The organism is Streptomyces sp. NPDC001157, assembly GCF_053598255.1.
Window position 1 is genome coordinate 1 of record NZ_JBSFJW010000016.1, and the last position, 57,671, is coordinate 57,671.

Annotated in this window: 48 protein-coding genes (1 of these 48 running past the window's edge); 11 read left to right on the top strand and 37 right to left on the bottom strand. The window is 70.7% G+C overall.

The annotated features are described in order from the left end of the window. Nucleotides 1-116: 116 nt before the first annotated feature. Nucleotides 117-1,082, bottom strand: coding sequence for a GTPase Era (era, locus tag ACWDAG_RS25810; protein ID WP_450697940.1), 966 nt, complete (start codon nt 1,080-1,082; stop codon nt 117-119). Nucleotides 1,083-1,258: 176 nt separating this feature from the next. On the opposite strand from era, the gene ACWDAG_RS25815 reads away from it, so the two are divergent. Both ACWDAG_RS25815 and ACWDAG_RS25820 read left to right on the top strand, forming a co-directional pair. Beyond that, the gene (locus tag ACWDAG_RS25815) at nt 1,259-2,569 is read left to right on the top strand and encodes an ammonium transporter (protein WP_450697941.1); all 1,311 of its coding nucleotides are present in this window, start codon (nt 1,259-1,261) and stop codon (nt 2,567-2,569) included. Further along, nucleotides 2,566-2,904: a P-II family nitrogen regulator gene (locus ACWDAG_RS25820; protein ID WP_133926381.1), complete on the top strand. Its 339-nt coding sequence runs from the start codon at nt 2,566-2,568 to the stop codon at nt 2,902-2,904. The genes ACWDAG_RS25815 and ACWDAG_RS25820 overlap by 4 nt, the downstream gene beginning before the upstream one ends. Here ACWDAG_RS25820 and ACWDAG_RS25825 read toward each other — a convergent pair. From ACWDAG_RS25825 to ACWDAG_RS25845, 5 genes are all read right to left on the bottom strand, one after another. Continuing rightward, on the bottom strand, nt 2,798-3,814 hold the full coding sequence (locus ACWDAG_RS25825; protein ID WP_450697942.1) for a WxL protein peptidoglycan domain-containing protein: 1,017 nt from the start codon (nt 3,812-3,814) through the stop codon (nt 2,798-2,800). The two genes, ACWDAG_RS25820 and ACWDAG_RS25825, sit on opposite strands and share 107 nt — an antisense overlap. A gap of 64 nt (nt 3,815-3,878) precedes the next feature. Then, on the bottom strand, nt 3,879-5,195 hold the full coding sequence (locus ACWDAG_RS25830; RefSeq protein WP_450697943.1) for a beta-xylosidase: 1,317 nt from the start codon (nt 5,193-5,195) through the stop codon (nt 3,879-3,881). A 153-nt stretch (nt 5,196-5,348) separates the two neighbouring features. After that, complete coding sequence (locus ACWDAG_RS25835) at nt 5,349-5,822, bottom strand: hypothetical protein (protein ID WP_450697944.1); 474 nt, start codon at nt 5,820-5,822, stop codon at nt 5,349-5,351. 236 nt (nt 5,823-6,058) lie between these two features. Beyond that, nucleotides 6,059-6,412 (bottom strand): cytidine deaminase, encoded by a 354-nt coding sequence (locus ACWDAG_RS25840; RefSeq protein ID WP_450697945.1) that lies wholly within the window; start codon nt 6,410-6,412, stop codon nt 6,059-6,061. A 28-nt stretch (nt 6,413-6,440) separates the two neighbouring features. Further along, nucleotides 6,441-7,262 carry a helix-turn-helix transcriptional regulator gene (locus ACWDAG_RS25845; RefSeq protein ID WP_450698077.1) on the bottom strand — a complete coding sequence of 274 codons (822 nt, stop codon included), beginning with the start codon at nt 7,260-7,262 and terminating at the stop codon, nt 6,441-6,443. Nucleotides 7,263-7,422: 160 nt separating this feature from the next. Between ACWDAG_RS25845 and ACWDAG_RS25850 the strand changes: the two genes are divergently transcribed. After that, on the top strand, nt 7,423-8,841 hold the full coding sequence (locus tag ACWDAG_RS25850; RefSeq protein ID WP_450697946.1) for an MFS transporter: 1,419 nt from the start codon (nt 7,423-7,425) through the stop codon (nt 8,839-8,841). Between the two features lie 179 nt (nt 8,842-9,020). On the opposite strand, the gene ACWDAG_RS25855 is transcribed toward ACWDAG_RS25850, so the two are convergent. The 7 genes from ACWDAG_RS25855 to ACWDAG_RS25885 form a co-directional block, all read right to left on the bottom strand. Beyond that, nucleotides 9,021-9,380: an MmcQ/YjbR family DNA-binding protein gene (locus tag ACWDAG_RS25855; protein WP_450697947.1), complete on the bottom strand. Its 360-nt coding sequence runs from the start codon at nt 9,378-9,380 to the stop codon at nt 9,021-9,023. Further along, nucleotides 9,377-10,684, bottom strand: a complete 1,308-nt coding sequence (locus ACWDAG_RS25860; RefSeq protein ID WP_450697948.1) for a hemolysin family protein — start codon at nt 10,682-10,684, stop codon at nt 9,377-9,379. The genes ACWDAG_RS25855 and ACWDAG_RS25860 overlap by 4 nt, the downstream gene beginning before the upstream one ends. After that, a complete protein-coding gene (gene ybeY, locus ACWDAG_RS25865; RefSeq protein WP_030934120.1) occupies nt 10,681-11,178 on the bottom strand; it encodes an rRNA maturation RNase YbeY in 498 nt (165 codons plus the stop codon). Before ybeY ends, ACWDAG_RS25860 begins: the two co-directional genes overlap by 4 nt. 13 nt (nt 11,179-11,191) lie before the next feature. Beyond that, nucleotides 11,192-12,265 (bottom strand): PhoH family protein, encoded by a 1,074-nt coding sequence (locus tag ACWDAG_RS25870; RefSeq protein ID WP_450697949.1) that lies wholly within the window; start codon nt 12,263-12,265, stop codon nt 11,192-11,194. A 144-nt stretch (nt 12,266-12,409) separates the two neighbouring features. After that, complete coding sequence (locus tag ACWDAG_RS25875; RefSeq protein ID WP_450697950.1) at nt 12,410-13,558, bottom strand: carbohydrate kinase family protein; 1,149 nt, start codon at nt 13,556-13,558, stop codon at nt 12,410-12,412. Between the two features lie 181 nt (nt 13,559-13,739). Then, entirely contained in the window at nt 13,740-15,029 is a 1,290-nt protein-coding gene (locus ACWDAG_RS25880) for a glucarate dehydratase family protein (RefSeq protein WP_450697951.1), read from the bottom strand. Then, nucleotides 15,026-15,991, bottom strand: a complete 966-nt coding sequence (locus ACWDAG_RS25885; protein WP_450697952.1) for a 5-dehydro-4-deoxyglucarate dehydratase — start codon at nt 15,989-15,991, stop codon at nt 15,026-15,028. The genes ACWDAG_RS25880 and ACWDAG_RS25885 overlap by 4 nt, the downstream gene beginning before the upstream one ends. A gap of 76 nt (nt 15,992-16,067) precedes the next feature. Here ACWDAG_RS25885 and ACWDAG_RS25890 point away from each other — a divergent pair, with 76 nt between their 5' ends. Then, on the top strand, nt 16,068-16,847 hold the full coding sequence (locus ACWDAG_RS25890; protein WP_450697953.1) for an IclR family transcriptional regulator: 780 nt from the start codon (nt 16,068-16,070) through the stop codon (nt 16,845-16,847). A gap of 224 nt (nt 16,848-17,071) precedes the next feature. Further along, on the top strand, nt 17,072-18,265 hold the full coding sequence (locus tag ACWDAG_RS25895) for an MFS transporter (protein WP_450697954.1): 1,194 nt from the start codon (nt 17,072-17,074) through the stop codon (nt 18,263-18,265). Here ACWDAG_RS25895 and ACWDAG_RS25900 read toward each other — a convergent pair. The 10 genes from ACWDAG_RS25900 to hrcA form a co-directional block, all read right to left on the bottom strand. Then, nucleotides 18,262-19,251, bottom strand: coding sequence for an adenosine deaminase (locus ACWDAG_RS25900; protein ID WP_450697955.1), 990 nt, complete (start codon nt 19,249-19,251; stop codon nt 18,262-18,264). The genes ACWDAG_RS25895 and ACWDAG_RS25900 overlap by 4 nt on opposite strands. Before the next feature lie 20 nt (nt 19,252-19,271). Next, a complete protein-coding gene (locus ACWDAG_RS25905; RefSeq protein ID WP_450697956.1) occupies nt 19,272-20,177 on the bottom strand; it encodes a ribonuclease Z in 906 nt (301 codons plus the stop codon). 6 nt (nt 20,178-20,183) lie between these two features. Next, entirely contained in the window at nt 20,184-20,537 is a 354-nt protein-coding gene (locus ACWDAG_RS25910; RefSeq protein ID WP_450697957.1) for a histidine triad nucleotide-binding protein, read from the bottom strand. Between the two features lie 65 nt (nt 20,538-20,602). Further along, on the bottom strand, nt 20,603-23,800 hold the full coding sequence (locus tag ACWDAG_RS25915; RefSeq protein WP_450697958.1) for a S41 family peptidase: 3,198 nt from the start codon (nt 23,798-23,800) through the stop codon (nt 20,603-20,605). A 45-nt stretch (nt 23,801-23,845) separates the two neighbouring features. Next, entirely contained in the window at nt 23,846-24,412 is a 567-nt protein-coding gene (locus ACWDAG_RS25920) for a hypothetical protein (RefSeq protein ID WP_450697959.1), read from the bottom strand. A gap of 78 nt (nt 24,413-24,490) precedes the next feature. Beyond that, entirely contained in the window at nt 24,491-24,883 is a 393-nt protein-coding gene (locus tag ACWDAG_RS25925; protein ID WP_115908233.1) for a VOC family protein, read from the bottom strand. Between the two features lie 19 nt (nt 24,884-24,902). After that, the gene (locus tag ACWDAG_RS25930) at nt 24,903-25,655 is read right to left on the bottom strand and encodes a 16S rRNA (uracil(1498)-N(3))-methyltransferase (RefSeq protein ID WP_450697960.1); all 753 of its coding nucleotides are present in this window, start codon (nt 25,653-25,655) and stop codon (nt 24,903-24,905) included. Beyond that, nucleotides 25,652-26,728 (bottom strand): nitronate monooxygenase, encoded by a 1,077-nt coding sequence (locus tag ACWDAG_RS25935; RefSeq protein WP_450697961.1) that lies wholly within the window; start codon nt 26,726-26,728, stop codon nt 25,652-25,654. The genes ACWDAG_RS25930 and ACWDAG_RS25935 overlap by 4 nt, the downstream gene beginning before the upstream one ends. Before the next feature lie 204 nt (nt 26,729-26,932). Further along, complete coding sequence (gene dnaJ / locus ACWDAG_RS25940) at nt 26,933-28,069, bottom strand: molecular chaperone DnaJ (protein WP_450697962.1); 1,137 nt, start codon at nt 28,067-28,069, stop codon at nt 26,933-26,935. Continuing rightward, on the bottom strand, nt 28,070-29,086 hold the full coding sequence (gene hrcA, locus ACWDAG_RS25945) for a heat-inducible transcriptional repressor HrcA (RefSeq protein ID WP_450697963.1): 1,017 nt from the start codon (nt 29,084-29,086) through the stop codon (nt 28,070-28,072). It lies immediately after the preceding gene. A 151-nt stretch (nt 29,087-29,237) separates the two neighbouring features. On the opposite strand from hrcA, the gene ACWDAG_RS25950 reads away from it, so the two are divergent. After that, nucleotides 29,238-29,966: an MBL fold metallo-hydrolase gene (locus ACWDAG_RS25950; RefSeq protein ID WP_450697964.1), complete on the top strand. Its 729-nt coding sequence runs from the start codon at nt 29,238-29,240 to the stop codon at nt 29,964-29,966. 34 nt (nt 29,967-30,000) lie between these two features. Beyond that, nucleotides 30,001-30,816 carry a DUF3097 domain-containing protein gene (locus ACWDAG_RS25955; RefSeq protein WP_450697965.1) on the top strand — a complete coding sequence of 272 codons (816 nt, stop codon included), beginning with the start codon at nt 30,001-30,003 and terminating at the stop codon, nt 30,814-30,816. Here the strand turns inward: ACWDAG_RS25955 and ACWDAG_RS25960 are convergent. From ACWDAG_RS25960 to ACWDAG_RS25970, 3 genes are all read right to left on the bottom strand, one after another. Then, nucleotides 30,794-31,360, bottom strand: a complete 567-nt coding sequence (locus ACWDAG_RS25960) for a Uma2 family endonuclease (protein WP_450697966.1) — start codon at nt 31,358-31,360, stop codon at nt 30,794-30,796. The genes ACWDAG_RS25955 and ACWDAG_RS25960 overlap by 23 nt on opposite strands. 126 nt (nt 31,361-31,486) lie before the next feature. Next, on the bottom strand, nt 31,487-32,719 hold the full coding sequence (gene hemW / locus ACWDAG_RS25965) for a radical SAM family heme chaperone HemW (protein WP_450697967.1): 1,233 nt from the start codon (nt 32,717-32,719) through the stop codon (nt 31,487-31,489). Between the two features lie 31 nt (nt 32,720-32,750). Then, nucleotides 32,751-34,730 (bottom strand): SpoIIE family protein phosphatase, encoded by a 1,980-nt coding sequence (locus tag ACWDAG_RS25970; RefSeq protein WP_450697968.1) that lies wholly within the window; start codon nt 34,728-34,730, stop codon nt 32,751-32,753. Nucleotides 34,731-34,832: 102 nt separating this feature from the next. Between ACWDAG_RS25970 and ACWDAG_RS25975 the strand changes: the two genes are divergently transcribed. After that, a complete protein-coding gene (locus tag ACWDAG_RS25975; RefSeq protein ID WP_450697969.1) occupies nt 34,833-38,981 on the top strand; it encodes a HAMP domain-containing protein in 4,149 nt (1,382 codons plus the stop codon). A gap of 12 nt (nt 38,982-38,993) precedes the next feature. Next, nucleotides 38,994-39,566 carry a response regulator gene (locus ACWDAG_RS25980; RefSeq protein WP_450697970.1) on the top strand — a complete coding sequence of 191 codons (573 nt, stop codon included), beginning with the start codon at nt 38,994-38,996 and terminating at the stop codon, nt 39,564-39,566. 65 nt (nt 39,567-39,631) lie between these two features. Here the strand turns inward: ACWDAG_RS25980 and ACWDAG_RS25985 are convergent, their stop codons facing one another. Both ACWDAG_RS25985 and lepA read right to left on the bottom strand, forming a co-directional pair. After that, entirely contained in the window at nt 39,632-41,506 is a 1,875-nt protein-coding gene (locus ACWDAG_RS25985) for an AMP-dependent synthetase/ligase (RefSeq protein ID WP_450697971.1), read from the bottom strand. Nucleotides 41,507-41,782: 276 nt separating this feature from the next. Continuing rightward, nucleotides 41,783-43,651 (bottom strand): translation elongation factor 4, encoded by a 1,869-nt coding sequence (lepA, locus tag ACWDAG_RS25990; protein ID WP_450697972.1) that lies wholly within the window; start codon nt 43,649-43,651, stop codon nt 41,783-41,785. 245 nt (nt 43,652-43,896) lie between these two features. On the opposite strand from lepA, the gene rpsT reads away from it, so the two are divergent. Next, entirely contained in the window at nt 43,897-44,163 is a 267-nt protein-coding gene (gene rpsT / locus ACWDAG_RS25995; RefSeq protein WP_450697973.1) for a 30S ribosomal protein S20, read from the top strand. Between the two features lie 415 nt (nt 44,164-44,578). On the opposite strand, the gene holA is transcribed toward rpsT, so the two are convergent. From holA to leuS, 9 genes are all read right to left on the bottom strand, one after another. Next, entirely contained in the window at nt 44,579-45,568 is a 990-nt protein-coding gene (gene holA / locus ACWDAG_RS26000; protein WP_450697974.1) for a DNA polymerase III subunit delta, read from the bottom strand. Nucleotides 45,569-45,732: 164 nt separating this feature from the next. Continuing rightward, nucleotides 45,733-45,987 carry a hypothetical protein gene (locus ACWDAG_RS26005; RefSeq protein ID WP_450697975.1) on the bottom strand — a complete coding sequence of 85 codons (255 nt, stop codon included), beginning with the start codon at nt 45,985-45,987 and terminating at the stop codon, nt 45,733-45,735. 30 nt (nt 45,988-46,017) lie between these two features. Further along, nucleotides 46,018-46,899 (bottom strand): YceI family protein, encoded by an 882-nt coding sequence (locus tag ACWDAG_RS26010; protein ID WP_450697976.1) that lies wholly within the window; start codon nt 46,897-46,899, stop codon nt 46,018-46,020. A gap of 142 nt (nt 46,900-47,041) precedes the next feature. Then, on the bottom strand, nt 47,042-47,848 hold the full coding sequence (locus ACWDAG_RS26015; RefSeq protein ID WP_450697977.1) for an arylamine N-acetyltransferase family protein: 807 nt from the start codon (nt 47,846-47,848) through the stop codon (nt 47,042-47,044). Between the two features lie 4 nt (nt 47,849-47,852). Beyond that, on the bottom strand, nt 47,853-50,606 hold the full coding sequence (locus ACWDAG_RS26020) for a ComEC/Rec2 family competence protein (protein ID WP_450697978.1): 2,754 nt from the start codon (nt 50,604-50,606) through the stop codon (nt 47,853-47,855). Beyond that, the gene (locus ACWDAG_RS26025; RefSeq protein WP_450697979.1) at nt 50,603-51,760 is read right to left on the bottom strand and encodes a helix-hairpin-helix domain-containing protein; all 1,158 of its coding nucleotides are present in this window, start codon (nt 51,758-51,760) and stop codon (nt 50,603-50,605) included. The genes ACWDAG_RS26020 and ACWDAG_RS26025 overlap by 4 nt, the downstream gene beginning before the upstream one ends. A 211-nt stretch (nt 51,761-51,971) precedes the next feature. Then, nucleotides 51,972-52,817 (bottom strand): DegV family protein, encoded by an 846-nt coding sequence (locus tag ACWDAG_RS26030; protein WP_450697980.1) that lies wholly within the window; start codon nt 52,815-52,817, stop codon nt 51,972-51,974. A 72-nt stretch (nt 52,818-52,889) separates the two neighbouring features. Next, nucleotides 52,890-53,618, bottom strand: a complete 729-nt coding sequence (locus tag ACWDAG_RS26035; protein ID WP_450697981.1) for a hypothetical protein — start codon at nt 53,616-53,618, stop codon at nt 52,890-52,892. A 146-nt stretch (nt 53,619-53,764) separates the two neighbouring features. Further along, on the bottom strand, nt 53,765-56,638 hold the full coding sequence (leuS, locus tag ACWDAG_RS26040; RefSeq protein WP_450697982.1) for a leucine--tRNA ligase: 2,874 nt from the start codon (nt 56,636-56,638) through the stop codon (nt 53,765-53,767). A gap of 420 nt (nt 56,639-57,058) precedes the next feature. On the opposite strand from leuS, the gene ACWDAG_RS26045 reads away from it, so the two are divergent. Further along, nucleotides 57,059-57,671: the beginning of a cytochrome b/b6 domain-containing protein gene (locus ACWDAG_RS26045; RefSeq protein ID WP_450697983.1), read on the top strand. 695 nt of this gene lie beyond the right edge of the window; only the first 613 of its 1,308 coding nucleotides appear in the window; the start codon lies at nt 57,059-57,061; the stop codon falls past the right edge of the window.

Here is a 57,671-nt window from a genome sequence, read left to right on the forward strand (position 1 = left end):
CCCGCTTTCAGCCCGTCCGGCGTTTGAGGACGAGGCCGTTCAGGCCGAAAGCGGGGGTCTGGGGGCGGCAGCCCCCAGGTACGGGGCGGGTAGGGGCGGCGGGGGCGAGAAAAAGCTCAGAAGCCCAGCTTCCGCAACTGCCGAGGATCCCGCTGCCAGTCCTTGGCAACCTTCACATGGAGGTCCAGGAACACGGGAGTGCCCAGCAGCGCCTCGATCTGCTTACGGCTCTTGATGCCGACCTGCTTCAGACGCGCGCCCTTCGGCCCGATGATGATCCCCTTCTGGCTCGGCCGCTCGATGTAGACGAAGGCATGGATGTCGAGAAGAGGCTTGTCCGCGGGGCGGTCCTCGCGGGGCAGCATCTCCTCCACCACGACCGCGATGGAGTGCGGAAGCTCGTCCCGCACACCCTCCAGCGCCGCCTCCCGGATCAGCTCAGCGATCATGACCTGCTCGGGCTCGTCGGTGAGATCGCCCTCGGGATACAGGGCGGGCCCCTCCGGAAGGAGCGGAACGATCAGATCGGCCAGCAGGTCCACCTGCTTGTCGCCGACCGCCGACACCGGCACGATCTCCGCCCACTCGAAGCCCAGCTCCTTGCCTAGCTGGTCGATCGCGATGAGCTGCTCGGCGAGCGTCTTGCTGTCCAGCAGGTCGGTCTTGGTGACGATCGCGATCTTCGGCGTCTTCTTGATCGACGCCAGCTCCTTCGCGATGAAACGGTCACCGGGACCGAGCTTCTCGTTCGCCGGCAGACAGAAGCCGATCACGTCGACCTCGGCCCACGTCGTGCGTACGACGTCGTTGAGCCGCTCCCCCAGCAGCGTCCGCGGCTTGTGCAGCCCAGGGGTGTCGACCAGGATCAGCTGGGCGTCCTCCCGGTGCACGATGCCCCGTACCGTGTGCCGCGTCGTCTGCGGCTGGTCCGCGGTGATCGCCACCTTCTGGCCGACCAGAGCGTTCGTGAGGGTGGACTTGCCCGCGTTGGGGCGGCCCACGAAGCAGGCGAAGCCGGCGCGGTGGGGTGCCGACGACGCCGACGGCTCGGATGACTGACTACGAACGCTCATGGCGCCCATTCTCCCTGATCCACAGAGCCCCGCCGTACAGCCGAGCGATCACAGGGCGATCGCTGTCCGCCCTGTGAGATTCAGGAAACCTCCACGCAACGAAACATCACGGAAACACGGACGTGCGCATCCGGAAACGCACGGAAGTGAGCCTCTGACGAGCCCCCACCTCGTTGGAGACGACCGTGACCTTCGCCGCAGCGCACGTAGACACAGGTGACACCGCCTGGCTGCTCGCCGCCACCGCCCTCGTCCTGCTGATGACCCCGGGCCTCGCCCTCTTCTACGGCGGCATGGTCCGCACGAAGAGCGTCCTCAACATGCTGATGATGAGCTTCGTGTCGATCGCCCTGGTCACGGTGGTGTGGCTGGCCGCCGGGTACTCGCTGGCCTTCGGCGACGACATCGGCGGCGGGCTCATCGGCGGACTGAAGCACGCCGGGATGGCCGGTCTCGGGCCCGACAGCGTGCAGGGCACCGTGCCCACCCTGCTCTTCGCCACCTTCCAGCTCACGTTCGCGATCATCACGGCAGCACTGATCAGCGGCGCGATCGCCGACCGCGTGAAGTTCGCGGCCTGGCTGGTGTTCGTGCCGGTGTGGGCGCTGCTCGTATACGTTCCCGTCACGCACTGGGTGTGGGGCCCCGGCGGCTGGATCGCGCATCGCCTCGGCGCCCTCGACTTCGCGGGCGGACTCCCCGTGGAAATCACCTCCGGGGCCTCGGGCCTGGCCCTCTGCCTGGTCCTCGGCCCGCGGCTCGGCTTCAAGAAGGACGCGATGCGTCCGCACAACCTGCCCATGGTGATGCTGGGCGCGGGCCTGCTCTGGTTCGGCTGGTTCGGCTTCAACGCGGGCTCGGCACTCGGAGCCAACGGCCTCGCGGCGGCCGCCTTCCTCAACACCCTCGCCGCCGGCTGCACCGGTCTGCTCGGCTGGCTCTTCGTCGAGCAGAGGCGCGACGGGCATCCGACGACGCTGGGCGCCGCGTCCGGTGCCGTCGCCGGTCTGGTCGCCATCACCCCCTCCTGCGGCTCGGTCTCCCTGCTCGGCGCCCTGGTAGTCGGCCTCGCCGCCGGTGTCGTCTGCTCGTACGCCGTGAGCTGGAAGTTCAGGCTCAACTACGACGACTCCCTCGACGTCGTCGGCGTCCACCTGGTCGGCGGCATCATCGGCACCCTGCTCATCGGCGTCTTCGCACAGAAGGCGATGACCGGCTCCACCGAGGGTCTGCTCTACGGCGGCGGGCTCGCCCAGCTCGGCAAGCAGCTGGTGGCCGTGGTGGTCGTGGCCGCGTACGCCTTCCTCGTGACGTACGGCATCGGCAAGCTGATCGACAAGGCGATGGGCTTCCGGGCGAGCGAGGAGCAGGAGCACACCGGCCTGGACCTTACGGTGCACGCCGAGACCGCATACGATCACGGCGTCCTGGGCCACGGTGCCCCGGTCTCGTCCTCCGTCCTCTCCCCCGCGCAGAAGGTCAAGTCCCAGGCATGAAGCTCATCACCGCGATCGTCAAGCCCTACCGCCTCGACGAGGTGAAGACGGCCCTCCAGGAGCTCGGCGTGCACGGTCTGACCGTGACCGAGGCCAGCGGGTACGGCAGGCAGCGCGGCCACACCGAGGTGTACCGCGGCGCCGAGTACCAGGTCGACCTCGTCCCCAAGGTCCGCATAGAGGTCGTCGTCGAGGACGCGGACTCCGACGCGGTGATCGACGCGATCGTCAAGGCCGCGCAGACGGGGAAGATCGGGGACGGGAAGGTGTGGGCCCTGCCGGTCGAGACGGTCGTACGGGTACGGACGGGAGAGCGCGGCCCCGACGCGCTCTGACCACGAGGGCCACTCCCATCACCGCCACCACGAGCAGGACCACCGCCGCCGCCCACGGCAGGGCGAAGAAGGACGCGCTCTCCGAGTTCCGCGTGTCCGTCGCGCTCGCCGTCAACGTGATGTCGCCCCAGTCGAGTTGAGGCGCGCCCCGCCATGGTTCGGTGAGGTGGACGCGCTGGCCGGGCAGCAGTTCGGAGGGGATGCGGGACAGGTTGCGGTCCAGGAGCGTACGGCCGAACAGGCCCTCCGCACGCAGTTCCACCTTCGGGTCGAGGGTGACATTGCCGGTGTTGTGCAGGGTGTACGAGATGGTCGCCGTGCTGTCGCCGAGGCCGGGGACGAGCGGCTGGTGGTGGACGACGTGGACGTTCTCCACGGCGATCGCGGGGAGGGTCGGCCCGCCCACGCGCAGGTAGACGCGGGCGCCGACCGCCCGCTGCACACCGAGCGCCACCGATCCGTCGCCCTTGTCGATCCGTTCGTCGAGGGCCACCAACGCGCCAGGGTGGTCGCCCGGCTCTGCCCCCTCGGGCACCCGCAGCGTGAAGGGGACGATGACCTTGCCGTGCGCCGGAACGGTCACGTGTGACGTCGCGGGCCTCGCCCAGGCGCCGACGCCCCTCTGCTTCTCCTTCAACGTCCTGACGGCGAAACCGCCGTCGCGGGGGGTGTTGTAGGCGTCGGCGGCATACAGCCGGAAGCTCAGCGGCTGCCCGGTCTTGTTCGCCACGACCACCTTGTCCTCGATGGTGGTCCCGGGGTCGGCGGAGAGGTAGAAGTACGGGCGGGCGGCCACCTTCGAGGAGGCCGGGTAGACGGACCAGCTGCCGTTGTCGGCGGCGTGCGCGGGTGCGGGCGCGACGAAGAGGGCCAGGAGCAGGCCCAGGAGGAGGACGTACGGCTTGCGCATGGGTGCGGCCCCCCACGGACTTCGACGGGACAAGGGGAACGGGCGGGTGCGGACGCCCGTACGGTCAGCTGAGCGTCAGGGTGAGCACGCCCGAGTACGACCCGGGAGGCGTGAACGCCGGTACGTCCAGCGAGAGCCCAGCGTTCGCTGTGAACTCGCCCCCGGTCAGGGTGCCGTTGGGGGTGGACGCCAGGGTCGCTCCCGAGCTGCCCACCGTGCCCGCCGAACCGGCCTGGCAGGTGCTCGGGCTGCCCGCCTTGGTGGCGCAGGCAGGGGTCCAGCTCAGCTTCCCGGCATCGATCCTGGCGCCGGGGCCGGTGAAGTCGGTGACCTTGCCGGTGAGGGACCAGCCCGCGGGTCCGCCGCGGAAGTCCTTCACGGTGACGCTGTTCAGGGCGCCCGTGGAGGCCCCGCCCTTGCCGAAGTCGACCGCCGACAGGGCGACCGAGTCCCCGGCCCGGGACATGGACAGCGTGCCCGCCTTCACCGTGGTGGTGACCTTCTGGCTGCCGGCGGGAACAGGGGTGGTGTCGTTCACGACGTAGGCCGCGGGCCCCGCCCCCTTGCCGGCGCTCCACGCGCTTCCCTCGTACGCCACGACACCCGTGGTCGTCTTGTCGTTGACCACGAGCGAGCCGCTGAAGGAGCCGTCGGTACCGGCGGTGACCGTCGCCTTGTCCGTGGTCTGGGTGTCCCCGGAGCGCCCGGCGAGGGTGACGGTCGCGCCCGCCGTGAAGTGGCTGCCGTTGACGGTGACGCCGGCACCGGCGTTCCCGGAGGCCGAACTCAGCGAGATGGCACGGTTGTTGGTGGGGCTCGCGTCGGTCGCCGTGACGGTCTGGGAGACCGGGGCGGGCGGGCTGATCACCGTGCACGGGGTGTCCAGCTCGAGGATGTAGCTGGTGTGGATGTTGTAGTCACCGGGCGAGAGCGTGATCGAACCGGCCGCGGTGACCTTGAAGGTGCCGGTCATGGAGAACGACGGGAAGGCGCCGTTGCCCGGCACCGGGTCGTTCTTCTTGGGCCCGGCGACCGTCACGTCCCCCGTCTGCGCACCGCCGAGGGTGACCTTGCCGGTCGGCGTCATGATGTCGGCGGGCAGGGCGATGGCGGTGGGGTTGCTGGCGGCGGGCTTGACGACGGTGTAGGTGACGGTGACGGTGTCGCCGACCTTCGGACTGGCGTTGTCCACCGCGATGCTCGCGGTCGTCGTGCCGTCGATCGGCGGGATGCCCGCCACGGCGGGCGGGATGCAGTGCGTGGCGAAGTCCACGTTGGTGGACGCGTTGGCCGGACAGGCCAGTGCACCGCCCGCGGTGACCGCGAGCGCGGTCGCCCCGAGCAGGGACGCCCAGCGGCGTCTTCGGGTGATCGGACCCATGGGAGTGCCCCCTTCAGTTGCGCTCACTGGGGGCATTGATGTGTGGATGGCGTGAGAAGTCAATGGAGATGCCGTAACTGAACTGATGGACCGTCAGATCTGCAGGTATTCGGAACTGACGGTCCACACAGGTGAGTTGATACGGCTGTCGACTCAGTCGAACACGAACGGGCCCGGCGACTGCGCGCCGGTCGCGGTGCAGGTGATGGTGATGCCGAAGACGGTCATCTGCAGCGAGCCGCCGTACGCCTCCAGGCTGTCGCCGGAGGCGACGGTGCCGGAGAGCGGGCCGACGGTGACGGGGTCGCCGGCGGCCATCGCCGGGTTCTTGGTGCCGGTGAAGGCGGTGGTGCCGCCGCTCGCCTTGACCAGGGTCAGCGTGGAGGAGATCGAGTCCTGCGACAGGGCGATCGGCGCGGTGATGGCGGACGTGACGGTGATGGTGGCCGCCGTGCCGTCCTGGGTGGCCGTGAGCGTGGCCTCCCCGCCGCCGAAGCTTCCGCAGTCGGCGGTGATCGTCGCCGACTGCGGAGTGACGGCGAGGGCGCTGGGCGCGAACGCGAGCGAGGCGGCCGCGAGGGCCCCCACCGCCATGGCCGCACCTGTGCTTGTCCGTTTGGCTCTCATGGGGATCCGGCTCCCTTCCCGAAGCTGGGAACTGCCATGTGGGGATGGATGGGAGAGGTCCGTACGGACAGCCGGCAGGCGCGGTGCGGGGCGCCGGGTGGGGGGTGAATCTGACGGTCCGTCGGAACTATCGATTCCATTGATGCGCGTGAGGTGAAGAAGCGGCAAGGGTGAATTCCGGACGGCTCTGAAGCGGCCGGTTTTCAGCCTGCCCGCAAACCTGCGGGCAGGGGTGCTCACCCTGCGGTGACGGTGCTCCGTACGGTCCCGTCGGGCCCCGCCACCAGCACCGGAGTCCGCGCCCCGCCCAGGTCCCGCACGGCCGCCCGGTCCTCCTCGGACGCCGACCCGGCCTCCGTCACCACGGCCGCCGCCTCCAGCGACTTCGCGCCCGAGGCCACCGCCATGGCCACCGCCGTCCGCAGCGCGCTCAGCTTCAGCGAGGGCAGGTCCACGGTACCCGCGACATACGTACGGCCGGTCTCATCCCGTACGGCCGCCCCCTCGGGCACGGCGTTGCGGGCCCGCGCGGAACGGGCCAGGGTGACGATCTTGCGGTCCTCGGGGTCGAGCGCGCTGCTGTCGGTCATGAGCCGAGCATACGTAGCGGCAACGGCGCTATCCGGCCACGGGGTACATCGCACCCCGGCGGCCCTCCGGCGAGGCCAGCCACTCCAGCTTGGCCGCCGTGTTCGCCTCGTCCAGCGGCGAGTGCAGCACGATCGTCAGGTCGGGCCGGGCGGGCACCTTCATCGCCGTGGACTCCACCACGAGCAGGCCCACCAGCGGATGGTCGAGCTCCTTGCGGATCTGGCCCGCGTCCTCGATGTCCCGCTCGGCCCACAGGGCCGCGAAGTCCGCGCTCGCCTCGGTCAGTTGGGCAAGCAGTTCCTGAAAGCCCTCGTCGTCGGGGCGGGCGGAGCTGGCGGCCCGGAACTGCGCGACGACCGTGCGCGCGTTCCTCTCCCAGCTCTGGGAGCGGGAGCGGTAGAGCGGGTCGGTGAAGAAGTCGAGGACGCAGTTCTGCGTGATGTCCGGCCGCATGCCGAGCACCGCCGCGGCCGCGTCGTTGTACATCACGCAGTTGTAGTACGGGTCCATGATGTGCGCCGGATACGGCATCCAGGTGTCGATCAGCCGCCGCAGCCCGTCGCCCATGTCCCGCTTGCCCGGCTCCATCTCGGGCGCCGGCTGGTTCAGCCCGGCCAGCCGGTACAGGTGCCGCCGCTCGGCGTCACCCATCCGCAGCACCCTCGCCACCGAGTCCAGCACCTGCGGAGAGACCGAGATGTCACGGCCCTGCTCCAGCCACTGGTACCAGGAGGCGCCGACCCCGGCGAGCACGGCGACCTCCTCACGGCGCAGGCCCGGCGTGCGCCGCCGCGCCCCGCCGTCCGGCAGCCCGGCCTCGGCCGGGGAGACCCGGGCCCGCCTACTCATCAGGAATTCGCGCAGCTCACGCAGGCGATGCGCCTTGCCCGCCTCGGTCTCCACGACGTCCGCCACGTGCCAAGTCCCCCATCCGCTCTGCCTGGTGGTGCCACCACCAGGACAACCTCCCGCTCCCCACACCTATTCCGGCGCCCGCAGTCTCTTGTCCATGGCGATCGACACCACCCCGACCACTGCCCCGTCCACCACCGCGGAACTCGACAACCCCCGGCTGTCGACGCGCGACAAACTCGTCCTGTTCGTCCTGTGCGCGGCCCAGTTCATGGTCGCCCTCGACTTCTCCGTCCTGAACGTGGCCCTGCCCGTCCTCGGCAAGGACCTGGGCATGAGCCAGTCCGCCCTGCAGTGGGCGGTGACGGCCTTCGCCCTCCCGTCCGGCGGCTTCCTGCTCCTGTTCGGCCGCACGGGCGACCTCTACGGCCGCCGGAAGCTGTTCCTGACCGGCCTCGCGCTGTTCGGCGCGGCCTCGCTCCTCGCGACGCTCGCCTGGGACCCGGCGTCGTTCCTGACCGGACGCGCCCTGCAGGGCCTCGGCGCCGCGGCGATCGTGCCGACCGGCATGTCCCTGCTGACGACGACCTTCCCGGAGGGCCCGGCCCGCGACCGCGCGCTCGGCATCTCCGGCACGCTGCTCTCGCTGGGCTTCACGGTCGGCATGGTGGCCGGCGGCACCCTCACCGACACCTTCGGCTGGCGCTCCACGATGGCCCTGCTGTCGCTGTTCGCCCTGATCGTGCTCCCGCTGGCACCCGCCCTGTTGCCCGAGTCCCGCACCCCTGACCGCCCGCGCCTGGACGTGCCCGGCGCGATCACGGTCACTGCGGGCCTGCTCTCCCTGATCTACGCCCTGTCGACAGCCGCCGACCACGGCTTCGCCCGCGTGGACGTCCTGGCCACTCTCGTCGCGGGCCTGCTCCTGCTCGCCGCCTTCGTGGCCGTCGAGTCCCGCACCGCCGCTCCCCTGGTCTCCCTCCCCATGCTGCGCCGCCGCACGGTGGCGTGGGGCAACCTGGGCGGTCTGGTCACCTTCTCGATGATGTCGACGGTCGTCTTCGTCCTGACCCTCTACCTCCAGGAGATCCTGCACCTGTCGGCCTTCGAGACGGGCCTGGTCTTCGGCTTCCAGGGAGTGATGTCGGCGGTCGCGGGTGCCTACGCCCCGAAGGTCATCGGCCGCATCGGCGCCCGCCGCACCCTCGTCGTCTCGCTGGCCGGCCAGGGCGCCCTCGTCGCGGCCCTGCTCGGCCTGAACACGCACACCTGGTCGGTGTGGCTCGCCACGGCCGCCGTCGCCCTGGCCAGCATGTGCCACCTGGGTGCGATCATCTCCTACGGCCTGACGGTCACCTCGGGCGTCCCGGACGAGGAGCAGGGCCTGGCCACCGGCCTGGTCACCTCCACCCAGCAGGTCGGCATCACCGTCGGCATCCCCCTCCTGGGCGTCCTCGCCACGACCTCCGACGATCTGATGTCGGGCGTCCACATGGTGCTGGCGATCGACGCGGCGGTGGTACTGGCGGCGGCGGCGCTGTTGGCCATGGGGTTGCGTGGCCGGCCGCAGCGCTGACCGACCGGCGAGGGCCCGCTCCCGAAACAGGGGGCGGGCCCTCCTGCCTTCTGCCTTCTGCCTTCTGCCTTCTGCCTTCTGCCTTCTGCCTTCTGCCGCTCAGAACGCGCGATGGCGAGCGTCGCCACTCAGGTTCGCCGGTGGGGAAGAGGAAGTCATCGCCGACCGACAGCGTTCTCTCAGGGACGGTCGAGGCGGAGCCGCTCGGCGCGCGGCAGTCCGGCCACCACCAGGTCGTACGAGTCCTCGATGAGTTCCCGCACCAGCCGGTCCGGGAGTTCGCCGTCGACCGTGACGGTGTTCCAGTGGCGCTTGTTCATGTGGTAGCCGGGGATGATCAGGCCCTCATGCTCGGCGCGCAGCCGGATCGCGTCCTCCGGGTCGCACTTGAGGTTGACCGTGAGGGGGCGGGAGTCCAGCCAACTCAGGGCGAACATCTTGCCCAGCACCTTGAAGACCGAGATGTCCGGGGCGAAGGGGAAGTCCTCCACCGCCGCGTTGAAGGACAGGCAGAAGCCGCGCAGTTCTTCGGGCTTCACTCTTCTTTCGCCTCCTCCTCCGGCGGATCCGTCGGACCCACGGGCTCCACGAGCACGGTCACGATCTTGTTCCGGCGGCCTGCGGCGGCCTCCGCGGTCAGCCGGAGCTCACGCCCGTCGGGCACCTCCACGACCGCCGACGCCCCGGCGATGGGCACCCGGCCGAGCGCCTTCGCGAGCAGTCCGCCGACGGTCTCCACGTCCTCGTCGTCGTACTCGTCGAGCCCGTACAGCTCGCCCAGGTCGGTGATGTCGAGGCGGGCAGTGACCCGGTAACGGTCCTCGCCGAGGTCCTCGACCGGCGGCAGCTCACGGTCGTACTCGTCGGTGATCTCGCCGACGATCTCCTCGAGGATGTCCTCGATGGTGACGATGCCGGCCGTGCCGCCGTACTCGTCGATGACGACGGCGACGTGGTTGCGGTCCTGCTGCATCTCGCGCAGCAGATCGCCGGCGTTCTTCGTGTCGGGCACGAAAGCGGCGGGCCGCATGGCCGTGGACACCAGCTCGCTCTCGGCGTCCCGGCTGATGTGCGTCTTGCGGGCCAGGTCCTTCAGATACACGATGCCGACGATGTCGTCCTCGCTCTCCCCGGTGACCGGGATGCGCGAGAAACCCGAGCGCAGCGCGAGGGTCAGGGCCTGACGGATCGTCTTGTACCGCTCGATGACGACCAGGTCGGTCCGCGGGACCATGACCTCCCGTACGAGGGTGTCTCCGAGCTCGAAGACCGAGTGCACCATGCGGCGCTCCTCGTCCTCGATCAGCGACTCCGCCTCGGCGAGGTCGACCAGCGCCCGCAGCTCCGCCTCGGAGGCGAACGGGCCGCGGCGGAAACCCTTGCCGGGGGTCAGCGCATTGCCGAGGAGGATGAGCAGCGACGGGATCGGCCCCATGATCCGCGCCAGCGGCAGCAGCACATACGCCGCCGCCGTCGCCGTGTTGAGCGGATGCTGGCGGCCGATGGTGCGCGGGGAGACACCGACGGCGACGTACGACACCAGGACCATCACGCCGATCGCGGCCAGCAGGGCGCGGGTGGTGCCGGAGAACTCCTGCAGACAGGCGTACGTCACCAGGGCCGCGGCCGCCATCTCGCAGGCGACGCGGACCAGCAGCGCGACGTTGAGATAGCGGGTCGGGTCGGCGGCGACCTGGGCGAGCTTCGCGCTGCCGCGGCGGCCGGAGCGTACGGCCTCCTCGGCGCGGAAGCTGGAGACGCGCGCGATACCCGCCTCCGCGCAGGCGGCGAGCCAGGCGACGACGACCAGGGCGATCGCGCCCGCGACGATCTGGGGACTCATGAGACGGTCGGGGCCGGGGACGGACCGGTGAGGCCCTTCTCCGCGCGCCAGCCGTCCACGATCGCCGCCTGCAGACCGAACATCTCGGCCTTCTCGTCGGGCTCCTCGTGGTCGTACCCGAGGAGATGCAGCACCCCGTGGACGGTGAGCAGTTGGAGCTCCTCGTCCATGGAGTGCTGGGTGTGCGCTTCCTCGCCCTGCTTCTTGGCGACCTCCGGGCAGAGCACGATGTCGCCGAGGAGGCCCTGCGGGGGCTCGTCGTCGTCCTTCGACGGCGGACGCAGCTCGTCCATCGGGAAGGACATGACGTCCGTCGGCCCCGGCAGGTCCATCCACTGGATGTGCAGCTGCTCCATGGCGTCGGCGTCCACGACGATCACCGAGAGCTCGGAGAGCGGGTGGATGCGCATCCGCGCGAGTGCGTAGCGGGCGATGTCGAGGATCGCCTGCTCGTCGACCTCGGTTCCGGACTCGTTGTTGACGTCGATCGACATGGTGCTGCTTGTTCTACTTCCCCTTGTGCCCGGACTGCCTGCCCCGGCCGCCCTTGTGGGTGCCGTTCTCGGTGCCGTGCTTGCTGTCGTACTTCTCGTACGCGTCGACGATACGGCCGACCAGCTTGTGCCGTACGACATCGTGCGACGTGAGGCGCGAGAAGTGGACGTCGTCGAGGCCCTCGAGGATGTCCTGCACCTGGCGCAGGCCCGACTTGGTGCCGCTCGGCAGGTCGACCTGCGTCACGTCACCGGTGATCACGATCTTCGAGTCGAAGCCGAGGCGGGTGAGGAACATCTTCATCTGCTCGGGCGAGGTGTTCTGGGCCTCGTCCAGGATGATGAAGGCGTCGTTGAGCGTCCGGCCACGCATGTAGGCGAGCGGCGCGACCTCGATCGTGCCCGCGGCCATCAGCCTCGGGATCGAGTCCGGGTCGAGCATGTCGTGCAGCGCGTCGTACAGCGGGCGCAGATACGGGTCGATCTTCTCGTAGAGCGTGCCGGGCAGGAAGCCCAGCCGCTCGCCCGCCTCGACCGCGGGCCGGGTCAGGATGATGCGGTTGACCTGCTTGGACTGCAGGGCCTGCACCGCCTTGGCCATCGCCAGGTATGTCTTGCCGGTGCCGGCGGGGCCGATGCCGAAGACGATCGTGTGCTTGTCGATCGCGTCGACATACCGCTTCTGGTTGAGGGTCTTGGGGCGGATCGTGCGGCCGCGCGAGGAGAGGATGTTCTGGGTGAGGACCTCGGCCGGGGTCTCCTGGCCTTCGCCCTCTCCGTTCTCACTCGCTCTGAGCATGGCGATCGAGCGTTCCACTGCGTCCTCCGTCATCGGTTGCCCGGTGCGGAGCACCAGCATCATCTCGTCGAACAGGCGCTGGATGAGGGCGACTTCCGCGGGGTCGCCGGACGCGCTGATCTCATTGCCCCGGACATGTATGTCGGCCGCCGGGAAGGCTGTCTCGATCACGCGCAGAAGGGAGTCGCCGGACCCCAGAACGGTCACCATGGGGTGCTGGGCGGGGACGGTGAACTGTGCTCTCGCCTGCCCCTGCGCGGGGGTATGAGCTGTGGGTGTCTGAGTCATGGGCCGGCTCTGTAGGCCTTGCTCGTCCTCCTCGAAACGGCACGCCAGCCACTAGGGCTGCCTTGGCGGTTTCAAGGGTACGCCGGGGGACTGACAACGCCGTAGGCCTTTTCGGCAAGCGCTGTTTCACACTGCTCGCGGTGCTCAGGCCGACCGGAAACCGATCGTCGGCACGGCCCTGCGCAGCGGCCACGGCCGCGCGGCCTCCTCCTGCGGGATCAGGTGCTCCAGGAACGCATACCGCCGCAGCGCCGCCGGGTCCTGCCCCTCCACCGACTGCACCCTCCGCCACCAGGCCGCGATCTCCGACCACCCCGGTGCCGACAGCGAGCCCCCGAACTCCTGGACGGACAGCGCGGCCGTCAGCCCCGCGAAGGCCAGCCGGTCCGCCAGCGGCCAGTCCGCGAGCGTGCCGGTGACGAAGCCCGCCACGAACACATCGCCGGCGCCGGTCGGGTCCAGGGCCTCCACGGCGATCGCGGGGACCTCGGCCGTCTCGCCGGTACGCCGGTCCACGGCGTACGCACCCTCCGCACCGAGAGTGACCACCGCGAGCGGAACGTGCTCGGTGAGGGCGTGGGCGGCGGCGCGCGGAGAGGCGGCGCCGGTGTACCGCATGGCCTCCTCCGCGTTCGGCAGGAAGGCCTCGCAGTGTTCGAGGTCGGGCAGGCCCGCCAGGTCCCAGGCGCCGGTCTCGTCCCAGCCGACGTCGGCGAAGATACGGGTGCCGTCGTGCGCGGCCTGGGCGATCCAGGGGGCCCGCTTGCCGGGGGTGAGGGAGGCGACGGCGGCACGCGCGCGGGGCGCGCGGTCGGGGGCACCCCCTTGGTTGAACACGGTGTCCGGGGGTGGCTCGTGGCCGTGGGAGACCATCGTGCGCTCGCCCTCGTACGCCATCGAGACGGTGACCGACGAGTGCCAGCCGGGCACTCTGCGCGAGGTGGACAGATCGATGCCCTCGCCCTGCTCCAGGGCGTCCCAGCAGTACTCCCCGTAGTGGTCGTCGCCGAAGGCCGCCGCGAGGGAGGTCCTCAGGCCCAGGCGGGCCAGGGCGGTGGCCATGTTGGCGACGCCACCGGGGCTCGACCCCATCCCGCGCGCCCAGGACTCGGTCCCGCGCACCGGGGCGGAGTCGAGCCCGGTGAAGATGATGTCGAGGAAGACGGGGCCGGTGAGATACACGTCCCAGGGGGGATCGTCCGGTGTGCGCAGTACGGCCAGCGGGTCGACCTGTGCCTGACACTCCGGTCCGGTTGTGATGGGTGCTGGTCCCTTCCCGTTGGACGCGCTCACGGTGCACTCCCTGACATGGTGCGGATCAGGCCAGTGTGCACCACCCCACCGGTCAGCGTCTTTCAGCCCGCCCGGCACACTCCAGCCCGTCCGGCGTTTGAGGACGAGGCCGTTCAGGCCGAAAGCGGGGGTCTGGGGGCGGCAGCCCCCAGGGACGGGAAGGGTAAGGGCGGCGGGGGCGCTACCAGCGAGGCACCGCGGGCGTCACCCACCCCGGCTCAGCGACCCGCATGGCCGCCGCATCGTCCCGCTCGCGCAGCGCCCCGTCGTCGTCCAGCCACCGCTGGTGCAGAAACCCCAGCTTCCCCCGGTCGAGCTCCACACCGAGCCCCGGCGCGTCGGAGACGGCGACCTTCCCCCCGTCGAACGTCAGCCGCTCGGTGAGTACGTCCTCCGACTGCCAGGGATAGTGCGAGTCACAGGCATGGTGCAGATTCGGCACGGTGGACGCGACATGCGTCATCGCGGCCAGGCTGATCCCCAGATGGGTGTTGGAGTGCATGGACACCCCGACCCCGAACGTGCGGCAGATCGCGGCCAGTTGCTGGGTGTTGCGCAGCCCGCCCCAGTAGTGGTGGTCCGACAGCACCACCTGGACGGCGTCCCGCTTGAACGCCTCCTTGATCTCGGCGAACGTCGTCACGCACATGTTGGTGGCGAGCGGCACCCCGGTGGCGGCGGAGACCTCGGCCATGGCGGGAGTGCCGAGCGCCGGGTCCTCCAGGTATTCGAGGACGTCCCCGAGCTCCTCGGCCACCTTCAACGACGTCTCCACGGACCAGGCGCCGTTGGGGTCCAGCCGCAGCGGATGGCCGGGAAACGCCCCCGCGAGAGCCCGTACGGCGGCGATCTCCTCGTCCGGCGGGAAGACACCGCCCTTGAGCTTGAACGACGTGAACCCGTACCGCTCCTTGAACAGCCGGGCCTGCGCCACGACCCCGGCCGGGTCGAGGGCGGCACCCCAGTCGTCCTTCTCGCAGGCCACGCCCTCGGGATGGTCGGCCCACTTGTAGAACAGGTAGGCGCTGTACTCGACCGCGTCCCGTACCTTGCCGCCGAGCAGCGCGTGCACTGGCAGACCGAGCGCCTTGCCGAGGGCGTCGAGGCAGGCGACCTCGAAGCCGGAGACGACGGACAGCCGCAGTTTGTCGGCGGTCTGGACGCCCCGCAGCCCGCCGACGTCGACCTGGGTCTCGACGCGCGCGGAGTCCACCGAGACCTCGTCGGCGATCACGAACAGGCCGTTCAGGTCACTGACCTGACGGCCCTTCAGTTTCTCGGCGAAGGGCCGAGCCAGTTCCAGGTACTTGGTGTCGCCGTAGGTCTCGCCGACACCGGTGATCCCGTCGGCCGTCACCACCTCCACGATCAGCCGCGGGGTGTACGGCTGGTGGACGCCCTGTGTGTTGAGGAGGGGCGGGTCGGCGACCAGGATCGGCGTAAGCCCTACGTCGGTGATGGTGAGGTTCACAGCGCGGCTCCTACGAGGTCGAGTCCGGTGGCGAGCAGGGCTTCGAGCTCGGCCAGGTCGGCGGCCGAGGGGTCGGTGAGCGGGGCGCGGACGGGGCCGACGGAGCGGCCGCGCAACCGGGCCGCCGCCTTGACCAGGGACACGGCATATCCCGGTACGCGGTCGCGCAGCTCCACGAGCGGGACGTAGAAGTCGCGCAGCAGCCGCTCCACCGCCTTGTCGTCGCCGTCCCTCAGGGCCGCGAAGAAGGCGTTCGCGATCTCAGGGGCGAAGGCGTGCACGGCGGAGGAGTAGGCGGGGATGCCGACGGTGGCGTAGGCGCGGGCCTGGATCTCGGCGGTGGACGCGCCGTTGAAGAAGAGGAATCCCTCGGGCGCCGCGAGCGTCAGGCGCTGCAGGCGGTCGAGGTCGCTGTGGCCGTCCTTGAGGCCGATGACGTTCGGGAGGGACGCGATCCGCCTCAGGGAAGCTGCCGAGTAGGCGACCTGGCCGCGCTGGTAGACGATGAGCGGCAGCCGGGTGCGGGCGGCGAGCTGCTCCACCTGTGCGACCAGGCCCTCCTGCGGGGCGGCGACCAGGTAGTGCGGCAGGACGAGCAGCGCGTCGGCGCCGGCCTCCTCGGCGATGCGGGCGAACCGGACGGCCTGCGCCCAGCCGTACCCGATCCCGGGGACCACGGGCAGTCGCCCGCCCGCCTCCTCGACGGCGATGGCCACGACCTGCCGGTACTCGTCCTCGTCCAGCGAGAAGAACTCGCCCGTGCCGCAGGCGGGGAAGACGGCGCCGGGGCCGGTGGCGATCTGTGCCGCGACGTGGGCGCGGAAGCCCTCCGGGTCGAGCGAGCCGTCTTCGTGGAAGGACGTCAGCGGGAAGGAGAGCACCCCTCTCTCCATCCCGTCGCGCAGCCTCCGCGCAGCTGTCTCCGCCTCACCCGTCACGACGTCTCCCCATGTAGATGTCATCCATGTATGAAAACAGAGCCTAGATATGCGAACAGCGGCCGTCAACGGTCCGGCAGGGGCCGACTAGCATCGCCCCATGTCGGACACAGGTGGCGGCGTACGCGAGGTGAAGTCCGCCGCGCGGACGGTCGAACTGCTGGAGCTGCTCGCCGCCCGCGGCGACCGACCGGCACGGCTGCAGGAGCTGGCGGACCAGCTGGGCGTGCCGCGCAGCTCGATGTACGCGCTGCTCCAGACCCTGATCAGCAGGGGCTGGGTGCGTACGGACGTCACCGGTTCGCTCTACGGCATCGGCATCCACGCCCTGCTCACCGGCACCAGCTACCTCGACTCCGACCCGCGCGTGCGCCTCGTACGGCCGTATCTCGACGAGGCGTCCGAGGCGCTCGGCGAGACGATCCACATGGGGCGGCTCGACGGACGGGACGTGGCGTATCTGGCCACACGGGAGTCCCACGAGTATCTGCGGACCATCAGCCGCGTCGGCCGCCGGCTGCCCGCGCACGCGGGCGCGCTGGGCAAGGCGCTGCTGGCCGAACGGGACGACGAGGAGCTGCCCGAGGGGCCGTACCAGGCGCTCACCCCGAACACGCACACCGGCCGGGAATCACTGGCGGCGGATCTCGCGCGGGTCCGCGTCCGCGGTTACTCGGTCGACCGCGAGGAGGGCGTGGCCGGAATCGCCGGTTTCGGCTTCGCGCTGCGCTACGACACCCCCGCACAGGACGCGATCAGCTGCTCGGTGCCTGTGGCTCGGCTGACGCCGGAACACGAGGAGCGGATCGTGGCGGTGATGCGGGAGATCAGGGCGAAGGTGGAGGCGACAGCGGTCGGCGGGACCGTTCACTGGCGTTAGCCCTGTCGGCCCGAACGGCCTCGTCCTCAAACGCCGGACGGGCTGAAAATGCCATCTGCTACCCGACCCTTCCCGCCCCAAACGCAACGTGCGCCACATCACACCCCCCGCGCTTCTTTCCCGAACCGCGTGCTTGATACAAATTCTCCGCGCGTTCCTGTCCGTCGACGGTCGTCGCCCAACCCCTTCTTGAGCCGCTTCTTTCGCATGCCCTGGGAACGCCCGTGTCCGCCCCTCGCACCACCGCCTGGCCCCTCGTCGCCCTTTTCACGGCCGGGTACCTCGCTCCGTATCTGCTGCCGACGACCGTCGGACGGCTCGACTCGGGGCTTGCGCTCTCCGCGACCGAGGCGGGCGCCATCGGCAGCGCGCTGCTGCTGAGTTCGGCCGCTGCCGGCTTCCTGCTGGCCTCCCGCGTCGACCGCGTCGGCCCGCGCGCCCTGGCCCGCCTCGGTCTCGTGCTCGCGGTCGTCGGCTACGGCGGCGCCGCGCTCACCGATGCCGTCCCCGCGGTCGTCGCGGGCGCGCTCGTCGGCGGCTTCGGCTCCGGTACGGCGACAACGGTCGCCGCGACCGGGATCGCCGCCCAGCCGGACCCGCACCGGACGACCACGCTGGGCCTGCTCGGTGTCTCCGCGCTCGCCGGCGCCCTGTATCTGGCGATCCCTCACCTGGGCGCGGGCCATGGACAGCCGTTCGCCGCGCTCGCGCTCACCGCGCTCGCCGTCTGGCCGCTCACCGGCCGGCTCCCGGTCCGTACGGCGGTCGCGCACAGCCCGCTCGACGGCACCCGCCTCCCCCACCGGCGTTCCGGTCTGGTCCTGGCCCTCGCCATGTTCTGCTGGTCGCTCGTGCAGAACGCGCTGTGGGGCGTCAGCGGCCGCATCGGCCTGGCCCAGGCACACCTCGCGGAGGCCACCGTCGGCGCCGTCTTCGCGGTGGCGCTCGGCGCGGGACTGCTGGGGGTCGTCGGCGCGGGAGCGGTCGGGCCACGGTTCGGCCGTGCGCTGCCCATCGGGGCGGGAACGGCGCTGATCTCCGGCTGCATCGTGCTCAGCGCGTCCGCGACCGACCTGACGCGTTTCGCGAGCGGTGAGATCGCCTGGAACGTGCTCTACCCGGTCGTCCTGTCGTACGTGATCGGCCTGGCCGCCTCCCTGGACCCCCGCGGCCGCTGGGCGGTCCTCGTCGGCTCGGCGTCCTCCCTGGGAACGGCGGCGGGCCCGCTGACCGGCAGCGTGCTGGCGGCGCAGGCGGGGTTCCCGGTGATGGGCGTGGTCCTGGCGGTGGGGCTGCTGGTTATCACCGTTCCGATGACGGTTGTTGCTTCGCGCGCGGGCCGGTGGGGGCTTGTCGCGCAGTTCCCCGCGCCCCTCAAGGGGCGCGGGGCGGCGCCGGACGTTGCCAAGGCAGCCTAGAACTTGTAGGCCGTCACCTCTGCGAGATACCTGGCCCGCCGCTCCTCGTCATCCTCCAAGAATGAGGCGAGGAAGGAGTTGCGGGCCAATTCGCGCAGGCGGTCTTCACTCAGCCCCAGGGTGTTGCCCACCGCGTCGAAGTTGTCGCCCGCATAGCCGCCGAAATACGCGGGGTCGTCGGAGTTGACCGTGCACAGCAGCCCCGCCTCCAGCATGGCCGGCAGCGGGTGGTCGGCGAGGGTGTCGACCGTCCGGAGGCGGACATTGGACAACGGGCACAGAGTCAGCGGGATGCGCTCCCGGACCAGCCGCTCGACCAGCTCGGGGGATTCCATGCACCGCAGCCCGTGGTCCACGCGTTCCACGCCGAGCACGTCCAGCGCCTCGGTGATGTACTCCGGCGGCCCCTCCTCCCCGGCGTGCGCCACCCGGCGCAGACCGAGCGCGGCGGCGACCTCGTACACCTCGCGGAACTTCACCGGCGGGTGCCCGACCTCGGCGGAGTCGAGGCCGACGCCGGTGATCCGGTCCAGGTACGGCTTCGCGGCCTCCAGCGTCCGCAGCGCCGACTCGGCGGACTCGTCCCGCAGGAAGCACAGGATCAGCCGGGTGGAGATGCCGTGCACCGACTCGCTGTGCCGCAGCGCCCGCCACAGCCCCTCCACGACCGTGCCCATGCCCACGCCCCGCGCGATGTGCGCCTGAGGATCGAAGAAGATCTCCGCGTGCCGCACACCCTGCGCGGCGGCGCGGGCCAGATAGGCGTTCGCGAGGTCCTCGAAGTCCCGCTCGGTGCGCAGGACGGCCATCAGCTCGTAGTACAGGTTCAGGAAGGACTGGAGGTCCTCGAAGTCGTACGCCTTGCGGAGTTCGTCCGTGTCGGCGTACGGCAGCTCGACACCGTTGCGGGCTGCCAGCTCGAACGCGAGCTCCGGCTCCAGGGTGCCTTCGATGTGCAGGTGCAGTTCAGCTTTGGGGAGGGGCATCAAAGCATCGTACGGGCGCCTTACCGGCGTTTCGGAACCGGCACCCGCAGAAGATCGTGCGCCACCGTCAGCTCGCCCTCGAAGCCCGCCGCCCGCGCCTGCCGCTCGAACTCGTCCGCTTCGGTGTAGCGCTGGCTGAAGTGCGTGAGCACGAGGTGCCGTACGCCCGCCTCGCGTGCGACGGTCGCCGCCTGGCCCGCCGTGAGGTGGCCGTGCTCGACCGCGAGGTCGGTGTCCTCGTCGAGGAACGTCGACTCGATGACGAGCATGTCGCAGCCCTCGGCGAGCGCGTGCACCCCGTCGCACAGACGGGTGTCCATGACGAACGCGAACCGCTGGCCGCGGCGCACCTCGCTGACCTCCTCCAGGGACACCCCGCCGAGCGCGCCCTCCCGCTGGATGAGGCCCACATCCGGGCCCTTGATGCCGTGCGCGGCGAGGCGGTCGGGGAGCATCCGGCGGCCGTCGGGTTCGGTCAGCCGGTAGCCGTAGGACTCCACGGGGTGGGAGAGCTTGCGGGCTTCGAGGGTGTACGACGGCGTGACGGCCACGGGGCCGTCCGTGTCGACGGGAGCCTCGGTGAGGTCGACCGTCTCGCGGTAGGCGGTGGCATAGCGCAGGCGGTCGAAGAAGCGCTGGCCGGAGCGCGGGTAGTGCGCGGTGATCTCGTGCGGGACCCGGTCGAGGTTGATGCGCTGGATGACGCCCGCGAGGCCGAGGGAGTGGTCGCCGTGGAAGTGGGTGACGCAGATCCGGTTGAGGTCGTGCGCGGCGGCCCCGGCACGCAGCATCTGGCGCTGTGTGCCCTCGCCGGGGTCGAAGAGGATGCCCTCGCCGTCCCAGCGCAGCAGATAGCCGTTGTGGTTGCGGTGCCGGGTGGGGACCTGGCTGGCGGTGCCGAGGACCACCAATTCACGTACGGACACGGTCGGTTACCCGGGGGGCCACTGCAGGCCGCGGCCGCCGAGGACGTGCGCGTGGGCGTGCCAGACGGTCTGGCCGGCGCCGGGGCCCGTGTTGAAGACGATGCGGTAGCTGTCCAGCTTGTCCTCGTCGGCGACCGACTGGGCCTCGCGCAGGACGTCCGCGGCGAGCACCGGTTCGGCGGCGGCGAGCTCGGCCGCGTTCCTGTAGTGCGCCTTGGGGATCACCAGGACATGGGTGGGCGCCTGGGGGTTGATGTCCCGGAAGGCGACGGTGGTCTCCGTTTCGCGGACGATCGTGGCCGGGACATGCCCCGCGACGATCTTGCAGAACAGGCAGTCGTCCTGCGACTCCCCTGCCATGTGGTCTCCTCAAGCCGGTTGATCGATCACACTGATCGAGTACGGGGGCATCGTATCGAGGGACGTCAGTCCAGGCTCGGGGGTGTCTTGGCGGGGGTCTCCTCCAGGGCGGCCAGCGCGACGCGGATCGCCTCGTCCAGTTGGACGTCCCGTCCCGCCGCGTAGTCCTGCGGACGCTGGATCACCTCCACGTCCGGGTCCACACCGCGGTTCTCGACGTCCCAGCCGTAACCCTCCAGCCAGAAGGCGTACTTGGGCTGGGTGACGAGCGTGCCGTCGACCAGGCGGTAGCGGCTGTCGATGCCGATGACACCGCCCCAGGTCCGGGTGCCGACGACCGGGCCGATGCCCAGGGCCTTGATGGCCGCGTTGACGATGTCGCCGTCGGAGCCGGAGAACTCGTTGGCCACGGCGACCACAGGGCCGCGGGGTGCGTCCGCCGGGTAGCTGTACGGGCGCAGGCCGCGCGGCACGGCCCAGCCGACGATCCGCCGTGCCAGCTTCTCGACGACGAGTTGGGAGGTGTGGCCGCCCCGGTTCTCCCGGACGTCCACGACGAGTCCCTCCCGGGCCACCTCGACCCGCAGGTCCCGGTGGATCTGGGCCCAGCCCGGCGCCTGCATGTCGGGGACGTGCAGATAGCCGATCCGGCCGCCGGACTTCTCGTGGACGTAGGCCCGCCGGTCCGCGACCCACGCGTGGTACCGCAGCGGCTCCTCGTCCGCGACCGGCACGACCACCGCATGCCGCACCTCGCCTCCGCCGGCCGGCGAGATCGTCAGCTCGACCGGCTTGCCCGCCGTGCCGACGAGCAGCGGTCCGGGCCCGGTCACCGGGTCCACCGGCCGCCCGCCCACCGCGGCGATCGCGTCCCCTGCCCGCACCGCGACGCCCGGCGCGGCCAGCGGGGAGCGGGCGTCGGGGTCGGAGGTCTCGGTCGGCAGGATGCGGTCGATGCGCCAACTGCCGTCCTCGTGAAGGGAGATGTCGGCGCCGAGGAGCCCCTGCCGGGGCCCGTTGCCGTATCCGCGGTACGGCATCACATAGGCGTGCGAGGTGCCGAGCTCGCCGTGCACCTCCCACAGGAGATCGACGAGGTCGTCGTGGGTGGCCACGCGGTCCAGGACCGGCCGGTAGCGGTCGAGTACGCCGGCCCAGTCGACGCCGCTCATGTCCGGCCGCCAGAAGTGGTCCCGCATGATGCGGCCGGTCTCCTCGTACATCTGCCGCCACTCGGCCGAGGGATCGACGGTCTGCCGGATCCGGGTCAGGTCGACGGTGATGTTGGTGTCGCTCGCGTCGTCGTTGGACGCACGCCGGTCGCTGGGTACGACCTTCAGCTTGCCGTCGGTCCACAGCAGCAGCCGCTTTCCGTCGCCGCTGACCCGGAAGTGGTCGGCGTCGGTGGCGAGGTGCTCCAGGCGGTGCTGCGCGAGGTCGTAGCGCTCCAGCTCGGTCTTGGGGTCGGGATCGTCCGGGGTGGCCCTGGACACCCCGAGGACGCCCTGCACCGGGTGGCGCAGCCACAGCACGCCGTCCTTCGCTGCACGCAGGTCGGAGTAGCGGGCGGCCTCGACCGGGAAGGGCACGATCCGGTCGGCGAGGCCTTCGAGGTCGATGCGGGTGGCCGGGGTGCCCTCGCTGTCCGGGGTCTCGTCCTTGTCGGGGGTGTCGAAGGGGCGTCCGTGCCGCTGCGGGCCGAAGGGGGAAGGCGTGGTCGCCGCGAGGGTGATCAGGTGCGGGCGGTCGCCGACCACGAAGGCGAGGTCGAAGACGTGCTCGTCGTAGACCGGGTCGAAGGAGCGGTTGGAGAGGAAGGCGATGTGTTTGCCGTCGAGGGTGAAGGCGGGTGAGTAGTCCCGGAAGCGCAGCGGGGTCGCCTCGGTGACCGTCAGGTCGGTGGTGTGGGCGATGCGGAGCTGGCGCAGCGGGCGCGGGCCGGGGTGGGACCAGGCGAGCCAGGCCGAGTCCGGCGAGAAGACGAGGCCGGTGACGTCCCCGTCCTCGCTGCGGTCGATCTCGCGGACCTCGCCCGTCTCCCGCTCGACGAGCAGGACGCGTCCGTCGTGCGCGGCGACCGCGGCCCGGCTGCCGTCGGGCGCCATGGCGAGCCCGAGGACGCGGCCGAGTTGTCCGGCGGCCAGGCGGCGCGGGGTGGCGCCGGGTGCCAGACCGGTGGCGGGCGCGAACTCCAGGGCGTCCTCGCCCTCCGCGTCCGTCACCCACACCACCCATTCCTCGCCCTCGGCGCGGAAGGTGCGCGGCAGCCGGGCCCGTACGCCGGGTTCGGCGGCGAGCGCACGGGTGGGACCGGCACGGTGGGTGACCCAGTGGACGGCTCCGCGTACGGCGACCGCGCTGCCGCGCGCGGTGTGGTCGGGGGCGGCCGATCCGAACCAGCGGGAGGCGTTCACGGCGAACGGCTGCCGCTCGGCGCGCTGCCCGCCGAGCCGGATGTCGAGGCGGCGGGGCTCGGCTCCGTCGAGATCGTCGAGGATCCACAGCTCACCGGCCGAGGCGTAGACGACACGGGTGCCGTCGCCGGAGGCGTGCCGGGCGTAGAAGCCGTCCAGCGGTGTGTGCCGACGCAGGTCGGAGCCGTCGTCCAGGGAGGAGTACACCGCCCCGACGCCCTCGTGGTCGGACAGGAAGGCGATGCGCTCCCCCGCCCACACCGGGAACTCCAGGTTCCCGCCGAGCTCTTCATGCAGCCGTACGAACTCGCCCTGCCCCTCCCGGTCGATCCACAGCTTGCCCGCGGTGCCCCCGCGATAACGCTTCCACCAGGCGGCCTCGCGCCCCATGGGTGCGGACAGCAGAACGGTGCTCGGCCCGTGGGCGACATGCCCGACGAGGCCGTACGGCAGGACGGTGGAAGGTCCGCCGTCGAGCGGGACGGAGTGCGCCCAACTGCGGCGCAGGTTCGCCTGGCCGTGAGTGGTGATCGCGAGGACCTGCCCGTCCGGGGTCCAGCCGCGTACCTGGGTGCGCCAACTGCCCCAGTGGGTCAGCCGCTTGGAAGGTCCGCCGACGACCGGGGCGATGTGCACCTCGGGGGCGCCGTCGCGGGTGGAGGTCCAGGCGACGGTCGTGCCGTCGGGCGAGATGCGGGGTAGGGCGACCGGTGTGTTGTCCGCGCTGACCCGCCAGGCGCGTCCACCGTCGACGGGGGCGAGCCACACGTCGTCCTCCGCGGTGAAGGCGACCAACTCGCCCCACAGGTGCGGAAACCGGAGGTAGGCAGGCGTCGCAGACTGTGTCACCCGATCACCCTACGCAGTGACACCACTCCAGGTCAGCGGTTTGGATCACTTGCCCTGGACGGGCCAGCACTGCGGATCCCCCTTGCACCAGATGGTCCTGGTGACCGTCACGGTGACGGTGGCGCCGGGCTGCCCGCCGTTTCCGTTGGAGGGGTTGTTGAAGATGGGCGACGGTGTCGCGTTGCAGTTGCCGAGCCCCGTCACATGGAACCACTGCTTGCCGCCCACCTTGGCGGTGAGGTCGCCGCGCACACAGGCGCCGTTGACGGCCCGGGTGACCTTGCCGGTGACCGTGATGTCCCGTCGGTCCTTGGTCTGTCCCTGGCAGTCGACATTGGCGACGGTGGTCTCGCTCGCCGAAGGCGCCGTCCGTCCGGCCGTGGCGGCCTTGTTGTTCCCGTAGTTGGCCGTGCAGCTGAGCCACTGCACATCGACGTGCTGCCGCTCCAGCTCCTTGGTCGCGGTCTGGTCGGTCGTGTACGCCACGGCCGCCGAGTTCAGCCCACCCGGGTCACAGGCCGCGGCCCCGCCGACGCCCAGCACGGCAAGTCCCACCGCGGCCGCCACCCGCCGTCCTCGCGGCCGTCGCCAAATCCGCCTCAATGCCCCCATGGACGGCAGCCTGCCACCGTGGGCCGTCCGGCGGTAGAGCGCATACGGTCACGAACGCGCCCGCGGGCGCCTACCGGGTCAGCCACGCAGCAGCAGCCACTCCTGCAACTCCACCAAGTTCCCCTCGGGATCCTTGAGATGGGCCACCCGCATGCGGTCCGTCATGGGGGCCGGGCCGTGCAGGAGGACGGCGCCCCGGGTGGCGATCTCCTCGCAGTAGGTGTCGAGATCGTCGACGCGCAGCACCACAAGGGAGCGATGACCCGTTGCCGTGTCGCCCAGTTCGTCCAGTACCTCGGCCATCATCGAACGGTCCTGGAGGGCGATGCCCGCCGAGCCCGTGGCCGGGCTGAACTTCTCGTACGGGCCCGCGGTCGCGCCCGACTGCGGCTTGAGGCCGAGGACCTCGGCGTAGAAGCGGTAGCAGGCGGCGAAGTCGCTGACGAGGAGCCGGACTTGGGCGAGTTCCATGGTGTTCCCCTGTGATCGTTCAGGACCAGCGGCCGGTGCGGCCCAGGAGCAGGGCGGTCGCCGCGGTGCCGGCGGTCGATGTGCGCAGCACGCTACGCCCGAGCCGGTACGCCTTCGCTCCCGCCTCCGAGAAGAGCGCCAACTCCTGTTCGGACACGCCCCCTTCGGGGCCCACGACCAGCACGATCTCGCCCGCGGAGGGAAGCTCGGCGGTCGCCAGCGGCTCACTGGCGTAGTCGCGGTCCTCGTGCAGTACGGCGGCGAAGTCGGCTTTGGCGAGAAGTGCGGCAACCTGCTTGGTCGTTGCCGCGTCCGCGACCTCGGGGAAGCGCAGCCGACGGGACTGCTTGCCGGCCTCGCGGGCGGTGGCCCGCCACTTGGCGAGGGCCTTCAGTCCCCTCTCGCCCTTCCACTGGGTGATGCAGCGGGCCGCCGACCACGGCACGATCGCGTCGACGCCGGTCTCGGTCATCGTCTCGACGGCCAACTCGCCCCGGTCCCCCTTGGGCAGGGCCTGGACGACGGTGATACGGGGGCTGGGCTCGGGTTCGACCGGGAACTCGAAGGGCTCGACGAACAGCCGGTCCTTGCCCTCCGTCCGCACGACCACACCGGCGGCACCGCGCCCCAGACCGTCCGTCAGCACCACGTCCTCGCCGGGCTGCAGCCGCCGTACGGACACCGCGTGCCGCCCCTCGGGACCGTCCAGTTCGACGATCGAGCCGGGCCCGACGCCCGCCAGCGACTCGACCACGAACACCGGCGCGGTCATCGCAGGTCCCCTTTGTCCGACAACGCTGTCCTGGCCGCGTCGATCTCGGCGGCGAGGACCTCCACCAGCTGCCCGGCCGGGAGTTCGCGTGCCATGCGGTGCCCCTGCCCCGCCCACAGCGCCATGCCCTGCGCGTCGCCGGACGCGGCGGCCTTCTTGCGCAGGGGCGAGGTGAGGTGGTGGACCTCCGGGTAGGCGGCGGGGGCGTACGGGCCGTGCTCGCGCAGGAAGCGGTTGACCAGGCCGCGGGCCGGGCGCCCGGAGAACGCCCGGGTCAGCTCCGTGCGCACGAACAGCGGGTTGGTGAGCGCCTGCTTGTGAACGGCGTTAGCGCCGGACTCCGGGGTGGCGAGGAACGCCGTGCCGAGCTGGGCGGCGCTCGCGCCCGCCGCCAGCACCGCGGCGATCTGACCGCCGCGCATGATGCCGCCGGCGGCGACGATCGGGATGCTCACGGTCTCGCGGACCTGGGCGACGAGCGAGAGCAGCCCGATGCCGGTGCCGTCCGCCTCGGGGTTGTCCCGGTGGGTTCCCTGGTGACCGCCGGCCTCCACGCCCTGCACGATCACCGCGTCGGCGCCCGCCCGCTCCACGGCGAGGGCTTCCTCGGGGGTGGTCGCGGTGACCAGTGTGAAGGTGCCGGCCCGGCGGAGGGAGTCGAGGATCTCGCGGCTCGGGACCCCGAAGTGGAAGGAGACCACCGGCACGGGGTTGTCGAGCAGCACGGCGAGCTTGGAGTCGTAGGCGTCGTCGCGACCGCTGTCCGGATCGCCCAGTTCGGTCTCGTACCAGGCGGCCTCCCCGGCCAGCTGGTGGGCGTAGATCTCCACGGCGCCGGGGTCGGCGTACTCGGGCTGCGGCATGAAGAGGTTCACGCCGAAGGGGCGGTTCGTGATCCCCCGGAGCTGCTTGATCTCCTGGTACATGCCGTCGGCCGTCTTGTACCCGGCGGCGAGAAACCCGAGCCCCCCGGCCTCGCACACGGCGGCGGCCAGATGCGGCACGGAGACACCGCCCGCCATGGGGGCCTGCACGATCGGATGAGGGAAGAGATCGGTCAGTGCGGAGGACATGACGGCATGTTGTCACGTCCTCCGAACAAGTCCGAATCGGCCCATCCCCTTGGCACGTGCCTGCACTTTCAGCCCGTCCGGCGTTTGAGGACGAGGCCGTTCAGGCCGAAAGCGGGGGTCTGGGGGCGCAGCCCCCAGGGACGGGAAGGGTGACGGGAAGGGTAAGGGCGGCGGGGGCGAAAGCAGCCGCCCGCAGCCACCCCGTCAGCGGCCGTTGAACGCATCCTTGAGTCGCGAGAACAACCCCTGCTGCCCCGGCTGGAACTGCCCCGTCGGCCGCTCCTCACCCCGCAGCTTCGCCAGCTCCCGCAGCAGCCGCTCCTGCTCCGGGTCCAGCTTGGTCGGGGTCTGGACCTCGACGTGGACGATGAGGTCGCCGCGCCCCCCGCCGCGCAGATGCGTGACGCCCCGCCCGTGCAGCGGGATCGACTGGCCGGACTGGGTGCCGGGCCGGATGTCGACCTCCTCCATGCCGTCCAGCGTCTCCAGCGGCACCTTGGTGCCGAGGGACGCGGCCGTCATCGGGATGGTGACCGTGCAGTGCAGGTCGTCGCCGCGCCGCTGGAAGGTCGGGTGCGGCAGCTCGTGGATCTCGACGTACAGGTCACCGGCGGGACCGCCGCCGGGGCCGACCTCGCCCTCACCCGCGAGCTGGATGCGGGTGCCGTTGTCGACACCGGCCGGGATCTTGACCGTGAGGGTACGGCGGGACCGTACGCGACCGTCACCGGCGCACTCCGGGCACGGCGTCGGAACGACCGTCCCGAAGCCCTGGCACTGCGGGCAGGGCCGCGAGGTCATGACCTGGCCCAGGAAGGACCGCGTCACCTGCGACACCTCACCGCGGCCGCGGCACATGTCACACGTCTGAGCGGTCGTACCGGGCGCCGCGCCCTCACCGTTGCAGGTGGAGCAGACGATCGCCGTGTCGACCTGGATGTCCTTCGTGGTGCCGAAGGCCGCCTCGTCGAGCTCGATCTCCAGCCGGATCATCGCGTCCTGGCCCCGGCGCGTACGCGAACGCGGTCCGCGCTGCGACGCCGTACCGAAGAACGCGTCCATGATGTCCGAGAAGTTCCCGAAGCCACCCGCGCCGAAGCCGCCCGCGCCACCGCCGCCCGCCTGCGAGAGCGGGTCGCCGCCGAGGTCGTAGACCTGCTTCTTCTGCGGGTCGGAGAGCACCTCGTAGGCGGCGTTGATCTCCTTGAACCGCTCCTGGGTCTTCGGATCCGGGTTGACGTCCGGGTGCAGCTCGCGCGCGAGCCGCCGGAAGGCCTTCTTGATCTCTTCCTGCGACGCGTCGCGGCGCACGCCGAGAACGGCGTAGTAGTCCGTGGCCACTTACGACTCCGCCAGGATCTGTCCGACGTACCGTGCCACTGCGCGTACCGCTCCCATCGTTCCCGGGTAATCCATGCGGGTCGGTCCGACCACGCCGAGCTTGGCGACTGCCTCGCCGCCCGAACCGTAGCCGACCGACACCACGGAAGTGGAGTTGAGTCCCTCATAGGCGTTCTCGTGCCCGATGCGCACCGTCATGCCCGAATCCCCCGCCTCGCCAAGCAACTTGAGGAGCACGACCTGCTCCTCAAGCGCCTCCAGGACGGGGCGGATGGTGAGGGGGAAGTCATGTCCGAAACGGGTCAGATTGGCGGTGCCGCCGATCATCAGCCGTTCCTCGTTCTCCTCGACCAGTGTCTCCAGAAGTGTGGAGAGCACTGTCGAGACCGTACCCCGGTCCTCGACGTCGAAGCCTTCGGGCAGGTCTTCCACGAGCCGGGGGACGTCGGCGAAGCGGCGGCCCGCGACCCTGCTGTTGAGCCGCGCCCGCAGATCCGCGAGCGAGGCCTCCCCGAACGGCGCCGGGCAGTCGACCATGCGCTGCTCGACCCGCCCGGTGTCGGTGATCAGCACGAGCATCACGCGCGCGGGGGCGAGCGAGAGCAGCTCCACGTGCCGCACGGTGGACCGGGTCAGCGACGGGTACTGGACAACCGCCACCTGTCGCGTGAGCTGGGCGAGCAGCCGAACCGTCCGCGCCACCACGTCGTCGAGATCCACGGCGCCGTCCAGGAAGTTCTGGATGGCCCGCTTCTCGGGTGCGGACATCGGCTTGACGCCCGCGAGCTTGTCGACGAACAGCCGGTAGCCCTTGTCGGTGGGGATGCGCCCGGCGCTGGTGTGCGGCTGGGCGATGAACCCCTCGTCCTCCAGGGCCGCCATGTCGTTGCGTACGGTCGCCGGGGACACTCCGAGGTTGTGCCGCTCGGTCAGGGCCTTCGAGCCCACCGGCTCCTCGGTGCCGACGTAGTCCTGGACGATGGCGCGCAGCACCTGGAGCCGTCGTTCACTCAGCATCTAGCGCACACCTCCAGAAGTCGTCCCCTCGGCGCTCGCCTGGCACTCTGTCCGTCCGAGTGCCAGCCGTTACCGGCCAGTGTACGGCGGTGGGGTACACCCGGGGCAAGGTCGGCCCCCGTTGAACGGGGCGTACCGCTAGCGTCGCCGTATGACGGTGACTTGGGAAGAGCTGGGGTGGGAGCGGCTGGCGGCCGGTGTCGGCCGGTGCCGTCTGCCCCGCTGGGACTGCACGGCAGGGCTGGTCGTCGGGGAGGGCACGGCGCTCTTGATCGACGCGGGATCGAGCCTCGTCGAGGGCGCACGGTTGCGTACCGAGGCGCAGGAGCTCGCCGGTCACCGTGTGACTCATCTCGCGCTCACGCATCCCCATTTCGACCATGTCTTCGGGGCGGCGGTGTTCGCGGGCGCGGAGGTGTACGGCGCGGTGGGCGTGGACACGGTGTTCGAGGCCCGGCACGCGCGCGAGGAGCTGCGTGCGGACGCGGTGGGCAACGGGCTGGAGGCGCGGGTGGCGGAGGAGGCGGTCGACGCCCTGGTCCCGCCCCGGCACCACGTCTCCGGCGAGTGGACGCTCGACCTGGGCGGCGGCCGACAGGTGCTGCTGGCGAACGTGGGCCCTGGCCACACGGCCCACGATCTCGTGATCCTGGTCCCCGGCTCCCCGGAGATCGTCTACTGCGGCGACCTGGTGGAGGAGTCCGGCGAACCGCAGGCCGGTCCCGACGCCGTACCGGCACACTGGCCGGCCGCCCTCGACCGACTTCTGGACCTGGGCGGGGAGGACGCACTGTATGTACCCGGTCACGGAGCGGTGGTGGACGCGGGGTTCGTGCGGAGACAGCGGGACGAGCTGGCGGCACGTTTCGGCGTGTCGTAGCCGCTGACCGGCCGCTTCTCCTATCGTCACTCGAATGCGCCAGTACTCCGCCGACCTGACCCCGCCGTGGAAGAAGCCCAAGCCCGTGCCGGAGGTACCGGCGGAACCGGGTCTGGTGGTCGAGGAGCCGGGCACCGGTTTCTGCGGCGCGGTGATCCGCTGCGAGGCGGGCACGGTGACCCTGGAGGACCGCTTCGGCAAGCACCGGGTGTTCCCGATGGAGCCGCGGGGGTTCCTGCTGGAGGGGCGGGTGGTGACGCTCGTACGCCCGTCCGGCGCGGCTCCTGTACGGCCCGCTCGTACGGCATCCGGTTCGGTGGCCGTCCCCGGCGCACGCGCGCGTGTCGCTCGCGCCGGCCGTATCTACGTGGAGGGCCGCCACGACGCCGAGCTGGTCGAGAAGGTCTGGGGTGACGACCTGCGCATCGAGGGCGTGGTCGTGGAGTACCTGGAGGGTGTCGACGACCTGCCGTCGATCGTGGCTGAGTTCGCGCCGGGGCCGGATGCGCGGCTCGGGGTGCTGGTGGACCACCTCGTGCCGGGTACGAAGGAGTGGCGGATCGCGGAGGCGGTGACGAGCGAGCACGCGCTGGTGGTGGGCCACCCGTACATCGACATCTGGGAGGCGGTGAAACCGTCGTCGCTGGGGATCGCCGAGTGGCCGCGGGTGCCGCACGGGCAGGACTGGAAGACGGGGGTGTGCCGGGCGCTGGGGTGGCCGTCGGAGAACACCGGGGCGGTGTGGCAGGCGATCCTGAAGCGGGTGGGGTCCTACAAGGATCTGGAGCCGGAGCTGCTGGGGCGGGTGGAGGAGCTGATCGACTTCGTCACGGTCGGTGGTGGGGCTTGACGCCCTTGTAGGTGCCGAACTCGGTGGTGTCCAGTTCGATGCCAAGCGGTTTCAGCGGCACCGGCGCGCCGAAGGTGGTTACCCGCTGCAACTGGTAGTCGGCTTGCTCGCCCGTGCCTGTCGGCTCGGTGAGCAGCACACATTGCCCCATGATCGGGTCGATGATCAAGTAGACGGGCATGCCGCCCGCAGCGTAGATCGAACGCTTGACGACGTAATCACGCTCGACGCTCGTCTTGGACACAACCTCGACGACCATGCTGATGACCTTGGACGGCATGAGCTGCCCTTCACGCGGTCCGACGCCCCTCTCCACCAGTACGAGGTCGGGCAAAGGCTCGCTGGTCTCCTGCAGGATGGCGACGGCCTGCGTCTGCAGCCTCCTCCAGTCCCGGCGCGGGAACTGGTCGAGAACCGCCTCGACGATGTCGTTGTGCACCACGTCCGGCGCCGCCATCATCACGATTTCCCCCCGGAGGAGCTCGGCCTTGTATCCCTCGGGAACCTCGAGGTTCTCGAAGAACTCCACGACATCGGTGGTCATCGGTCGGTCGTCCACAGCGGTCACTCCGCAGCCCTCCGGTTTCTGCCACCGTCAGTTACGGCAGCAGCCTACGAACCAGGTTAGGGACCGAACCGACGTTCCGCACCGATTCACCCGCCAGGGTGATCAGTCCACCAAGTCCCTGACCACCGCATCCGCCAGCAACCGCCCCCGCAGCGTCAGCACTGCCCGCCCCTCCTCGTACGGCCCAGTCTCCAGGAGCCCCTCCCCCAGCGCCCGGCGGGAGGCCTTAAGCCCCTCCTCCCTCAGCAAGGACAGCGGCACCCCCTCCCGCAACCGCAGCTCCAGCAGGATCCGCTCCACCCTGCGGTCCTCCTCCGCCAGGAGCTCCCGGCCAGCGCCCGGCGACCGTCCCTCCGCCAGCGCCGCCGCGTACGCCCCCGGGTGCTTCACGTTCCACCACCGCACCCCGCCCACGTGCGAGTGGGCGCCGGGGCCCGCGCCCCACCAGTCGGCGCCCCGCCAGTACAGCTCGTTGTGCAGGCAGCGGCCCGCCTCCGACGTGGCCCAGTTGGAGACCTCGTACCAGTCGAAGCCTGCCGCCGACATCACCTCGTCCGCGATCAGATAGCGGTCCGCGTGGACGTCGTCGTCCGTCATCGGGACCTCGCCCCGGCGGATGCGACGCGCCAGCTGCGTGCCCTCCTCGACGATCAGTGCGTACGCCGACACGTGGTCGGGCCCGGCACCCAGCGCCGCCTCCAGCGAGGCCCGCCAGTCGTCGTCCGACTCGCCCGGGGTGCCGTAGATCAGGTCCAGGTTCACGTGCTCGAAGCCGGCCGCCCGGGCCTCCGCCACGCACGCCTCCGGCCGCCCCGGCGTGTGCGTCCGGTCCAGCACCCGCAGCACATGCTGCTTCGCGCTCTGCATGCCGAAGGAGACACGGTTGAAGCCTCCCTCCCGGAGCGCGGCCAGATACGCCGGATCCACCGACTCCGGGTTCGCCTCCGTCGTCACCTCCGCGTCCGCCGCGAGACCGAACTCGTCCCGGATCGCCCCCAGCATCCGTACGAGATCACCGGCGGCCAGCAGCGTCGGCGTACCGCCGCCCACGAAGACCGTGCGGACCTCGCGGGGGTCGTCGCCCAGGACCTTCCGCGCCAGGCGGATCTCGTCGATCAGGGTGTCCGCGTAGTTGTCGCGGGAGGCGAGGACGCCGCCCGTACCGCGCAGCTCGGTGGCGGTGTAGGTGTTGAAGTCGCAGTAGCCGCAGCGAGTCGCGCAGTACGGGACGTGCAGATAGAAGCCGAGGGGGCGGTCGGGGGCCCCGGCGAGTGCGGATGCGGGGAGGGCGCCGTCGGCGGGGACCGGCTCGCCGTCGGGGAGTGCGGAAGGCATGCCTTCCATTGTCCAGCACCGTACGAACTGCTCACTCCGCCTGCAGCACCAGCAGCGCGAGGTCGTCCTCCGGCGGGCGCCCGCCGAACTCGTGGACCAGCCTGCGGATGCGTTCCGCGATCAGCTCGGCGCTCAGGCCCGCGCACCCGGAGAGCGCGGCTGCGAGGCCGTCTGCGTCGTCGAACATGTCGGAGCCGGAGCGGCGCTCCGTCACACCGTCCGTGACGCACAGGAGGCTGTCGCCGGTGCGGAGCTCGAAGGTTTCGCTGGTGTACGTCGCGTCCTCGACGACGCCGAGGAGGGTCTGCGGACGGGCTGCCGTACGGACGCTTCCGTCGGGGCCGAGGAGCAGCGGCAGCGGGTGGCCGGCGGAGGCGAGGGTGCAGCGGACGCCACCGTCGAAGGGGGTCAGCTCGCCGTAGAGGAGGGAGAGGAAGCGGGTCTGCGGGCCGTCGCCGGGGGCGGGCGGCCGTACCAGGGCCCGGGCGGCGGCGTCCGCTGCCTCCGTCGCGTCGTCGAGGAGGAGGCGGTTGAGGCGGTCGAGGACGTCGGCGACACGGTAGCCCTCGCGTGCGAGCAGGCGCAGCCAGGGGCGGGCCAGGCCGATGACCACGGCGGCCTCGGGGCCCTTGCCCTGGACGTCGCCGACGGCGAAGCACCAGCGGCCGTCGCCGGCCGGGAAGAGGTCGTAGAAGTCGCCGCTGGGGCCGCCCTTGTCGCACGGTTCGTAGACGAGGGCGCTGCGCACCCCGGGGATCTCGGCGACGGCGGCGGGCAGCAGGCCGCGCTGCAGGACCTGGCTGATGGTGGCCTGGCGGGCGTACTGGCGGGCCGCGCCGATGGCGAGTGCCACCCGGCGGCTGAGGTCCTCGACGAGCCCGGTGACCTCGTCGGGGAAGCGCAGCAGCCCGGCGCGTCCGATGACGAGCGTGCCGAGCGGGCGGCCGCCCGCGATCAGGCGGTAGGCGAGCGCCGCGCCGTGCTCGTCCCGCACGTCGAGCGCCTCGCCCGGCCAGGGGTACACGACCGGCCCGGACTTCCCCCAGTCCCGGCTGCGCTCCCCCGGTGGGACGCTGATCGCCTCGGGCGGATGCGGCGGGTCCTTCTCCAGGGCGCGGCGCAGCTCCTCGATGCGGTTCTCGCTGCAGTGCCAGACGCGGGCCAGGCGGGGCCCGGCGCCCCCGGTGCCGTCGACCCAGCCGCCGCGGCCCATGGCCTCGTCCTCCAGCCACACCGCGCACCAGTCGGCGAGCCGCGGCACGATCAGCTGTCCGGCGAGCGCGGCGACCAGGTTCTCGTCGAGCTGCCCGGCCAGCAGATCGGAGGCCTCGGCGAGGAAGGACAGGGCGCCGCGGTGCAGCCAGTCCCGGTCGCGCTCGGCTCGCTGCGGGTCGGGCGCCAGTATCTCGGCGGCGCGCAGCCCTCGTTCCAGTGCCTGGCGGCCGGCGTGCGCCTGCGGCTCGGCAGCGGTCGGGCTCCGTTCAGCGGGCAGTCGCGCCCACACCGTCTTGGTGCCCCGACGGAAGGTGACCCCCCAGGATTCGGCGAGCGTGGCGACCAGACGCAGTCCGCGGCCGTACTCCGGTGTCCCGTACGGCACTTCGGCCGTCTCGTAGGGGCCCTCGGCGTCCGAGTCGCGAGGCGCCCGGGAGGGGTGATGGTCGGAGACCTCCACCACGAGCCCGCCCGGCGCCTCCTCCATACGGCACTCCACCTCGACCTCGGTGCCCGCGTGCACGACGGCGTTGGTGACGAGTTCGCTGACGACGAGCACGGCGTCGTCGGCGAGCCGGTCGGTGAGGTGTTCGGCACCGGGGAGCCGGGCCTCGGCCCAGTCGGCGAGCGCGGCGCGTACGAGGGCGCGGGCGGAACCCGGCGCGAGGGGGCTGCCGGGCAGCGTCGTGTACGCCTGCGCACGCGGGTCCACCCTCCCGTGCGCGGTCGCGTGCAGGTGTGCAGGCGCATCGCAAGCGCAGGAAGCGGTCTCCCGTTGCGTCGGAATGGCCCCCATGGACAGCTCCCCGAGCGGTTCGGACGAATACGCCTCAGTCGATGCCGACAGAGTGACAGACTGGCCTCGCCCATAAGCGCCGAGTTACCGAAGTGGGCCGCCATGAGTGAGAACAGTGCTACGCGTGTGCTCGAAGACGGTCAAAAACCGGAACAACTCCGAGCATCGGAGCTGCGTCCGCTGCTCGCCGCGATGACCGCCGCCCGGGACGGCGACTTCACGAAGGTTCCGGAGACGGGCCACGGGATGGTGGCCGAGCTGACGGCCGTGTTCAACCAGATCATGGACCGCAACACGCACTTCAACGGGGAAGTGCAGCGCGTGAAGCGGGAGTTGGTACGGCACGGGCGGCTCGACGAGCGGGTCTCGGCGAGCCCCGGGCAGGGCGCCTGGACCTCCCGGGTCAACGATGTGAACCAGCTGCTCGACGCCCTGGTGGCCCCGGCGGCGAACGCGACGCGGGTGCTCGACGCGGTGGCGGGCGGCGATCTGACCCAGCGGGTCGACCTGCACGACGGCAACCGGCAGCTGCGCGGTGATCTGCGGCGGCTGGGCCGGGCCGTGAACAAGATGGTCGACCAGCTCTCCCTGTTCACCGGCGAGGTGACCCGGGTCGCGCGCGAGGTGGGCACCGAAGGACGGCTCGGCGGACGGGCCAAGGTGACGGGTCTGTCCGGCAGTTGGCGGGATGTGACCGAGGCCGTCAACACGATGGCGTCCCGGCTGACCGCCCAGGTGCGTGACATCGCACTGGTGACCACGGCGGTGGCCCGCGGCGACCTGACCCGCACGGTCACGGTCGAGGCGACCGGTGAGCTGCTCGAACTGAAGCTGACCGTGAACACGATGGTCGACCAGCTGTCCGCCTTCGCCGACGAGGTGACCCGCGTGGCCCGCGAGGTCGGCACCGAGGGCCAGCTGGGCGGGCGGGCCCAGGTGCGGGGTGTCAGCGGGGTCTGGAAGGACCTCACCGACAACGTCAACTTCATGGCGTCGAACCTGACTTCGCAGGTCCGCAACATCGCCCAGGTGACCACGGCCGTCGCCAACGGCGACCTGAGCCAGAAGATCACGGTCGACGCGCAGGGCGAGATCCTGGAACTGAAGTCGACCATCAACACGATGGTGGACCAGCTCTCCGCCTTCGCCGACGAGGTGACCCGCGTGGCCCGCGAGGTCGGCACCGAGGGAAACCTCGGCGGCCGCGCCCAGGTGCGAGGCGTGTCCGGTGTCTGGAAGGACCTCACCGACAACGTCAACTTCATGGCGGACAACCTCACTTCGCAGGTCCGCAACATCGCTCTCGTCTCGACCGCCGTGGCCCAGGGCGACCTCGGCAAGAAGATCACGGTCGAGGCGAAGGGCGAGATCCTGGAGCTGAAGTCCACGATCAACACGATGGTGGACCAGCTCTCCGCCTTCGCCGACGAGGTCACGCGCGTGGCCCGCGAGGTCGGCACCGAGGGAAACCTCGGCGGCCAGGCGCAGGTGCGGGGCGTCTCCGGTGTCTGGAAGGACCTCACCGACAACGTCAACTTCATGGCACTGAACCTCACTTCGCAGGTCCGCAACATCGCGCAGGTGACGACCGCCGTCGCCAACGGCGATCTCTCCAAGAAGATCACCGTCGACGCACGCGGCGAGATCCTGGAGCTGAAGGACACCGTCAACACGATGGTGGAGCAGCTGCGCGCCTTCGCCGACGAGGTGACGAGGGTGGCCCGCGAGGTCGGCACCGACGGCCGGCTGGGCGGCCGGGCCCAGGTGCTGGGTGTGTCCGGTGTCTGGCGGGACCTGACCGACAACGTCAACTACATGGCGGACAACCTCACTTCACAGGTCCGGAACATCGCCCAGGTGACCACCGCCGTCGCCAACGGCGACCTCTCGAAGAAGATCGACGTCGACGCACGCGGCGAGATCCTGGAGCTGAAGACCGCCATCAACACCATGGTCGACACCCTGTCCTCCTTCTCCTCCGAGGTCACCCGCGTGGCCCGCGAGGTCGGCTCCGAGGGCCAACTCGGCGGCCAGGCAAGGGTCGAGGGCGTGTACGGCACCTGGAAGCGCCTGACGACGAACGTGAACGAACTGGCGTCGAACCTGACCACCCAGGTCCGCGCGATCGCCGAGGTCGCCTCCGCGGTGGCCCAGGGCGACATGTCCCGCTCCATCACCGTGGAGACCCAGGGCGAGGTCGCCGAGCTGAAGGACAACATCAACCTGATGGTGGCCAACCTCCGCGAGACCACCCGCGCGAAGGACTGGCTGGAGTCCAACCTGGCCCGCCTGGCCGCCCTGATGCAGGGCCACCGCGACCTGATGGAGGTCGCCGACCTGCTGCTGCGCGAGCTGACCCCGCTGGTGAACGCCCAGTACGGGGCGTTCTTCCTGGCCGACCCGGACGAGGAGGGCGCCTCGCTGCGCACCACCGTGCCCACGAAGGGGCTCGCCTTCATCGCCGGGTACGGCTCGGCGCAGGGCGCGACCGTCGAGACCGGCGGCCTCCCGGTGCACGGGCTGGTCCGGCAGGCGGCCCGGGAGAAGAAGCGGATCCTCGTCGAGGAGGCACCGCCGGACTACATCAAGATCAACAGCGGTCTCGGCGAGGCGGCCCCCACCAGCGTCGTCATCATCCCGATCCTCTTCGAGGACAAGCTCCTCGGCGTGATCGAGCTGGCCTCGTTCTCCCGCTTCTCCGACGTCCACCTCGCCTTCTTCGACCAGTTCGTGAACACCATCGCCGTCGCGATCAACACGATCATCGCCAACTCCCGTACGGAGTCCCTGCTCGGCGAGTCCCAGCGCCTGGCCATGCAGCTCCAGGAACGCTCGGACGAACTCCAGAAGCAACAGGCCGAGCTGCAGCGCTCGAACGCCGAACTGGAGGAGAAGGCCGCGCTGCTCGCGACGTCGTCGCAGTACAAGTCGGAGTTCCTGGCGAACATGTCGCACGAGCTGCGAACCCCCCTGAACTCCCTCCTGATCCTCGCGCGACTGCTCTCCGACAACCCGGACGGCCATCTCTCCGACCAGGAGGTGCAGTTCGCGACGACGATCCACCGCTCCGGCTCGGACCTCCTCCAACTGATCAACGACATCCTGGACCTGTCGAAGATCGAGGCCGGCCGCATGGACGTACGCCCGAAGAAGCTCCCGCTCATCAAGCTCCTCGACTACGTCCACGCCACCTTCCGCCCGCTCACCCTCGACCGCGGCCTCGCCTTCGAGGTGGCGGTCGGCGAGGACGTACCGCGCGAGATGTACTCGGACGAGCAGCGGCTCCAGCAGATCCTGCGCAACCTGCTCTCCAACGCGATCAAGTTCACCGCGACGGGCCGGGTCGAGCTGCGCGTGAGCCGGATCAAGGACCCCGAGCGGCTCCATGTCCGAGACAGCGACGACGTGATCGCCTTCGCCGTCACGGACACCGGCATCGGCATCGCGCCCGAAAAACTCCCGGTGATCTTCGAGGCGTTCCAGCAGGCCGACGGCACCACCAACCGCAAGTACGGCGGCACCGGCCTCGGCCTGTCCATCAGCCGGGAGATCGCGGGCCTGCTCGGCGGCCGTATCGTCGCCACCAGCGAGCCCGGCAAGGGGTCCACCTTCACCCTGTACGTCCCTGTCGTCAGCCCCGGCCACCCGGCGACCGGACCGGCCACCGAGGAGCGTGCCCTGCCGGTGCCGGAGCAACTGTCCGCCGAACCCTTCACCACCACGCACGACGTGGACGACTCCTGGCCGGCCCCCACCAAACTGGAGGCGTGGAAGGTGGGCCGGGCAGGCCAGGTACTGCCCGGTCGGCGGGTGTTGATCGTCGACGACGACATCCGCAACGTCTTCGCCCTCACCCATGTCCTCGGCCGCGTCGGCATGCCGGTCCTGTATGCGGAGAACGGCCGCGAGGGCATCGAGACCCTGGAGCGCAACCCGGACGTGGAACTCGTCCTGATGGACATCATGATGCCGGAGATGGACGGCTACGAGACCATCGCCGCCATCCGCCGCACCCCCCGCTGGAGCGGACTGCCGATCGTCGCCCTGACCGCGAAGGCGATGCCCGGAGACCGCGAGAAGTCCATCGCCAGGGGTGCGAACGACTACGTACCGAAGCCGGTGGACGTCGATCAGCTGCTGACGGTCGTCTGCGCACTACTGGATCCGGAGGGCGCGGACGAGACCACCGACACCACTGCCCCGCAGCCGGGCACGACCGAGGAAGCGGCGGCAGGGCCGAACACCGAATGAGGCACACTCACCATGAGCGCTGAGGCAACGACCAACGAGCGCGCCAGCATCCTCCTCGTGGACGACATGGAGGACAACCTGATCGCGCTGGAGGCCGTCCTGGGGTCCCTCAACGAGCCGCTGGTACGCGCACGTTCGGGCGAGGAGGCGATGAAGGCACTGCTGCGCCAGCACTTCGCCCTCGTCCTGCTCGACGTCCGCATGCCCGGCATGGACGGATTCGAGACGGCCGCCAACATCAAGCGGCTCGACCAGACCAAGGACGTCCCGATCATCTTCCTGACCGGCGCGGAGGACGACTCGGGCTACGCCTTCCGCGGCTACGCCACCGGCGCCGCGGACTACCTGACCAAGCCCTTCGACCCCTGGGTCCTACGGGCAAAGGTCACCGTCTTCCTGGACCTGCACCGCAAGAACCAGCAGCTGGAACGCCTGGTGGCGCAGGAACAGTCGGACTACGGCGAGGTGGACGTCAGACTGGCGACACTGGAGACCGACCTCGCCGACGACACCCCGGACCTGCCCGCACTGCGCGAACAGGTCCGAGAGCTACGTCAACTGCTGGCCAGGGGACGCGGCTGTTAGGGGCGCGGGGAACTGCGCGATCAACCACGACGAACCGTCAGCCGCGAAGCAACCCGCACCACCCCCTACGCCTCCCGCGTACCGGCGTACATCTCATCGATGAGGTGCTTGTACTCCCGCTCGACAACCGGCCGCTTCAGCTTCAGGCTGGGCGTGATCTCACCGTGCTCCACATCGAGATCCCGCGGCAGAAGACGGAACTTCTTGACCGTCTGCCACCGCTGCAACCCCTGGTTGAGCTCCTTGACGTACCCGTCAATCAGCGCAACGGTGGCCTCCGCAGCCACAACCTCCGCGTACGACTTGCCCTCCAGCCCGTTCTCCGAAGCCCACTGCAGGATGGACGGCTCGTCCAAAGCGATCAGCGCCGTGCAGAAGTTCCGGTCGGCGCCGTGCACCAGGATGTTGGAGACGTAAGGGCACACCGCCTTGAACTGCCCCTCGACCTCCGCGGGCGCGATGTACTTGCCGCCGGACGTCTTGATGAGGTCCTTCTTGCGGTCGGTGATCCGCAGATAACCGTCGGGCGACAGCTCCCCGATGTCACCGGTGTGGAACCAGCCGTCCGACTCCAGCACCTCGGCGGTCTTCTCGGGCAGCCCGTGGTAGCCCTCCATGATGCCGGGGCTGCGCAGCAGGATCTCCCCGTCGTCCGCGATACGCACCTCCGTGCCGGGCAGCGGCTTGCCGACCGTGCCGGTGCGGTAGGCCTCGCCGGGGTTCACGAAGGAGGCCGCCGAGGACTCCGTGAGGCCGTAGCCCTCGAGGATGTGGATGCCGGCGCCGGCGAAGAAGTAGCCGATCTCGGGCGCGAGCGCGGCCGAGCCGGAGACGCACGCCCGCAGGTTCCCGCCGAAGGCCTCGCGGATCTTGGCGAAGACCAGCGCGTCGGCGACCTTGTGCTTGGCGCCGAGCGAGAACGGGACGGACGCCGTGCCGGTGCGCCGGAAGTTGTCCTGCGCGACCTTGGCGTACTCGCGGGCGACCTCGGCGGCCCACTGGAAGATCTTGTACTTGGCGCCGCCGCCGGCCTTCGCCTTGGCCGCGACCCCGTTGTAGACCTTCTCGAAGATGCGCGGGACGGCCGCCATGTACGTCGGCTTCACGACCGGCAGATTCTCGATGATCTTGTCGACGCGACCGTCGACCGCGGTGACGTGCCCGACCTCGATCTGGCCGGAGGTGAGCACCTTGCCGAAGACGTGGGCGAGCGGCAGCCACAGGTACTGCACGTCCTCGGGGCCGACCAGCCCGGTCGCGGCGATGGCCTTCGCCATGTAGGACCAGTTGTCGTGCGGCAGCCGTACGCCCTTGGGGCGGCCGGTGGTCCCGGAGGTGTAGATCAGCGTCGCGAGCTGGTCCTTGGTGATCGCACCGACCCGCTCCTTGATCAGGTCAGGGTCCTTCTCCAGGCGCGCGGCGCCCCGGGCCTCCAGCTCGGTGAGGGTGAGCACCCAGTCGCTCGTCTCGACGCCGGCCGGGTCGATCACGACGACATGAGTGAGGTCGGGCAGCTCGGCGCGCTTCTCGACCGCCTTGGCGAGCTGTGCCGCGTCCTCCGCGATCAGCACCCGGCTGTCGGAGTCGGAGAGGATGAACGCCGACTCGTCGGCGTTGGTCTGCGGGTAGACCGTGGTGGTGGCCGCTCCGGCGCACAGGATGCCGAGGTCGGCGAGGATCCACTCGACGCGGGTGGAGGCGGCGAGCGCGACACGCTGCTCGGGCTGCACACCCAGTTCGATCAGGCCGGCTGCGATCGCGTAGACCCGCTCCGCGGCCTGCGCCCAGCTGAGCGTCTTCCAGTCGTCAGGGCCCTCACCGGAGGCGGGCGCCACCGGGTAGCGGTAGGCCTCCGCGTCCGGTGTGGCTGCAACGCGTTCCAGGAAGAGGGTCGCCACGCTCGGCGGACGGTTCTCGATCAGTGTCTGTGTGTCGCTCACGACATCCTCCGGGGCCCGCGGCAGTGCGGCTGGCTCAAGTGCGGCGGTATTGACTGCGGCTGTATCCACTCGCGAACCGTTGTTTAACTCGCGAGTAACTATCGAGCAGAGATCAGGGTAGAGCCCGACCGGCCGGTTCGTAAGGGGCAGCGGCCTGTCACTTCGTACAGAGAGCGACACTACGCACGCGTAGGGGCTCGCCGCACTTTCGTACGCCGAGCCCCTGTTGTGTCCGGATTAGTGCCGCAACCCGTCGTTACCCGCGGTTACCCGTGGTCACTTCTTGCCCTTGCCCGACCCCGCGCTGTCATCGCTGGAGAGCACGGCGATGAACGCCTCCTGCGGAACCTCCACGGAACCCACCATCTTCATCCGCTTCTTGCCCTCCTTCTGCTTCTCCAGCAGCTTGCGCTTACGGGAGATGTCGCCGCCGTAGCACTTGGCGAGGACGTCCTTGCGGATGGCGCGGATGGTCTCGCGGGCGATCACCCGGGAGCCGATGGCGGCCTGGATGGGCACCTCGAAGGCCTGCCGCGGGATGAGCTCGCGCAGCTTGGCGACGAGCCGCACACCGTAGGCGTAGGCCGCGTCCTTGTGGGTGATCGCGGAGAAGGCGTCGACCTTGTCGCCGTGCAGCAGGATGTCGACCTTGACCAGGCTGGACGTCTGCTCGCCGGTGGGCTCGTAGTCCAGCGAGGCGTAGCCACGCGTCTTCGACTTCAGCTGGTCGAAGAAGTCGAAGACGATCTCCGCGAGGGGGAGCGTGTAGCGGATCTCGACGCGGTCCTCGGAGAGGTAGTCCATGCCGAGCAGGGTGCCGCGCCGGGTCTGGCACAGCTCCATGATCGAGCCGATGAACTCCGACGGCGCGAGGATCGTGGCGCGCACCACCGGCTCGTACACCTCGTTGATCTTGCCCTCGGGGAACTCGCTGGGGTTGGTGACCGTGTGCTCGGTCCCGTCCTCCATGAGCACGCGGTAGACCACGTTGGGCGCGGTCGCGATGAGGTCGAGCCCGAACTCGCGCTCCAGCCGCTCACGGATCACGTCCAGGTGCAGCAGCCCGAGGAAGCCGACGCGGAAGCCGAAGCCGAGGGCTGCGGAGGTCTCCGGCTCGTAGACCAGCGCTGCGTCGTTGAGCTGGAGCTTGTCGAGGGCGTCACGCAGCTCGGGGTAGTCGGAGCCGTCCAGCGGATACAGACCGGAGAAGACCATCGGCTTCGGGTCCTTGTATCCCCCGAGGGCCTCGGTCGCGCCCTTGCTCAGGCTGGTGATGGTGTCACCGACCTTGGACTGGCGGACGTCCTTCACACCGGTGATGAGGTAGCCCACCTCACCGACGCCGAGGCCGTCGGCGCCGAGCATCTCGGGCGAGTTCGTGCCGATCTCCAGCAGCTCGTGCGTGGCGCCGGTGGACATCATCCGGATCCGCTCACGCTTGTTGAGCTGCCCGTCGACGACTCGTACGTACGTCACGACACCGCGGTAGGAGTCGTAGACGGAGTCGAAGATCATGGCGCGCGCGGGGGCGTCCGCGACGCCGACGGGCGCCGGGATCTCCTTGACCACCTTGTCGAGCAGCGCGTCGACGCCGAGACCGGTCTTGGCGGACACCCGCAGCACGTCGTCCGGGTCGCAGCCGACGAGGTTCGCGAGCTCCTCGGCGAACTTCTCGGGCTGAGCGGCCGGCAGGTCGATCTTGTTCAGTACGGGGATGATCGTGAGGTCGTTCTCCATCGCCAGGTAGAGGTTGGCGAGGGTCTGGGCCTCGATGCCCTGGGCGGCGTCGACCAGGAGGACGGTCCCCTCGCAGGCGGCGAGCGACCGCGAGACCTCGTAGGTGAAGTCGACGTGCCCCGGGGTGTCGATCATGTTGAGGATGTGCGTGTTGCCGGGCTCATGGGTCGGAGCCCAGGGCAGGCGCACCGCCTGGGACTTGATCGTGATGCCGCGCTCGCGCTCGATGTCCATCCGGTCGAGGTACTGAGCACGCATCTGCCGCTGCTCGACCACACCGGTCAGCTGGAGCATCCGGTCGGCGAGCGTGGACTTGCCGTGGTCGATGTGCGCGATGATGCAGAAATTGCGGATCAGAGCCGGGTCGGTACGGCTCGGCTCGGGCACATTGTTAGGGGTCGCGGGCACGCAGGGTCCTGTCTCTTGAGGCGCCTTATGCCTCGGGTCGGATCGATACGTAGGTTCCATGGTCCCACGGGTGGCGACCGGGGACCGTTTTGGGCCGCCGGGACGGCCACTGGTACTCTGGGTGGCTGTGTCTCATGCCCTCTCAGCGCGAGGCACAACTCCCAAGAAATCACCTGGTACGGGACCCGGTAACTCCTGCACGGAGTGCTCCTGGCCCTGTGCCTGAACCTGAAAAGGCTCAATCAGTGGCGAACATCAAGTCCCAGATCAAGCGGATCAAGACCAACGAGAAGGCCCGGCTGCGCAACAAGGCCGTCAAGTCCTCCCTGAAGACCGCGATCCGCAAGGCCCGCGAGGCCGCTGCCGCGGGTGACGTCGAGAAGGCCACCGAGTACCAGCGCGCTGCTGCGCGTGCGCTCGACAAGGCCGTCTCGAAGGGCGTCATCCACAAGAACCAGGCCGCCAACAAGAAGTCGGCGCTTGCTTCCAAGGTCGCCTCCATCCAGGGCTGAACCTCTTACTGATCTGACCGGTCCCGCGGGACCGAACCGCCGGAAGGACCCAGAGCGGGCCCTCTCTCATCCGCTCCCGACCGGCACCCGAGGATCCGCGCGCGGCCTGCGTTCGCCACGCGGGCGCGGATCCGACAGCTTGAGCCGGAGGCCCCGGCACCCAGCCCTTCCCCAGGGCGGGGCGCCGGGGCCTTCGGCGTTCTTGGACGGCATTTGCTGGACGGCACCTTTGAGCGCCGGGCCGCATTTCTTCAGCCCGTCTGGGGGCACCCCCTCTGGGGGAGTTTGAGGACGAGGCGGTTCAGGCCGAAGCGGGGGTCTGGGGGCCCAGCCCACAGCGGAGCCGAAGGGGCAGCGCCCCTGGGGAAGGGACGGGTAAGGGCGGCGGGGGCGAATCCACCGAGCGGACCGGCCCCTACGCCCGCCCCCGGGACCGCGCGGCGCGGGCGATCACCACGACCGCCTTCTCCAGCGCGTACTCGGGATCGTCCCCGCCCCCCTTCACTCCCGCATCCGCCTCGGCGACCGCCCGAAGAGCGACCGCCACTCCGTCAGGCGTCCACCCCCGCATCTGCTGCCGCACCCGGTCGATCTTCCACGGCGGCATCCCCAGCTCACGCGCCAGATCGGCCGGCCGCCCCCCGCGCGCGGACGAGAGCTTCCCGATCGCCCGGACGCCCTGCGCCAGCGCACTGGTGATCATCACCGGCGCCACCCCGGTGGCCAGGGACCACCTCAGCGCCTCCAGGGCCTCGGCCGCCCGCCCCTCCACGGCCCGGTCGGCGACCGTGAAGCTCGACGCCTCGGCCCGCCCCGTGTAGTACCGCCCGACGACGGCTTCGTCGATGGTCCCCTCGACGTCGGCGACCAGCTGGGAGACGGCGGACGCCAGCTCCCGCAGATCACTCCCGATGGCGTCGACGAGCGCCTGGCAGGCCTCGGGCGTGGCAGACCTCCCGGCCGCCCTGAACTCCCCGCGCACGAAGGCCAGCCGATCCGCCGGCTTGGTCATCTTCGGACAGGCCACCTCCCGCGCCCCGGCCTTGCGCGCGGCGTCGAGAAGGGCCTTGCCCTTGGCTCCGCCCGCATGCACCAGCACGAGGGTGATCTCCTCGGCGGGCGCCCCGAGATAGGCCTTCACGTCCTTGACGGTGTCGGCGGAGAGATCCTGGGCGTTGCGTACGACCACGACCTTGCGCTCGGCGAACAGCGAGGGGCTGGTCAGCTCGGCGAGGGTGCCGGGCTGCAGCTGGTCCGGTGTCAGGTCACGTACGTCCGTGTCGGCGTCGGCTGCCCTGGCGGCGGCCACCACCTCCTGCACGGCACGGTCGAGCAGGAGGTCCTCCTGGCCCACGGCAAGCGTCACCGGGGCGAGAGGGTCGTCTTCAGCAGTCTTCCTGGCCATCGCGACAAGCATGGCATGGGCCACTGACAACGCGGCCGGCACGGCCGCGCACCAAAGGGGCGCGGGGCGGAATGGACATGCGGCTGAGCCGCGTGGGCGCGACCAGCCACATGCGGCCCGGAGTCGGCGCCCGACATACAGTCCCCCGGCGACCCGGCGGAGCGCTACGGCTCCTCACGCCACCCGTCCCACGCCCCCACGAACGCGTCCAGTTCCCCGGGATCCAGCCGCCCGTCCTCATCGCGCAGGACGACCAGCCACTGCGCGTCCTCCGCGTCGTCCTCACCGGCCAGGGCGTCCCGTACGAGCTGCGGCTCCTCGGACACCCCGAACCGCTCCCCCAGCGCCTCCGCCACCGCCTCCGCGGCATCGCGGTCGGGCAGCACCAGCACATGTCTCACATCGCTCACGGCAGCCATTGTCCGGCACCCGCCGCAGGCGTCCGCAGGTCACCCCTTGCGTACGATCTGCACGTCGAGGTCGACCCGGATGCTCGGCCCCACCACCGCGATCCCCCGCGCCAGCATCGTCTGCCAGCTCACCGTGAAGTCGTCCCGGTGCAGTTCCGTCGTGGCCCGGCAGGCCGCCCGCACCTCGCCCTCCATGCCGTTGCCCAGGCCGAGGTACTCGGTGTCGAGCGTGACCGTACGCGTCACACCGTGCAGCGACAGCGCTCCGGTGACCGCCCACCGGTTCCCGCCCTTGTGCACGAACCGCTCGCTGTAGAACTCCAGCGTCGGAAAGCGCACCACGTCCAGGAAGTCCGCCGACCGCAGATGATCGTCCCGCATCCGGACGTTCGTGTCGATGGACGCCGCGTCGATCACCACATGCATCGCCGACTGCTCCACCGGCTCGGTGATCCGGACGGCCCCCGCGAACGAGTTGAACCGGCCGTGGATCCGGGCCAGCCCGATGTGCCGCGCGGTGAACCCGATCGAGGAATGCATGGGCTCGATCTCCCAGTCGCCCGCCGGCGGCAGCTCCGGCGGCCTCGCCACCTGGAGCGTCACATCCCCCAGCGAGGCGAGCGCGTTCTCCCCGACGGTCGCGCCGGCCCGGTACGGCGTGTATCCCTCGGCGGACACCATGAGCCGGTACTCCCCCGCGGGCACCGTCGTCACGAACGACCCGTAGGGATCCGTCTCCCCGCCGACCACCTTGCGCCCCATGGCGTCGCTGACCGCGAACTCCGCATGGGTCACCGGCTCGTTGACCGGATCCAGTACCCGGCAGCTCAGCACCCCGGCACTCGGCGGGGTCTGCACCGCCGCCAAGGGGCTCGTCCGTTGCACCCTGTTCGCTCGGTTTCCCAGCCAGCGGCCGAACATCCACGCCACCCCTGTGCGCCTCGACGTCTTCTGTTGCCGAAGAGACATTCGATCACCGATGCGGCTTTCGAGGCAACACGGGGTGCCTACGCACGAGTAGCTATGACTGGCCCTCTCTGGACCCATGTGACGACATGTGACCTCAATCAGCCGCCACTAGGGGATTTCGCACGGTCGGCGCACGGTCGAGTTCGATCCCGAACCGCTCCCGGTAGGCCCCGAGCACCTCCTCCTCCGTGCCCAACTCCCGTTCCTCCCTCGCCCCGTCGGCGCCCGTGACCTTGAACGTGCGCCCGCTGAGCGTGATCCTCCCCCCGTCCTCGGTCACCCTTGAACACACCAGCGACTGCACGAAGTGCGAAGCTGGCGAGGTGCTGTGCCACCACGCCCCGGCCACGAAGTCGCCGAGCTCTCGGGGCCGCACCTCCAGCCGGTACTGCGGCCTGTCGTTCACGAAGACATCCAGGTCCGGCCCCGCCTCGACGATCCGGAAACTGCCGCCGGGATCCTCCTGTTCACCCCTCTCCTCGAATGCCAGCGGGTAGTGGCTGTGCGCCCCGAAGCCCACGTCCGCGAGCCACTCGCTGCCGTCCGACGCCCCCACCCGCAGCGCGAGATGGTCGTACGGAATCCCTAGCCGCCCCTCGTCCCCGTGCACCCGCGCCGCGAGCAGCTTGACGTCGAACCCCAGCGCGCCGAGCAGGGCCCCGAACGCCCCGTTGAGTTCGTAACAGAACCCGCCCCGCCTCGCCCCCACCACCTTGTCCAGCAGCCGCTTCTCCTCCAGCACGATCTCCTCTCCGAGGTGGACCGACAGGTTCTCGAAGGGCACTGCCCGCAGGTGTCGCAGATGCAGCTCGCGCAGCACGTCGGCGGTGGCGCCGGCGGCCCGGTTCGGAGGCTCGGCTCCCAGACGGCGGAGGTAGGCATCGACCTGTGCTGAATTCATGCCCTCAGTCTCGCGCCACCCCCAGCTCCCTGCCTTCCCCCGTGACCGCGAGGGCCCCGTCCCGGTCCGTCCGCAGCACCACCGCGCCCTCGGCGCGCAGCGCCGCGACCGTGCTGGGGGCGGGGTGGCCGTACATGTTGTGCTCCCCGCAGCTGATCAACGCGATCCGCGGCGCCACCCTGCGCATCAGCTCCGGGTCCTGGTACGCGGAACCGTGATGGGCCACCTTGAGGACGTCCACCCCGCCGAGCAGCGCGCCTTCCGGCGATCTCAACAAGGCCTGCTGGGACGGGGGTTCGAGGTCCCCGAGCAGCAGCAGCCGCAGTCCGCCCGACCTGGCGAGCAGAGCGACGCTGGCGTCGTTCGGGCCGTCCGGATCCGGTGCCGGGCGGGGCGGGGGCCACAGCACCTGCCAGGAGAGCGAACCGGTCCGGCGCTGCTCCCCGGCCACGGCGTGCGTGAGCGGGATGTGTCGTGCCGCCGCCTCCTTGCGTACGAACTGCACCTGGTCCGCGGGTTCTTCGAAGCCCGTCGTCTCGATCGCGCCCACCGAACGCCCGCGCAGCACACCGGGCAGCCCGGCCACATGGTCGGCGTGGAAGTGGGTGAGGACGACCAGGGGGATCCTGGTGATGCCGAGGGTGCGCAGACAGTGGTCGACGAGCGTGGGGTCCGGCCCGGCGTCCACCACCACACCACTGCCGTCCCCCGCCGCGAGGACCGTCGCGTCGCCCTGCCCCACGTCGCACATGGCGAACCGCCACCCCGGCGGCGGCCACCCGGTGATCACTCTGGTCAGCGGCGGCGGCTGCACGACGACGAGCACGAGCAGCACCCCGCAGGCAGCGCACCACCACGGATGTCTCAGCAGTCTTCGGCCGATCAGCAGCGCGGTCACCGTGACCAGGGCGAGCAGTCCCGCCCCGCTCCAACTGCCCGGCCAGTCCACTCCCCCGCCGGGCAGGGCGGCCCCCGTCCGGGCGATGCCCGCGATCCAGCCCGCGGGCCAACTCGCGCACCAGGCCAGCACCTTGGCCATGGGCATCAGCACCGGCGCCGTCGCCAGCGCCGCGAAGCCCAGCACCGTGGCGGGCGCCACCGCGATCTCGGCGAGCAGATTGCACGGCACCGCCACCAGACTCACCCGCGCCGACAGCACGGCGACGACGGGCGCGCACAACACCTGTGCCGCGGCCGCCGCGGCCAGCCCCTCGGCCAGCCTCGGCGGGACCCGGCGCCTTCGCAGCGCCTCGCTCCAGCGGGGCGCGAGCGTGAGCAGGGCGCCGGTGGCCAGTACCGAGAGCAGGAAGCCGTAACTCCGGGCCAGCCAAGGGTCGTACAGCAGGAGGAGCAGGACCGCCGTCGCCAGCGCCGGGATGAGCGATCTGCGTCGTCCCGTGGCCAGGGCCAGCAGTACGACGGCCCCGCAGGCCGCGGCCCGCAGCACACTCGGATCCGGTCTGCACACGGCCACGAAGGTCAGCGTGAGCGCTCCTCCGAGCAGCGCGGTCGTCCTGAGCGGGATGCCGAGCCTGGGTGCCAGTCCGCGGCGCTCCACCAGTTGTGCCGTGCCGGGTGGCCCGATGAGCAGGGCGAGGATGATCGTGAGGTTGCTCCCGGACACGGCGAGCGTGTGCGCGAGGTCGGTCTCCTTGAAGGCCTCGTCCAGCTCCGGGGTGATCCGCGAGGTGTCCCCGACGACCAGGCCGGGCAGCAACGCCCTGGCGTCCGCCGGCAGCCCGTCGGTCGCCGCCCGCAGCCCGGCCCGCAGCCGTCCCGCGAACCGCTGCACTCCCGACGGCCCGCCCACCACCTCCGGCGCGGTCTTCCCCCGCACCCGCAGCACGGCCGCGATCCGGTCGCCTTCGACCGCCGCGGGCGCCAACCGCGCAACGACCCGCACCCGCGTGGAGGGCAGCAGCTGGAGCCAGGGCGACCGTGGCGGCCGCTCTGCGGAGGCCTCCCCTCCGGCATCACGTGCCCCCGCGTCGACGATGACCAGCACGGGCGCCCGCGTCACCGCCGCCGTCCCGCCCGCCTCCTCCACCCGGCGTACCTCCCCCTCGATCAGCACGGAGGCCGGGGCGACATGGTCCCCGCTGATCCGGGGCCGGCTGAGGCGTGGGTCGGAGCCGACCTCGACCTCGGCGGTCACGGTGGCATACTGCTGCGCCAGATCGGGTACGGGACCGCGCCGGACGTCGGCACCGTGCAGCCCCGCGGACACGGCGGCCGCGGCGACGCAGAGCAGCACGGCGGCGACGGAGGCCCGCGGCCACGCTCCACGCACCGGTCGACCGCCCGCCCGCGATGCCCGGCCAGCGGGCACAGGCACCGGTGCCGACTGCCCGGGCAGCGGACCGCCGCCCTGGTTGCCACCGGCGGGAGCACCGGCCGCCCACGGGTCGCCGACGGGAGCGCCGCCGCCCTGCCGGCCGCCGCCGGAGTCTTCACCCCAGCCGCCGCCACCGCCGTAACCGCCCTCACCCTGCCCACCGCGGCTTCCTCCGCCGTCCGCTGCCCGTCTCCGCACGAGCAGCAGCACCCCGGCCGCGACGAGGCACACGACGGCCGTGGTCATGACCCACATCACCGTCGCGTCCAGCATCACTGCGGCAGTCGCCCAGACCGCGAGCGCGGGCGGTACCAGGCGCAGGTCCGTCGGTCCTTCCTGTCGAGGGTGGGCGGCTCCGAGCCGCCTGGCGGAGGCGGCGTGGACGGCCGCGCGCCGAGCCTGGAGATCGGGAGCGCGACTCATGGCCGTACGAGATTCCGGAGATCGGCGAAGCGGCGATCGCCGATGCCGTTGACCTGGCGCAGCTCGTCCACCGAGCGGAAACCGCCGTGCTGGGTGCGGTAGTCGACGATGTGCTGGGCCAGTACGGGCCCGACGCCCGGCAGGGTGTCGAGTTGGTCCACGGTGGCGGTGTTGAGCGGGACCGGAGCTCCGGGCACGGCGCCCGCCGCCGAACCGGCCGGACCACCGGCGGCCACGCCGGGCGCCGGGGCGGCGGGACCGCCGACGATCACCTGCTCCCCGTCCACGAGGAAACGGGCCCGGTTCAGCCCGTCGGTGTTCGTGCCGGGACGCACCCCACCAGCCGCGCGCAAGGCGTCGGTGACGCGTGAACCGGCGGGCAGGTGATGAATCCCGGGCTCGCGGACCTTGCCGCTGACGTCCACGACGATCTCGGCCCCGGCTGTGCCTGCGGCATTCGGCGCCCCGGGCGAAGCGTCCGGTCCTCGCGATCCGCTCCCTTTCCGGTCACCGAAGGGAGCCGCCGCCCGCACCACCTCCGGCGCCCGCACGGACTGTGTCCGCCCGGCCCAGAAGTGCTGAACGGCGAACACCGCGGCCACGACGAGCAGCGCCGCGAGCGCGACCACGCTCCGCCGCTCAAGGCCGCACCTCGCCTGCAGCCACAGCGGCATCCTCTCCTGCAGCGCAAGCCCGGCCCGCGCCCGCCATGCCTCCCCGGCCGGAGAAACCTCCGGGCTCTCGCCCACGCCACCGACCATTGGAGCGTCCCGGCCCACAGCCTCCCCTGCAGTCGAGGGAGAGCGCCGCCCCACAACCTCCCCACCAATCGACGGAGAACGCCGCCCCGCCGCCTCCCCCGCAGTCGACGGAGAGCGCCGCCCCACAACCTCCTCACCAGTTGATGGAGAATCCGGGCCTGCAGCCTCCCGTCCGGCCGATGGAGAATCCGGCCCCGCACCCCCTCCTTCCGCACCCCGTCCTCCACGCGGAGGAAACGCGGAGTCCTCGTCCTCCCTCACAGGCCGCGTCGGCGGTCCCGCCCCCGACTCCCGCCATTCCCCGGCCCGTTCGGGAAACAGCACCTCCGCACGCCGTCGGAGTTCCTCCGCGGGCGCATGCCGGTGCCGATGCCGGACCCGGCTGCGGGCCATGGGGCGACGATGACGGATCCGGCCGTCGGATGCGGGGCTGCGCCCCGGACCACTGGTCGCAGTCGCTGTGCGTGAACGTGATCGAAGTGCCATGCCACAACGATGGGGCACTCCGCCACATCGCGATGATCTTGCTCAATTCCCGGGGATTACCCACCAGTTGTGGATAACTTCGCCCCTCACACGGGTGAGAGCAGGGGGTCCGGAGCCGTCACCGCGGCGAGACCACGACCCCCAGCAGCCCGGGCCCGGTGTGCGCCCCGATCACCGCCCCCACCTCACTCACATGCAGGTCGGCCAGCCCGGGCACCCGCGCCCGGAGCCGGTCCGCGAGGGCCGATGCCCGCTCGGGGGCGGCGAGATGGTGGACGGCGATGTCGACCTGGGCGCTGCCGGCTCGGTCGGCCACGATCTCCTCGAGGCGGGCGATCGCCCTCGACGCCGTACGGACCTTCTCCAGGAGCTCGATGCGGCCACCGTCCAGCTGCAGCAGCGGCTTCACGGCGAGCGCGGAGCCCAGCAGCGCCTGCGCGGCGCCGATCCGGCCGCCGCGGCGCAGATAGTCGAGGGTGTCGACGTAGAAGTAGGCGGACGTGCCGGAGGCCCGCTTCTCCGCGGCCGTGACGGCCTCGTCCACCGTCCCGCCCGCCTCCGCCGCCTCCGCCGCGGCCAGCGTGCAGAACCCGAGCGCCATCGCGACCGCCCCGGTGTCCACCACGCGCACCGGCACCGGCGCCTCACGGGCCGCCAGGACCGCGGCGTCGTACGTGCCCGACAGTTCGGCGGAGAGGTGGAGGGAGACGATGCCGGTCGCACCGGACTCGGCGACCTTGCGGTAGGTCTCGGCGAAGAGCTGGGGGCTGGGGCGCGAGGTGGTGACGGAGCGCCGCTTCTGCAGTGCCTGGGCCAGGGAGCGCGTCGAGATCTCGGTGCCCTCGTCCAGTGCCTGGTCGCCGAGGACCACGGTCAGGGGCACCGCTGTGATGCCGTGGCGCTCCATCGTCCGCGGCGGCAGGTAGGCCGTTGAATCGGTGACGATCGCGACATGGCGGGACATGAGCTGGAGGTTACCTGCCGTAGCGGCCGGACGGCAGCCCGGCCCCTCTCACCTGGTCTGCCCTTGACCGGATCAAGTAGTGCTCTCGGGACGGGGTTTCTTCTGCCAGGGGTAGGCGGGGCGCCGTCCCGGCGGAGTGATGGCGGGCTTCGCCGGGTCCTCGGCGGTCCGGGACCGTGACCCCTCAGGCCAGGTCTGGCGGGATGCTTCGGCGGCCGGGGCCTCGGGCCACGGCGGCGGAGTCGACGCCGGCTCCGCCGTCGTCCAGTGCCGCAGGGCTCCCGCCTCGACGTCTATCTGCGCGCTCAGCGAGTCCAGGTCGTCGTCGGCGAAGCGGCGGGCCCGGTCGCGGGCCGCCCAGCGCAGTGCGTCCGCCGACTGAACGATGCGCTCGGTGCGCTCCCTCAGGGCGGGCAGCCGCTCGGCGAGCGTCGTGCGGTCCGGCTCGGCCTCCAGGCGCTTGAGATCGCCGTCCAGTTCGTGACCGTGCGCGCTGAGGCGCTCGAAGAGGCCGAGGGACTCCTTGAGGGACTCGTCCTCGGCCACGCCCGCGTGCAGCGCGTCCTGCGTGGCACGCATCGACGTGCGCAGCTTCAGCCGCAGCCCGGCCAGCTCACCCGCCGATCCGGGCTGGGCGAAGGACTTGGCTCGCAGGGTGTGGTCCTCGACGGTGCGGCGGGCCTGGGTGATCGTGCGGTCCACGCCGCGCTTGGCGGCGCCGACGGCCTTCACCGTCGCGTAGACACCGAGCACCAGGAAGAGCACGAAGAGCAGGGCGAACACTGCGATCACTGCTTCCACCGCTCCTCCTCCGACCGGTCGCGACACACCCCGCGTCGCTCTTCCACGGTAAACGAGGCGGGCAGGCCCGGAGTTCCAGAAGAACCCCGAACCTGCCCGTAGGGGACTACCCCGAGGCGCTCACGCCCCGGGGCCTCCCGCGATGCCTACGCCGGAACGATGTTGACCAGCTTCGGCGCCCGCACGATCACCTTGCGGATCCCGGCGCCGTCCAGCGCGGCGACGACCTTCTCGTCGGCCAGCGCGACCTTCTCCAGCTCCTCCTCGGAGATGGCCGGCGAGACCTCCAGCCGGGCCTTGACCTTGCCCTTGATCTGCACCACACAGGTCACGGACTCGTCGACCACGTACGCCGGGTCGGCGACCGGCAGGTCCTGGTGGACCACCGAGTCGGTGTGGCCCAGCTTGCGCCACAGCTCCTCGGCGATGTGCGGGGCCAGCGGCGCCACCAGCAGCACCAGGGCCTCGGCGACGGAGCGCGGCACCGGGCCACCCGCCTTGGTCAGGTGGTTGTTCAGCTCGGTGATCTTTGCGATGGCGGTGTTGAAGCGCAGGCCCTCCAGGTCCTGGCGCACGCCGTCGATCGCCTTGTGCAGGGCGCGCAGCGTCTCCTCGTCGGGCTCGGTGTCGACGACGGTGACCTCGCCGGTCGTCTCGTCGACCACGTTGCGCCACAGCCGCTGCAGCAGCCGGAACTGGCCCACCACCGCGCGCGTGTCCCACGGCCGCGACACGTCCAGCGGGCCCATCGCCATCTCGTACAGGCGCAGGGTGTCGGCGCCGTACTCGGCGGCGATCTCGTCCGGAGTGACCGCGTTCTTCAGGGACTTGCCCATCTTGCCCAGCAGCCGGGAGACCTTCTCGCCCTGGTAGAAGTACGCGCCGTCGCGCTCCTCCACCTCGGCGGCCGGCACCGCGATGCCCCGGCTGTCCCGGTAGACGTAGGCCTGGATCATGCCCTGGTTGAACAGCTTGTGGAACGGCTCCGCGGAGGAGACGTGCCCCAGGTCGTACAGGACCTTGGACCAGAAGCGCGCGTACAGCAGGTGCAGCACGGCGTGCTCGGCGCCGCCGACGTACAGGTCGACGCCGCCGTGCGGCTGGCCCTCGCGCGGGCCCATCCAGTACTGCTCGATCTCGGGGTCGACCAGTTGCTCGCTGTTGTGCGGGTCCAGGTAGCGCAGCTCGTACCAGCAGGAACCGGCCCAGTTGGGCATGGTGTTGGTCTCGCGGCGGTACCGCTTCGGGCCGTCGCCCAGGTCCAGGGTGACGTTGACCCAGTCCTCGTTGCGCGACAGCGGGGTCTCCGGGGACGTGTTCGCGTCGTCCGGGTCGAAGGTGCGCGGCGAGTAGTCCTCGACCTCCGGCAGCTCCAGCGGCAGCATCGACTCGGGCAGCGAGTGGGCGATGCCGTCCTCGTCGTAGACGATCGGGAAGGGCTCGCCCCAGTAGCGCTGGCGGCTGAACAGCCAGTCGCGCAGGCGGAAGTTGACGGTGCCCTCGCCGATGCCCTTGCGCGCCAGCCACTCGGTGATGCGCGCCTTGGCCTCGACGACACCCAGGCCGTCCAGGGAGATGTCCCCGTGGGACGAGTTGATGATCTTCGCGTCGTACGCGGAGAAGGCGTTCTCCCACGTCGAGGTGTCGGTGCCCCGGCCGTCGGTCGGCTCGACGATGCAGGGGATCGGCAGCTCGAAGGCGCGCGCGAACTCGAAGTCGCGCTGGTCACCGCAGGGCACGGCCATGATCGCGCCTGTGCCGTAGCCCATCAGGACGTAGTCGGCGATGAAGACCGGGACCTGCTCGCCGTTGACCGGGTTGGTCGCGTACGCGCCGATGAAGACGCCGGTCTTGTCCTTGGCCTCGGCCTGCCGCTCGACGTCGGACTTCGAGGCGGCCTGCGCGCGGTAGTCGGCGACGGCCTCGGCGGGCGTCGCGTGACCGCCGGTCCACACCTCGTGCGTGCCCTCGGGCCAGGCGGCCGGGGTGAACTTCTCGACCAGCGGGTGCTCGGGGGCCAGCACCATGTAGGACGCGCCGAACAGAGTGTCCGGGCGCGTGGTGAAGACCGTGATGCGCTCGCCGTCGATCGGGAAGTCGACGCGGGCGCCCTCGGAGCGGCCGATCCAGTTGCGCTGCTGCAGCTTGATGGCCTCGGGCCAGTCCAGCGCCTCCAGGTCGTCCAGCAGCCGGTCGGCGTAGGCGGTGATGCGCATGTTCCACTGGCGCAGCTTGGCCTTGAAGACCGGGAAGTTGCCGCGCTCGGAGCGGCCGTCGGCGGTGACCTCCTCGTTGGCCAGCACGGTGCCCAGGCCGGGGCACCAGTTGACCGGCGCGTCGGAGGCGTACGCCAGGCGGAACTCGCTCAGGACGTCGGCACGCTCCGTGGCGCTCAGCTCGTGCCACGCGCGCGTGTGGCCCGGTACGGCACGGTCACCGGTCTCGAACTGGGCGATCAGCTCGGAGATCGGGCGGGCCTTGTTCGCCTCGTCGTCGTACCAGGAGTTGAAGATCTGCAGGAAGATCCACTGGGTCCACTTGTAGTAGTCCGGGTCGATCGTGGCGAACGACCGGCGCCTGTCGTGGCCCAGGCCCAGCCGACGCAGCTGGGCCTTCATGTTCTCGATGTTGGCCTCGGTGGACACCCGCGGGTGCGTGCCGGTCTGCACGGCGTACTGCTCGGCGGGCAGGCCGAAGGCGTCGAAGCCCAGGGTGTGCAGGACGTTGTGGCCGGTCATGCGCTGGAACCGGGCGTAGACGTCGGTGGCGATGTAGCCCAGGGGGTGGCCGACGTGCAGGCCCGCACCCGAGGGGTACGGGAACATGTCCATGATGAACTTCTTGGGCCGGGCGACGACCTCGGGGTCACCGGCCAGGTCGCCCTTGGGGTTAGGCGCAGCGTAGGTGCCCTCGGCGTCCCAGAAGTCCTGCCAGCGTGCCTCGATCTCGGCCGCGACGGCGGCCGTGTAGCGGTGCGGCGCTGCCGCCTCTGCGGCGGCAGCGGGGTTCGTCTCGCTCATGATCCTTAAGCTCCATCGATCGTCTCTGCCAGCAGCGGTGTCGTTCGAGAAACGAAAAATCCCCTCGCACAGGAGGGGACGCCGCGCCGATTCCGACCATCCGATTCGCCCGGTGGTCGGGACTGATCAGCGCGGCCCGCTAAGCAGAAGGCGTACAGCACGCATGGCGTTAGGGTACCGCAGCGCTTGAGCACGATGCGACGCGCTTCCGTATGGCTCCTTGGCACCACTGTCATCACCCGACAAAAGCTGAACCAAGGTCAAAAGTTACTTCGCGTAACACCCACTACCGGGACATCGCAACGAGCGCGTGTTCCTTAGATAACAACGCAATAACTCAAACCTCGTACCCATCGGTATGGAGCCACTTAGAGTTCGGCAGCGGGACCGCCTTCCCGAAACTGCTTCGGAGTTGCCCCCATGAACCCTCGTCGTAGTAACACCTCGCTCCCCAAGCCGGGCCGGTCGGCCTACGGGGTGGCGTCGGCTGTCGTACTGCTGCTCATACCCGTCGTCGTGCTGCTCGGAGGCGGGTGGCTGCAACAGTTCCTGAACTTCGGTGCGGGCGTCCTCTCGCTCGTCTGCCTCACCTGCTCGGTGATCTGGGGCCTGGTGGCCCAGGACCGGCTCATCCTGAACACGCGCCAGCGGATCATCGCCCAGGGCATCCACCGGGTGACGGCCGTCGGCTCGATCGCGTTCCTGCTGGTGCACATCACCGTCAAGCTGGCGCTGGACCACACGGTGCTGATCGCCGCACTGATCCCCTTCAGCCTCGGCGTCAAGGGCAGCGCGGGACTCATCGGCCTCGGCTCGCTGGCCGGACTGCTCATGATCTTCGTGGGCATCACCGGCGCCCTGCGCAACCAGTTCGCCTCCCCGGCGCCGGTCGCGGCGCGCTGGCGCGCGATGCACGCACTGGCCTACCCGGCCTGGTGCTCGGCGCTGATCCACGGCCTGTTCGCGGGCCGCGCTGCGAAGCCGTTCTTCATGATCTCGTACGAGCTGTGCCTGGTCGCGGTGGCCGCCGCGC

What these genes read in the sequence shown, in the direction of transcription:
- ACWDAG_RS26015 (WP_450697977.1), bottom strand. Translation starts at nt 47,848, where the DNA reads ATGAATTCAGCACAGGTCGATGCCTACCTCCGCCGTCTGGGAGCCGAG.
- ACWDAG_RS25960 (WP_450697966.1), bottom strand. Translation starts at nt 31,360, where the DNA reads ATGACCACCGATGTCGTGGAGTTCTTCGAGAACCTCGAGGTTCCCGAG.
- holA (WP_450697974.1), bottom strand. Translation starts at nt 45,568, where the DNA reads ATGGCCAGGAAGACTGCTGAAGACGACCCTCTCGCCCCGGTGACGCTT.
- leuS (WP_450697982.1), bottom strand. Translation starts at nt 56,638, where the DNA reads ATGAGCGAGACGAACCCCGCTGCCGCCGCAGAGGCGGCAGCGCCGCAC.
- ACWDAG_RS25925 (WP_115908233.1), bottom strand. Translation starts at nt 24,883, where the DNA reads ATGGAACTCGCCCAAGTCCGGCTCCTCGTCAGCGACTTCGCCGCCTGC.
- ACWDAG_RS26005 (WP_450697975.1), bottom strand. Translation starts at nt 45,987, where the DNA reads ATGGCTGCCGTGAGCGATGTGAGACATGTGCTGGTGCTGCCCGACCGC.
- ACWDAG_RS25980 (WP_450697970.1), top strand. Translation starts at nt 38,994, where the DNA reads ATGAGCGCTGAGGCAACGACCAACGAGCGCGCCAGCATCCTCCTCGTG.
- ACWDAG_RS25820 (WP_133926381.1), top strand. Translation starts at nt 2,566, where the DNA reads ATGAAGCTCATCACCGCGATCGTCAAGCCCTACCGCCTCGACGAGGTG.
- ACWDAG_RS25900 (WP_450697955.1), bottom strand. Translation starts at nt 19,251, where the DNA reads ATGCCCCTCCCCAAAGCTGAACTGCACCTGCACATCGAAGGCACCCTG.
- ACWDAG_RS25955 (WP_450697965.1), top strand. Translation starts at nt 30,001, where the DNA reads ATGCGCCAGTACTCCGCCGACCTGACCCCGCCGTGGAAGAAGCCCAAG.
- ACWDAG_RS25950 (WP_450697964.1), top strand. Translation starts at nt 29,238, where the DNA reads ATGACGGTGACTTGGGAAGAGCTGGGGTGGGAGCGGCTGGCGGCCGGT.
- ybeY (WP_030934120.1), bottom strand. Translation starts at nt 11,178, where the DNA reads ATGTCGATCGACGTCAACAACGAGTCCGGAACCGAGGTCGACGAGCAG.
- ACWDAG_RS25825 (WP_450697942.1), bottom strand. Translation starts at nt 3,814, where the DNA reads ATGCGCAAGCCGTACGTCCTCCTCCTGGGCCTGCTCCTGGCCCTCTTC.
- ACWDAG_RS25835 (WP_450697944.1), bottom strand. Translation starts at nt 5,822, where the DNA reads ATGAGAGCCAAACGGACAAGCACAGGTGCGGCCATGGCGGTGGGGGCC.
- ACWDAG_RS26030 (WP_450697980.1), bottom strand. Translation starts at nt 52,817, where the DNA reads ATGTCCCGCCATGTCGCGATCGTCACCGATTCAACGGCCTACCTGCCG.
- ACWDAG_RS25830 (WP_450697943.1), bottom strand. Translation starts at nt 5,195, where the DNA reads ATGGGTCCGATCACCCGAAGACGCCGCTGGGCGTCCCTGCTCGGGGCG.
- hrcA (WP_450697963.1), bottom strand. Translation starts at nt 29,086, where the DNA reads ATGCTGAGTGAACGACGGCTCCAGGTGCTGCGCGCCATCGTCCAGGAC.
- ACWDAG_RS25850 (WP_450697946.1), top strand. Translation starts at nt 7,423, where the DNA reads ATGGCGATCGACACCACCCCGACCACTGCCCCGTCCACCACCGCGGAA.
- ACWDAG_RS25975 (WP_450697969.1), top strand. Translation starts at nt 34,833, where the DNA reads ATGAGTGAGAACAGTGCTACGCGTGTGCTCGAAGACGGTCAAAAACCG.
- ACWDAG_RS25930 (WP_450697960.1), bottom strand. Translation starts at nt 25,655, where the DNA reads ATGACCGCGCCGGTGTTCGTGGTCGAGTCGCTGGCGGGCGTCGGGCCC.
- ACWDAG_RS25935 (WP_450697961.1), bottom strand. Translation starts at nt 26,728, where the DNA reads ATGTCCTCCGCACTGACCGATCTCTTCCCTCATCCGATCGTGCAGGCC.
- ACWDAG_RS25840 (WP_450697945.1), bottom strand. Translation starts at nt 6,412, where the DNA reads ATGACCGACAGCAGCGCGCTCGACCCCGAGGACCGCAAGATCGTCACC.
- ACWDAG_RS25920 (WP_450697959.1), bottom strand. Translation starts at nt 24,412, where the DNA reads ATGGGGGCATTGAGGCGGATTTGGCGACGGCCGCGAGGACGGCGGGTG.
- ACWDAG_RS25870 (WP_450697949.1), bottom strand. Translation starts at nt 12,265, where the DNA reads ATGACTCAGACACCCACAGCTCATACCCCCGCGCAGGGGCAGGCGAGA.
- era (WP_450697940.1), bottom strand. Translation starts at nt 1,082, where the DNA reads ATGGGCGCCATGAGCGTTCGTAGTCAGTCATCCGAGCCGTCGGCGTCG.
- ACWDAG_RS26020 (WP_450697978.1), bottom strand. Translation starts at nt 50,606, where the DNA reads ATGAGTCGCGCTCCCGATCTCCAGGCTCGGCGCGCGGCCGTCCACGCC.
- ACWDAG_RS25845 (WP_450698077.1), bottom strand. Translation starts at nt 7,262, where the DNA reads ATGAGTAGGCGGGCCCGGGTCTCCCCGGCCGAGGCCGGGCTGCCGGAC.
- ACWDAG_RS25885 (WP_450697952.1), bottom strand. Translation starts at nt 15,991, where the DNA reads ATGACATCTACATGGGGAGACGTCGTGACGGGTGAGGCGGAGACAGCT.
- ACWDAG_RS26025 (WP_450697979.1), bottom strand. Translation starts at nt 51,760, where the DNA reads ATGGCCCGCAGCCGGGTCCGGCATCGGCACCGGCATGCGCCCGCGGAG.
- ACWDAG_RS25890 (WP_450697953.1), top strand. Translation starts at nt 16,068, where the DNA reads ATGTCGGACACAGGTGGCGGCGTACGCGAGGTGAAGTCCGCCGCGCGG.
- ACWDAG_RS26010 (WP_450697976.1), bottom strand. Translation starts at nt 46,899, where the DNA reads ATGTTCGGCCGCTGGCTGGGAAACCGAGCGAACAGGGTGCAACGGACG.
- ACWDAG_RS25910 (WP_450697957.1), bottom strand. Translation starts at nt 20,537, where the DNA reads ATGGCAGGGGAGTCGCAGGACGACTGCCTGTTCTGCAAGATCGTCGCG.
- ACWDAG_RS25970 (WP_450697968.1), bottom strand. Translation starts at nt 34,730, where the DNA reads ATGGGGGCCATTCCGACGCAACGGGAGACCGCTTCCTGCGCTTGCGAT.
- ACWDAG_RS25860 (WP_450697948.1), bottom strand. Translation starts at nt 10,684, where the DNA reads ATGAGTCCCCAGATCGTCGCGGGCGCGATCGCCCTGGTCGTCGTCGCC.
- hemW (WP_450697967.1), bottom strand. Translation starts at nt 32,719, where the DNA reads ATGCCTTCCGCACTCCCCGACGGCGAGCCGGTCCCCGCCGACGGCGCC.